A 57671-nucleotide genomic window follows, 5' to 3' on the forward strand; every position below is an offset into this window, starting at 1 on the left:
TAAGTTATTTTATAAAGAGTTCGGTATTGCACCGGACTCTTTCCTTTTAACTTAGCTTTGATTCTTTTATTGTTGTAATACTCTATATATTCTTCTAACGCGTTGCTGAATTTATCGGCTGATTCAAACTTTTCTATATAGAGCAGTTCCGATTTCATGATGCCGAAGAAATTCTCAGCCATTGCGTTGTCGAGACAGTTACCTTTACGGGACATGCTTTGTATTATGCCCTGCTCTTCAAGTCGTTTCTGGTAACTGAAGTGCTGATACTGAAATCCTTGATCGGAGTGAAGTATAAGTCCGTCAAGTTGTTCAAAACGGGCAAAGGCTTTATCAAGCATATCATATACCTGCTCCATATTGGGACTTTTAGATATATTATAAGATATGATTTCTCCATTAAACATATCAAGGATTGGAGAGAGATATAACTTCTCTGAACCAATGCTTATCTGGGTTACATCCGTTGCCCATTTACGGTTGGGAGCTATCGCCACAAAATCCCTATTGATAATATTAGGAGCAATTTTGCCCACTTCTCCTTTATAAGAACGGTAACGAACCTTTCGAATTTGACTTTTAAGTCCGAGTTTTTCCATTAGTTTTTTAACTGTCTTATGGTTGATTATATAGCTCCGATTATGCATTTCCGCTGTCACACGACGATAACCATAACGGCCTTTGTGCTCATGAAAAATCTTTTTAATTTCATCTTCTTCAGTACTATATTTATCAGTAACTTTCGTACGATTAAGATGATAGTAAAATACCGAACGAGCCATCTTTCTCAATTCAAGCAATAAATCGAGAGGATATTCCAGCCTTAGTTCGTCGATGGCTTTTGCCCATTGAGCCGTGCCCGGGCTTCTTCTTCCTCGACTAAGGCCTTCACTTTTTTTAGTAGTGCGTTCTCGGCTCGCAGGCGAAGATTCTCCACCTGTAGCTTCTCAAGTTCTGTCAATGCTGTTTTTTTCTTCGGTCTTGCCATTGAATCTTTAGTTCGTCCTCGTCCATCAGGCTCATATAAAGCACTATAACCCTGCGAACGGACTTTTTTTATCCATGACTTTAGCGTATCTACACTAATGTCATAGCTGTTGGAAATACTGGCCAAAGATAGTCCTTTTTCAAGATACTCGCGTACTGTTTGTTCCTTTTCTACTCCAGAAAGACTTGCATTTTTCTTTCTATATAAACCAGATTCTCCATATTTATCATAACGGCGAACCCACATACGGATATCCTTCGGGCATATACCAAAAGTGCGGCCAAGGAAACCTATCGGATGACCGCTCTTAACTTTGCTCACGATATTGAGCTTTTCTTCAAATGAATGTCGCATAAAAAAACTGCACTCCTAAAGTTTTGTGTCCAACTTTTGGGGTGCAGTTCATATCTGTGGCGAGGGTGTTTTTTTTTAATTTATAAGGGTTTTGACATCCTCCTCATTCTGACTATACCGTAGTATAAAAATCAGAGAATATTTTGAGCGAGACTAACAACAGAGTATTAGTATAGATTGTAGTATGAATCTACAAGTGCTCTTATTTTCTTTTCTTCTTTCTTTTGTTCACTGATTCCACAGCCTCCGTTACCACAGTTTTATCCTGGAAACGTTTCGTATAGCTGGAATAATCAGGATGAGTACGTTCGTAATCAGGATCCATAAACAACGGGCTGGAAATAATATGATCCGCCGTTGAACGGTTACAGCAGAAAACGATATTTTCGACACCTGCCAGGCGGGTTAACGCCTTCACATCCGTATCATGCGGCTGCAAAGTCATTGGGTCAGTGAAAAAGAAAAGATAATCAATCTGTCCGTCCACAATACGCGACCCCATTTGCTGGTCGCCACCCAAAGGGCCGGATTTCAAAATCGTAAAATCCCATTCCTGTTCGGGATGTTTCTCTTTCAATGCTTCCAATATCAATGTACCGGTAGTACCTGTACAGTAGAATTTATTCCCCATCAATAATTCTGAGTTCCACAGTACCCATTCGATGAGGTCTTTTTTCATTGCATCGTGCGCTACCAGCCCGATACCTCTTCTAACTTTTGATGCTTCCATCTTGTTATCCTTTTAAGTCCGACAATTGAGAGAACCGTTTGCATCCTCTCGCATAAAACTGCCACAAGATACTACTTTTTGTTCGTTCGGGAATCGGATTCAAAGTTTTTTTTCTTTGATTCTCTTCACGGGATGAAGAAAATGACGGACATATCTGCTTATACTCCTTGCGTGCACTTACCACCGCACGAGCATTATCTACATCACCTTTCAGTAGAAAAACAAGTGCCGCTACATAATCAAGACAAGCCCGGATACGCATCACTTTATTTAACTCTTCCTGTGGAAGATTCTTATAGAGCATGACAAGATTATTACGGAAATTAAGAAAAGTCTTACGGGGATTCTCTTTTTTGAGGGTAGCCCCGCCTACATGATAGACAACACTCTGAGGAATACAAACAATCTCACGTCCACGGGAACGGAGTCGCCAGCAGAGGTCAATCTCTTCCATATGTGCAAAGAAACGTCCATCCAGTCCGCCGACATTCAGATAATCGGCACGGCGGATAAACAAAGCCGCCCCTGTCGCCCAAAATACGGGAAGTATCGTATCGTACTGACCTTCGTCTTTTTCAACGACTCCCATGATGCGACCACGACAGAAAGGATAACCGTACTTATCTATAAATCCACCCGATGCTCCGGCATATTCAAAATATTCTTTTTGCCGCTGGCTCCGTATCTTCGGCTGACAAGCAGCAACTTCCGGATGAGCATCCAAATAGGCAATCATCGGTTTCAGCCAATGCTCCGTCACTTCCACATCGGAGTTCAGAAGTACCACATATTCAGCGTCTACCTGTTGCAAAGCCAAGTTGTATCCATCCGCAAAGCCATGATTCTGTTCGAGCAAGATTGTCCTGACAGAAGGAAATTCCCGATGAAGCATATTCACGGAATCATCTGTAGAACCATTGTCCGCCACACAGACCTCTACCCCCTCTCCTTCCGAATAACGAATGACAGACGGAAGGAAAGTGCGAAGCATATCGCATCCGTTCCAATTCAGAATGACAACCGATACTTTCATTTTCCTTCTTTTCTCTTGAGCTGTTCTTCCTGTTCATTCCGCACACATTCTTCCGGAGTAAATTTCCATCGTTTATGCGACCACAGCCAGTAGGCAGGTTCTCTACGAAGAGTTTGTTCCAAACGCTGCGCAAACATTTCGGTTATCTCTCCCTCGGCTGTTTCCTTGGGAGTCTCCGTCATCAATTTAAATTCGGCTTCGCAATATCCTCTGCGATTCTTCGTCAGCTCACAATAGAAAACGGGGAAGTTCATCATTTTGGCAATGCGTTCCGCACCATTCAGGAAAGCGGTTTGCTGTCCCAGGAAGGTAGTCCAATATCTATCACCGCTAGGCCACTGGTCGGTAATCAGTCCAACCACCATCTTTTTGCCTTCACGCTTCAATTTAATAATCTCGCGGGCAGTAGAATGTTTCGGTATATTGTATCCGCCAAAACGGGAACGGATACGTTTGAACAGTTCGTCCAAATATTTATCTTTCAAAGGCTTATACACCTGTACGGGGACATCTCCCGGCTTCATGATCGCCCCCATCCCTATCAGCCATTCATAATTGGCATAATGAGGAATCATCACGATAATTCCGCCATACTTTTCCGTCAGTTCCAAATACTGTTCCGTATTCTTATAAGTCATCCTTTTGCAAAGGTCTTCGGCAGACATATGCAGCAACTTCAAATCTTCCAGCATATAATCCGAAAGGTAACGATAAAATTTGCGTTCTATCTGTAATCTTTCCGCATCCGTCTTTTCCGGGAATGACCTCTTCAAGTTCCCTCGTACGACTTTCCGGCGATATTTTCCCACACGGTACATCAACAGATAATTGAAATCCGAAAGTATATACAATATTCTGAACGGAAGGGCTGAAAAGAGCCACATCCCCGTAGATACGAGCCAATAGATAAGTTTTGATTTCATACTTATATCAGAATTGTACCTTTTAAGGCTGTCTTATCTTCGTTAAATTCTCCCAAACGTACATTGACTACCTGATTGTCGAGCGAGTTGTCACTATCCACTTCCACACGGATATAGTTTTCCGTAAATCCATGCATCGGAGTGCCTGCTTTCGATTTCTCCATCAGCACCGGCATGGTTTGTCCGATATGACGGGCATAAAAAGCCTGCGTCTTTTCATCCGAAAGCGTCAACAACCGTTGGCTGCGCTGATGCTTTTCTTCAGGTGAAACGACATAGTCTATCTTAAGCGCCTGTGTTCCCGGACGTTCGGAGTAGCTGAACACATGCAGTTGTGTCACATCCAATCCGGCAATGAACTGATAGGCTTGCTCGAAATATTCCGCCGTCTCGCCACGAGTTCCCACAATCACATCCACGCCGATAAAAGCGTCCGGCATCACCTCTTTTATCTTCTTCACTTTCGAAGCAAAGAGAGCGGTATCATAGCGGCGGCGCATTAATTTCAATACTTCGTCACATCCCGATTGCAAAGGAACATGGAAATGGGGCATAAAGCGTTGGGAGTGAGATACAAATTCGATGATTTCATCCGTCAACAGGTTGGGTTCGATAGAAGATATACGGTAACGTTCGATTCCTTCCACTTCATCCAGTGCTTTCACCAGGTCAAAGAAAGTTTCTCCCGTTGTCTTGCCGAAATCTCCGATATTTACTCCGGTCAGGACGATTTCTTTTCCGCCTTCGGCAGCGGCACTCTTTGCCTGCTCCACCATAGAAGCAATGGTTCCGTTACGACTCCGCCCGCGGGCAAAAGGAATGGTGCAATAAGAACAGAAGTAATCACAGCCGTCCTGCACTTTCAGGAAAAAGCGCGTACGGTCACCCCGTGAACACGAAGGAGAAAAGGAACGAATATCTTTGGTTGCAGTAGTAACGGCTTCGCCTTTTTCATATTTTTGCAAGTCGCCCAAATATTGGAGCAACTCGCCTTTCTGTTCGGCTCCCAGTACTACGTCCACTCCGTCTATCTTTGCCACATCGCCGGGTTTCAACTGAGCATAACATCCGGTCACCACCACAAAAGCACCGGGATGCTGCTTCACCAACCGATGAATGGCCTGCCGGCATTTCTTATCCGCCATCTCAGTCACCGAGCAAGTATTCACCACACAGATATCTGCTTTCTCACCCTTACGGACAGTCCGCACACCTGCCTCACGCAGTATTTTACCAATAGTCGAAGTCTCTGAAAAATTTAATTTGCAGCCTAGTGTATAATAAACGGCTGTCTTATTTTGAAATACAGTGGTATCTATCATAAGCTGTTATAAACGCATTAACTTTGCAAAGTTACACATTATTATTAGTAAAACCCTTTTGGATACGAAAGTTTATTCCTATTTTTGCACAATTCACTAAAAAACGTGCAATGATTAAAGAGAATTTCATTAAACTATACGAAAATAGTTTTCGTGAGAATTGGGATTTACCTTGTTATACTGATTATGGAGAAAATACCCAATATACGTACGGACAGGTAGCTGAAGAAATCGCCCGTTTACACTTGTTATTCAAGCATTGTAGCCTTCGCAGAGGAGATAAGATATCAGTTATCGGCAAAAATAATGCGCATTGGTGCATCGCCTATATGGCAACTATCACATATGGCGCAATCGTTGTGCCTATCCTTCAGGACTTTACTCCCAATGATGTTCATCATATCGTCAATCATTCCGAATCTGTCTTCCTGTTCACAAGCGACAGTATTTGGGATAACTTGGAAGAAGAGAAATTGCAGGGATTAAGGGGAGTCTTCTCACTGACCGATTTCCGTTGCCTGTATCAGCGCGACGGAGAGACAATACAGAAGTTTTTGAAGAATACCGATAAGGAGATGCATTCTTGCTATCCGAAAGGATTTACCCGCGAAGATGTGCAGTACACTACCCTGTCTAACGATAAAGTAATGCTCCTGAACTATACTTCCGGTACTACCGGCTTCAGCAAGGGAGTCATGCTAACCGGTAACAGTCTTGCCGGCAACGTCACTTTCGGTATTCGCACCGAGTTGCTCAAAAAGGGAGATAAAGTACTCTCTTTCCTTCCGCTTGCCCATGCCTATGGTTGCGCATTCGACTTTCTGACAGCAACAGCCGTCGGCACGCATGTCACCCTGCTTGGAAAAACTCCTTCACCCAAAATCATTATGAAGGCTTTTGAGGAAGTGAAACCCAACCTGATTATCACCGTACCACTCGTGATCGAGAAGATATATAAGAATATCATCCAACCCCTTATTAATAAGAAAGGGATGAAATGGGCGCTTAATATCCCTTTGCTCGACACGCAGATTTATAATCAGATACGCAAACGGCTGATCGATGCACTGGGTGGTCGTTTCAAGGAGATTATCATCGGTGGTGCCGCCATGGATAAGGAAGTGGAAGAGTTTTTCTACAAAATCAAATTCCCTTTCACCATCGGTTATGGAATGACAGAATGTGGTCCGCTTATTAGCTATGCCCCGTGGAATGAATTTGTACTGGGTTCCTCGGGAAAGATACTGGATATTATGGAAGCCCGTATCTACAAGGAAAACCCGGAATCGGAAGTGGGAGAAATACAGGTACGCGGTGAGAATACAATGGTAGGCTATTACAAGAATCCGGAAGCCACACAGGAAGTATTCACCGAAGACGGCTGGCTGCGCACCGGAGACCTCGGAACAATGGATGCCAACGGCAATATTTTCATTCGCGGACGCCTCAAGACGATGATTTTGAGTTCAAGCGGACAGAATATCTTCCCGGAAGAGTTGGAAACGAAGCTCAACAACCTGCCGTTCGTTCTCGAAAGCATCGTCATCGAGCGCAACAAGAAGCTGGTAGCCCTTGTCTACGCAGATTACGAAGCACTGGATTCACTCGGACTGAACAACCCGGATAACCTGAAAACAATCATGGTCGAGAATCTTAAGAATCTGAACGCTAATGTAGCCGCTTACGAGAAAATCAGCAAGATACAACTCTACCCCACGGAATTTGAAAAAACGCCGAAAAGAAGCATCAAAAGATACCTATATAACAGTATAGCTGTCGATTAATATGTTCTAAAACATAGGGAAAGAGTAAGAAAAGGGCTAGTTACCAAAAAAACTATAAAAAAAGTTGGCTTTTCGAGAACAACATATTGAAAAAGTACATACCTTTGCATCGTTTTAATAAAGCAATTGATTGTATTACGTTTTTAAAAAGCAAAGAAAATGAAAAAATTAGTTTTGATGGCCGTAGCTATCGTAGCAGTATCATTCGCATCATGTGGTAACAAAGCAGCTGACGCAGCAAAAGCAACTGCAGATTCTATCCGTATCGCTGACTCAATCGCAGCAGTAGAAGCAGCAGCTCTTGAAGCAGAACAAGCAGCAGCAGATACTACAACAACTGATAGCGTTGCAGTAGAAGTAACTGAAACTGTAGCTGAATAATTCAGTAACAGCCTAGAGAGAATTGAAAGTCTGACATGCACAAAGCATGCACAGACTTTTTTTTATGCCTTATCTCAAGCTGTTTATACTATTTGGAATAGGAGCTTTTCACAAAAGGAGCGTCCAATAAGTAATCCAGGCTCACTTCCACACTCTCCTCTACCGGGATACTATATTTCTCGATTTCAGCAACAAGATAGTTTACACCTGCCGTCTTTGCATTATTAAAGATAGCATCGAAACCTACCATTCCGCTCTGACCGATTTCCCTGTGGTCTTTGATATGGAATATCTTGAATCTGCCCGGATATTTATTAAAATAATCTACCGGACTGTTTTGTCCGCGAACCACCCAGTAAACATCCATTTGGAAGAAAACGTATTCGGGATTCGTATGTTCCAGCATATAGTCATACATCACACTACCTTCCACTTTTTGGAATTCATGAGCATGATTATGGTAGCCAAACTGCAAGCCTTGTTGCTTACAACGTTTGCCTATTTCATTGTAATAAGCACAGTAAGTTTCCAGGTCTTTCAGTGTTTTAGGAACATCCATCCAGGGAGCTACGATATATTTCATACCTGCTGCCTTATGGTCTGCAATACACTGTTCCCACCATTCAAGTGATTTTGAATAATCACCGGAAGCCAGTTCTTCCTTCGACAATCCACGTGTGCAATGCGAGGACAAGACTTTCATTCCTGTCGATTCGACATCTTTCTTGAATTGCTGGGGAGTTCTATCGTAAAATTTTCCATTATTATAATTGGCCGCTTCAACACCGGTATAACCCATTTTTGCCAATTTCTCGAGAATAGCAGTATAAGCCGGATCACATTTACCGTCCTTATTGTCCACCTTATTCAATATATCTCTAACAGAATAGAGCTGAATAGCTACTTCTTTCTTTGCCTTTTTAGCTTTTTTCTTCGTCTGTGCGGTCATCGCAACCGGAATCATGAGAAGAACAGCCAAGGCACATAAATACATTCGGGTTCTCATATAATAGATATCAGGGATTATAAAATATACAGCTTCCACAAATAAACAAATCCTCATTTACCTGTGAAAGCTGTGGTTAGTTAGTGAAGTTAGTCTAAAATCTTCACGCGGATATTGCGGAACCAAACATCATCACCGTGATCTTGGAATCCGATAAATCCTTCGTGGTTTTCGCCACCGCAATTGTTCAGCAATTCAAATGCCAAAGGCCATTTTTCTTCGCTAAACTTGCTTGCCTGCAACATATCTGTCCACTGTTTTGTCCACAGGTGATATTCCAATACGTTTTCATCGTTTTGTCCATGAACAACCGTGCCTTTATAAACCATAACCTTTGCCTTGTTCCATTCACCGAACGGTTTAGAGTTTTGAGGAACTGCCGGAATCATGTCATACAGAGAAGCTGACTGACGATTGTTATCCTTACCCAATTTAGCATCCGGATGATTGGCATTGTCCAATATTTGATATTCGGGTGCAGAGATATAAATAGGTTCGAGCACGTCGTTACCATCTTTATCTTTAGAAGTAATTTCCTGAGCTAGATACAAGATACCTGAATTGCTGCCTTTAGCAACTTTCCATTCCAGTTCCAGTTCGAAATTTTTAAACTTGTGAGCAAAAATCAGGTCGCCACCGTCACCGTCCTGCGCTTCACCGCCACCGGTTCCGTTGAATTTGATGCAGCCATCTTCAATTGTCCACTTGGAAGGAACACGGTCCTTACCATAACCACGCCATCCGTTAAACGTTTCACCGTCAAAGATAGTGATGTAACCATCCTTATCAATAGGTAAATTCAAGCTGTCTGCTTCCACTGCTTTCAATGATTTAGAATAAGACAATGCAACCTTGTCTGATGTCTGCTCGCCTTGAGCATTTCCGGCTTTCTGACCGCCACAAGAAGTGAAAACTCCCGCAACCAGGCAACAAGCCAAAGGATAAAATACTTTTTTCATGATATTATTCTGTTATTTGATTAAGATATTCTTCTTATCTCGGCATATCAGGCAGTCTCCAGCCTTCACGATAGTTATGTTTCACCAGTTCGGCAGCGAATTGTTTCGCGTTCACCGGTTCTGTCCAAGTCTTATCAAAAGTAGGATGACCGTTATGAATCTTAAAGCCATCTTTTATACAAGTTCTGATAGTTTCGTTATCACCAATGTTGGTAAAACACATATTAGCGCCATCCCATTCCAAAGTCTTGTTCAGAGCTTGCAGGCGGATAGCCAATACTCCCATTACCACCATTTCATTCATCGGTCCTGCTTCTGAGAAATCAGATTTAGTCATGACACGATTTGACTTATCTTCTTTACAAGCGCGCACCCAGTCCATTTCATGGCCGCCATTCATAGCATTCGGCACACGACGGCAAACTTTCGGAGCATTAGGTTTACGACCGGAAAGCAGCCAAGGATTCTGTCCATAACATCCGCAAATCAAAGTATCTTTCGTTCCGTGGAAAATAGTCAAACCACCACCACTCTGCATCAATTGTTTACCTTGTGGGAATCCTTTCGGACGTTCGGGCATCATACCGCCATCATACCAATGGATTTCAACTTCCGGCAACGCCACTTTCGGCATATTATCACGGGCAGGGAAAATCATTTTCACATGCTGCGCCTGCGGAGCACAAGCACTCAGCAACAGAGTAGAAGAACCTTCCACCTTAGTAGGATAGCCCAGTTTCAAAGCTCTGAACGGTTGATGCAGGATATGACAAGCCATGTCACCCAATGCGCCTGTTCCATAATCCCACCATCCGCGCCAGTTCCAAGGATGATAAATTTCATTATACGGATTCAACTTAGCCGGGCCGGTAAACAAATCCCAATTCAATGTACTAGGGATACGGTCTGCCTTTTCAGGAGCATTCAATCCTTGCGGCCAGATAGGACGGTCGGTAGCACATTCCACCTTAGTCACTTCACCGATTTCGCCATTCCATATCCATTCGCAAACCAAATCCGTACCTTCGTCGGATGCTCCCTGATTACCCATCTGAGTAACAACACCGGTCGAAGCAGCCAGGTTAGTCAGCAAACGTGATTCATAAACCGAGTGAGTCAACGGTTTCTGACAGAATACGTGCTTGCCCATTGTCATCGCATCAGCGGTGATAATAGCATGAGTATGGTCGGCAGTAGCAATAATCACCCCGTCGATAGATTTACCCATTTCATCGTACATCTTACGATAGTCCCAATATTTCTTTGCTTTCGGGAATTCGTCAAACACACCTTTTGCATATCTCCAGTCCACATCGCAAAGAGCCACAATGTTTTCAGTGCCCTTCACTTTATTAATATTGGCATGTCCCATGCCACCAATACCCACGGCTGCAAGATTCAATTTATCACTGGGAGCCACATGACCGTGACTCATACCTAAAATAGAACTCGGAGCAATGGTAATGCCTGCCAAAGCCATAGCGCCCGTTTTGAGAAAGTCTCTCCTCGAAATGTCTGACATAATTATCTGTTTTAAGGGTTCGTTATTTGTGGAAGATTACTATGTAGCAACCCATATCCATTTTTCATATTTCTTCTTCTTTCACGAATTTGTTCCAGCGTGCGCAGATTACCGATAGCCGGCAGATCATGTGTACGTGTATCTTTCAGGAATGTCCATGCATACTCAGACGCAATGGCCGAATCACGCATTAGCGGCAGGCGGGGACTACGTTGTCCGGTCACTACCGAATCAGCAAACAAGTCACATAATACGTCGATATTCTTGCCACCGAAAGGCTGCTCCACCCGAAGTGTCTGATTCACCCCGTGCAGATCGACCACAGCGGTATTGAAGTCATGCGTCATGCGCACCACCCCTTTCGTTCCGATTATATCTACGTATGAATTATGTGTCTGATCTTTAGACAATTGTCCATAAACAAATCCTTGGGTAATATCAAAGACTACGCCATTCTGAAAAGTACCGTGGCATTGCACCCACCAGGGATCTTTATAATTCCACATATTCACTCCCTGCGCATTCCAGGTCCGGTAATCGCATCCGGCATACCAGCGGGCAATGTCTACATAGTGCATTCCACAATCATGGAAAGCAGGTCCTTCATATTCGTGACCTTCGCCCGGCGCCAGTCCGGGAGTCATATGACAGATACGGATGATGGCCAACTCCCCTATTTCTCCCTTTTGGATATATTCCTTCATCTGATTATGATACCAGGAATTTCGCAGATATAGGTTCACGGTAGAAATAAGATTTGAGTTTTCCGTCATTTCCACGACCTTCCACTCATTCTCCATCGTATCTGCAACTGGTTTTTCAGAAATGATATGTTTTCCGTAGCGAATGGCTTTTTCAATCTGTTCCATTCGTGAGTCTGCCAAAGTGAAAAGTCCGACAACTTGCACACTTTCGTCCTCAAAAATACATTGATTATTTTCTACTATAAGAGATTCCAGAGATAATTCTTTAGCTAATTGACGTGATTCCGGATCGGTATCACAAATATAAGCAATATTCCATCGCCCACTTTTCCGCATCGCTTCCCAATAGAATCTTCCCATTCTACCGAAACCGATTATACCGACCTTAACTTTTGTGTCTACTGCAGATTGCGTGTCCATAAAACATAGTGAATTTAAGTACAATAAATAGATAGGTTATCAATCACCGTCATCGGGTAGATGAATCGGAAACCGATAATGCAAAACTAGCCAAATAAACAACGTTTTATTCGGCTTACACTAATTTATGTAGATATTAAAATAAATTAAACATCTAATAATAAGATATTTAACACTTTCACAAGACCTAAAAAATGTAGATGATTTGGAATCGTTTTTTCTTTATAATGGCAACTATTTCTCTTGAGTTGAACTTATTTTCATAATTTCATTCTCAAATTCGTCTCTGTCTACTGCCGCTTTATTTCTCATTTTCGTGCGATAGTTGTACACCGTACTTGTAGAGCAACGAAGGAAATTAGCAATCTTTCCGCTGTCCGTAATCCCCAAACGCAAGAGGGCATAAATGCGAAGTTCCCGGTTCAAAAGCGCATCCGGTTTCAGGATAATCTTCTCCTCATCTTTCAGCAAAGCATTAAAATCAGAAACGAAAGTCGGATATAAACCCAGGAATACCGTATCGAAACGGGTGTATAAAGCGGTAAGTTCACTGTCGATAAGCGCAGGCGACTTCAACTTCTTAATTAATTCATCATAATATCTGTTGATAGCATACTTATACAGCACATTTTGAAATTTCTCCATTTTACTGATATAGCTAAAACAAACATCGAAAAACTCAGCGATATACTGCTCCTTTATATTATTAGTCTCAAACAGCTGGTTATTCTTATCGTTCAACTGACTATTCATATGATTCAGCTTGTCATTCAATCGCAGAAGTTTCTCATTACTTTGCACTAACGCACGCTTTATCTTTAGAATCTTCCTCATCTGAACATAAATACATACCACCAGCAAGAGTAGAAGGAAAAGAATAACACTGGTCGAGACAAGGAAAGTCACTAGATTTGATCTTGACTTGGCCTGTTCCGTCTGATAAGCGGAATTGATAATCGAATAGAACTTATAAATTTCCATGGCACGGAAATGAATACCCGAAGAAACCACGTCGTCAATAGCCGACTGCGTAAACTTAAAAGCATCCGCCAAATTCTTTTCTTCGTATTGTATCAATGCCAATGCCTGCAAAGAAGCTGTTTCACGCGTAGCATTTTGAATATCCGCAATAGCAGACAACATATAACACTTCTTCACTTCATCCGGCCGTTTCATATACCTGCACAATCCGGCACATGCATGAGTGATCATAGCATAATTAGGAGAACCCGCCTCTTCTGTTTCCAGCAGTTCCCGAAGTATCTTTTTGGCTTTAATGGAGTCCCGCCAACTGTAATAATATCCCCTGGAGAGTTTATAGTCAAAAGAATTATGATCCAGCAGAGCTAACAGTGAATCCTGATAAGCAGCCCGCTGCTTTCCATACCGATTGTTGGTAGCAGAGATAGAGTAATATTCCCAAAATCGGGAATAGGTTTCATAATAAACAGGGAGTAGTTCACGGGGAAGTTCCGTTCTTTTTATATTTTCAAGGATAAGCTCCGCATCCCTGTATCTTCCACACATCGAATAGAGAAGACTAAGTTGTAAAGACGACTCATACTTCAGATAAGCCTTATCCATCTTACGGGCAATCTCAATATTCCGGTCTACATAATGGATGGCAGAGTCTACAACAAACTTTTTATACTCATAATACAGTTGAAGGTTTATTTTGTATTCCTGCTCCGGAGTTAAGTTAGCAGCCTTCAATTTACTTTTAATCCGATTAATCCGCACCTCTTTCTTATGAATATAGACAGGTTTTTCATCTATCATCCGGCGTAAAGAATCGGTCAATAATTTCAAATCGTTGTTCGCATAAAGAGTGCCACTACCAACGCCCAAGGCAATTAGCAGCAATAGGAATCCCTTCTTTATTAAACAACGTCCGATTTTCATATTATTAGTATAGCAAGGGAAAGAAAAAAGCGATTCATTCATTAAGAACAAATCGCTTTTCATATATTGAAGTAAATTTGCTCTTATTCAGCAACTACCTCGAAAGGAATTTCTACCGAAACTTCCTTATGAAGTTTAACTATCGCCTTGTAGTTACCAACTTCTTTCACAGCGTCTTTTACAACGATGAGTTTTCTGTCGATTTCGTGCCCCAGCTTAGTCAATGCTTCAGCGATCTGAATGTTACCAACAGAACCGAAGATAGTACCAGTTGAGCTAACTTTAGTTGCAATAGTCAAAGTTACGCCTTCCAACTTAGCAGCAGCAGCTTCAGCATCTTTCTTGATTTTCTCAAGTTTGTGAGCGCGTTGTTTCAGTTCTTCAGCCAACATTTTCTTTGCAGAAGGAGAAGCAATAACAGCTTTTCCAGTCGGGATCAGATAATTACGACCGTATCCGGATTTCACGTTTACGATATCGTTCTTATATCCCAAGTTTACTACGTCTTCTTTTAAAATAATTTCCATACTTTTCCTCCTTCTTATTTCATCATGTCAGTTACATAAGGCAGTAATGCCAAGTGACGAGCTCTCTTCACAGCCTGCGCGATACGACGTTGGAACTTCAAAGAAGTACCTGTGATACGACGCGGAAGGATCTTTCCTTGTTCATTCAAGAATTTCTTCAAGAATTCAGGATCTTTGTAGTCGATGTAACGAATACCGCTCTTTTTGAAACGGCAGTATTTTTTCTTCTTAACGTCTACTGACGGCGGAGTTAAATATCTGATTTCTGATTGAGTCTGTTGTGCCATGATTTAATCCTCCTTTTTGTTTGATTTAACACTTCTTCTTTTAGCAGCATATTCTGCAGCATACTTATCCATCTTGAAAGTCAAGAAACGGATAACACGTTCGTCACGACGGAAGTTTATTTCCAGCTTGTCAATTACAGTAGGATCTGCATTGAACTCAATCAACTGATAAAAACCTGTAGACTTCTTCTGAATTGGATAAGCCAATTTCTTCAGTCCCCAGTTTTCCTCATTGATAATCTCAGCACCTTCAGCTTGAAGAATACCTTTGAATTTCTCTACCGCTTCCTTCATCTGAACATCAGATAAAACGGGAGTTAAAATGAAAACGGTTTCGTATTGATTCATACTTCGTTTAATTAAATAAATAAATCTTTGATTTTTAAATGCGGGTGCAAAGTTAGACAATTTATTTTGAACTACAAACATTTAATCTTTTTTTGTATCCGAATGTAGGAATTATCCAAGAAGTGGCTTACCTTTGCAAAGTTGTTTAAACAATAATTTCATGATAGAGCAATTCAACTTCGACATCCGGCTTATTTTTGCCATATTGAATGGTAAGGTTTCTGCGGCAATCAACCGGAAACTGTACCGCAACTTCCGTCAGAACGGTCTGGAAATCAGCCCGGAGCAGTGGACTGTACTTATTTTCCTATGGGAAAAAGACGGCGTGACGCAACAAGAGTTGTGTAATGCAACTTTTAAGGACAAGCCCAGCATGACCCGTTTGATTGACAATATGGAACGGCAGCATCTTGTCGTGCGTATCTCTGATAAAAAAGACCGCCGCACCAACCTCATCCACCTCACCAAAGACGGAAAAGAGCTGGAAGAAAAAGCACGTATCATCGCCGGACAGACTTTGAAGGAAGCGCTTCACGGTATTACGCTCGAAGAACTAAGCATCGGACAGGAAGTATTGAAAAAGGTTTTCTTCAACACGAAGGATTAAGCAGAGAAACAGCCTTTTAAATCATAAAATCCACTAAATCCTATCTTTATAATGGATTTTTTATTTAAATAATTTCGCCCGTTAAAGAATTATGCTTTAATTTGTGACTGGAATATTATAATCTATTAAAATACACACACATGAAAAGTTTATTAAAGAACTTAGGATTGATCTTAATCTTGGTCGGAGTAGTCATCCTGCTGGGTTGTTCCTTTACAGGTAATGTAAACAACAACGCCATCTTGGGTACCTCGGTAGTACTGGTAGTACTGGGACTCATTTCTTATATCATTATCAATAAGAAGATCGCTGATTAATTTCGTAGAAATCAATAAAAAATCCCGGAAACGAATGTTTCCGGGATTTTTTATTTGTAGTTATCGAATGTAATCTCATTAAGATTCAACTTCCGGCGTAATCAGCTTATAGCCTTTTCCGTGGATGTTGATAATTTCGATAGAGTCATCTTCTTTCAGGTGCTTACGCAGTTTCGTGATATACACGTCCATGCTGCGGGCATTGAAATAGTTATCGTCAATCCAAATAGTCTTCAACGCAAAGTCACGTTGCAGAATCTCGTTAGCGTGAGCGCAAAGCAATCCGAGCAATTCAGATTCTTTTGTAGTCAGCTTAGTCTGTTTGCCTTCCGAAGCCAGAATTTGTTTTTGGGTGTCGAAAGTAAACTTACCAATCTTATAGATATTACTTTCTTTGTTCTTCTTTCCGCGAACACGTCTCAGGATTGCTTCAATTCTGAATGTCAATTCTTCCATGCTGAACGGTTTGGTGATATAATCATCCGCACCAATCTTAAATCCTTCCAGGATATCTTCTTTCAGCGTCTTAGCTGTCAGGAAGATTATAGGAATTTCAGCATTTGCTGCACGGACATCCTGTGCCAGTGTGAAGCCATCTTTCTTAGGCATCATTACGTCAAATACGCACAAGTCATATTTATTCTTCAAGAAAGCCTTATAACCGGCTTCGCCATCAGGAAATAACTCAGCAGAATAACCTTTTGCCTGTAAATATTCTCTTAAAAGCATGCCAAGATTTTCGTCATCCTCGCATAATAAAATACGCAGTTTCTCGTCCATATCAATTATTTTTTAATAAAGGTAATGCAATAATAAATTTAGTTCCCACGTTCAGGTCGCTTTCTGCCCGGATGGTTCCCTTATGCTCGACGATAATCTTCTTCACATAAGCCAATCCCAGTCCAAAGCCCTTCACATCGTGCAGATTACCCGTATGCACACGATAGAACTTTTCAAATATCTTTTTCAGGTTTTCCTTCTTGATGCCGATACCGTTATCTTGTATCGAAATCATCAGTTTACCCGATTCATTCCACGTTCTCACTTTCAGTTCCAGATCCTCTTCCGGTTTCTTATATTTCACCGCGTTGTCCATCAGATTAAAGATTACATTGGTGATATGCATCTCATCTACAAATATAACAGGATCAGTAGCCTCAAGGTTCGATGTTATCTTACCATTATATCGTTCCACTTTCAGGGTAAATGTATTGATAACTCCCGTTATCATTTCATTCGCATCAATCTCCTTCATCTTCAAAGTCGACTTCTGACGGTCGAACATCGACATTTGGAGTACTTTCTCTACCTGGAAGCGCAAGCGCTTGGTTTCATCATTTATCACTCCCGATATATGCTGGAACATCTGCGGAGATTTTCCCACCGCGGGGTCTTTCAGCATCTGTGCCGCCAACGAAATGGTGGATATCGGTGTTTTAAATTCGTGTGTCATATTGTTGATGAAGTCATTCTTCATTTCTGTCAGCTTCTTCTGACGGAATACGATATAAATCGTAAAGATGAATGTCACTAACAGTACCATCGTAAATATCAACGACGGAATCATGAAGCTGATCGAATCAAAAAGATAGTCTCTTCTTCCCGGAAAATGCACTTTCAGTACACTCATCTTGGCAGGTGGATCGTTCTTGAACAATGCCTGCTGATAGAATTCATCACTCCCCTTTCCGTCATAATCCGCACAACGGTAGACTTCCCGTCCGTCCTTATCAATCACCATAAAGTGAAAAGGTAAGTCTATACCATTATTATATAGGTTCGATTTCAGATAACCGTTCAAGTCTCCAAACCTTACCCTGTCTCCAATAGACTTGTCACTTGCCCGATAAATCATCTGCCAAACCACTTCATTCAGCAATTCACGCTGATACATATATCGGTTTTTGATAGCCTCTATCAACGAACGCGAGGTTTCCGGGATCGTTTTGGTTCCCCTGTAAGGAGAAATCATCGCTTTCGGTAGTTCGGATGGTTTGGTAGTCATCACTTTCAGTTCAAAATCCGTATATACCTTTCCATCTTTAGACTTCATCGTAAACCGCTGCGTCTGCTGAACTAAATCATTCTGCTGCAATGAAGCGTTGTTTTCAATCAAAGCTTTCCGTTCAGCATCAGAAACATCTTCAATTAACCAACGTTGCGTTTCTGCATATTCTACATCCTTAGAAACTTGATCCAGGCTATTGCGTACAGCCGAATCAAACTGTTCCTTCCGGGTTTTCATCATTTCCTCTATATAACTGACCTGTAAATACAGCAAACTGAGGAAAGAAAGCCCCATTACAATACCTAATATCCAAATTGTTGACTTCTTCATAGCAACAAAATTAACACTCCCTAATTAACACTCCTAATGCATTAACTTGATTTAACCGGAACTTCCCGGAAATTAACCGAAAGGAGTTATTAAGGTCGTATTCTGATTACTACAACAATATAAACCCTCCTTTGGTTTGCAAATTTAATAAAAAATTAAATCTTTTCCTTGTGTTTTTCCATCTTTATTAATCATAGTTAAACAAAAACCGTCCTCTTTTACTTAAAAAAGAGGACGATTTTAACAGTATTAAGAGAATTACAAATTATTCTTCGGTTTGTTTAGCTTCAAAATCTTTAATTAACTTATCCTGAACATCTGCAGGAACAAGCTCATAGCTAGAGAATTTCATGATAAACGAAGCACGTCCGCCTGTGAGTGAACTAAGTGCTGTCGAGTAAGAAGACATTTCTTTCAAAGGTACTTTAGCAACCAGTTTCTCGAAACCTTTTTCGCTACTCATACCCATAATCATGGCGCGACGTCCTTGAAGGTCACCCATCACATCTCCCATTCTATCGGATGGCACAAACACTTCAACATCATAAATCGGCTCCAAAATCTTCGGGCCTGCATTCTTGAACGCTTCGCTGAAGGCATTACGTCCGGCAAGCATGAAGGAGATTTCATTAGAATCTACCGGGTGCATCTTACCATCGTAAACGATCACGCGTACATCACGGGCATACGAACCTGTCAACGGGCCTTGCTCCAAACGAGCCATGATACCTTTCATAATAGCAGGCAAGAAACGGGCGTCGATAGAGCCGCCGACGATACTGTTGATAAACACGAGTTTACCACCCCATTCCAATGGGATTTCTTCCGTACCTCTTACGGTAATCTTAAATTCCTGTCCGTTGAACTTGTAAGTATCGGGCACAGGCATACCTTCTTTATAAGGTTCAACAATCAGGTGAACTTCACCGAACTGGCCGGCACCACCGGATTGTTTCTTATGACGATAGTCTGCACGAGACGGTTTTGTGATTGTCTCACGATACGGAATCTTCGGCTCTTCGTATTTTACCTGGAGTTTTTCATTGTTTTCCAAACGCCATTTCAATGTACGGAGATGGAATTCTCCCTGTCCGTGTACCAAAGTCTGTTTCAATTCCTTTGATTGTTCGATGATCCATGTCGGGTCTTCTTCGCGCATACGGTTCAAGATGGTCATCATCTTTTCTACATCTGCTTCATTGACCGGCTTGATGGCACGCGTATATTTGGAATTCGGATATTTGATAAAGTTGAATTTATAATCGCAATCCTTGCCATTCAGCGTATTACCTGTTTTTACGTCTTTCAGTTTCACGGCAGCGCCAATATCACCGGCCCGCAATTCTTCCACTTTCACACGATTACCACCGGCTACTACATAAATCTGCGCAATACGTTCTTTCGAGCCACGGTCAGCATTCAGCAAATCGTCGCCTTCATGAACTTTACCGCTCATTACTTTGAAATAAGATACTTCACCGATATGCGGTTCCACGCTTGTCTTGAAGAAATAAAGAGATTCAGGGCCGTTCACGTCCGGCGCCACTTCCTTACCATCCGTATTCTGTACCTTCGGCATTTCTGATACAAAAGGAACAACATTCCCCAGAAATTCCATCAAGCGGCGAACCCCCATGTCCTTACCGCCACAAACACAGAATACCGGGAACATACCTCTGGCAATCAAACCTTTGCGGATACCTTCACGCATTTCGTCTTCCGAAAGGGATTCCTGTTCGAAGAATTTCTCCATCAGGCCTTCATCATTTTCGGCAGCGGCTTCTATCAAGGCTTTGTTCATTTCCATCGCCTTTTCCATTTCTTCAGCAGGAATATCCTCAATTATAGGAGCACCGCCTTCGGGTTTCCATGAATATTTCTTCATCAGTAACACGTCAATCAGAGCGTTGAAGCCCGGACCGGTACTGATAGGATATTGGATGGGAACAACTTTAGAGCCATAAGCTTCTTTTAATTGCTCAAGGATATTATCATAGTCGCATTTTTCATTATCAAGCTGGTTGACTAGAAAAATAACTGGCTTATTCAATTTTTCTGTATATCGGAAATGATTTTGTGTACCGACTTCGACGCCGTATTGGCCATTGAGAAGGATAATTGCAGTGTCGGTCACGTTTAATGCAGTTACTGTACTGCCTACGAAGTCGTCCGAACCCGGACAGTCAATGATATTAAGCTTTTTATTGTTCCATTCTACATGGAGAACGGTGGAGAAAACGGAGTAACCATACTCTTGTTCAACAGGGAAATAATCACTAACAGTGTTTTTAGCGGCAACAGAACCGCGACGTTTTATAACACCACTCTCGAAAAGCATCGCTTCCACGAGAGTGGTTTTCCCAGAGCCAGAACTTCCCAACAAGGCAATGTTCTTGATTTCATTTGTCTGATATACCTTCATAATATATAAGATTTTAGTAATTACTCAGTATGTTTCTCACATACCATTAATTTTGTGATGCGCAAATTAGGGATTAATTGGGGGAAAAGCAACACTTACGGTAGTGTTACTAAACAATGTTATGTAACACATCTTTATCGTGAACCTTTTTACTTGAGTATAAATTGAATTCTAACGCTATTCAGGTATTTTCAATGGCCGTATTCATTTCGCTACGGAAACGAATGAAGTGATATACACTCAACTAATTTTCAGGCTGCATGAACAGGTTGTCTGACACCCGGGTCTCAGTAGTACCGACACCCGGGTGTTGGTATGCCTGACACCCGGGTGTCAGGATGCTTGAGACCCGGGTGTCAGACAACTTGTTTATATAACACAAATATTTCTCGAATGCAGAGCGCTTAGTTCACAATAGTACAGAAGGAAAGTTATTTGGTAAACAGTCTTTTGATATATCAGATAATAATCTTACTTTTACAGCCACAAAATCCAAAACGGCATAGCTATGGCAGGTATTTATCTCCACATCCCTTTCTGCAAGACTCGTTGCATCTATTGCGATTTTTACTCAACTACACGCAGTGAACTGAAATCACGCTACGTACAAGCACTCTGCCGCGAGTTGGAAATACGGAAAGAATATCTGAAAGGAGAAGATATAGAAACCGTTTATTTCGGTGGCGGAACTCCGTCGCAACTGGAAAAGGAAGATTTTGAACTGATATTTGAAACCATCCGGACACATTATGGACTGAACCATTGCCAGGAAATCACTTTGGAAGCCAATCCCGACGACCTGACATCCGAATATCTGGAAATGCTTTCTTCTCTCCCGTTCAACCGTCTAAGCATGGGGATACAGACTTTCGATGACAACACGCTCAAGTTACTGAAACGCCGCCATAATGCCCGCACTGCCATTGACGCCGTCAGCAGATGCCGGCAAGCTGGGTTCCGCAATATCAGCATTGACCTTATATACGGACTGCCGGGCGAAACAAAAGAACGTTGGGAAAATGATCTCCGACAGGCTATCGCTCTGGATGTGGAACACATCTCTGCCTATCATTTGATTTACGAAGAGGATACACCTATATATAAGATGCTTAAACAACATCAGATATCCGAAGTGGATGAAGATTCAAGCCTGGAGTTCTTTACGTTACTGATAGAGCATTTGCAGAAAGCAGGGTTCGAGCATTATGAAATTTCTAATTTCTGCCGCCCCGGTAAATACTCCCGCCACAACACTTCGTATTGGCAGGGTATCTCCTACCTGGGCTGTGGTCCATCGGCACATTCTTTCGACGGAATGACACGGGAATGGAATGTTTCCTCCATCGACCTATATATAAAAGGTATAGAGGAAAACCAACGTGCTTTTGAAATCGAGCACTTGGATCAGGTTACCCGCTATAATGAATTTATCATCACTACGATACGTACCGTATGGGGCACTCCCATAGAAAAGCTGCAACAGACATTCGGCCATGAGTTATGGGAATATTGCCGGAAGATGGCTGCACCTTATCTGGAAAATGGAAAACTGGAAGTACACGATGGCGCCTTGCGTCTGACTCGTGAAGGTATTTTCATTTCCGACAGTATAATGAGTGATTTGCTTTGGGTAGATTAATAAAACAAACGGCAAGCCGATGACCGAATCAGAAGTAAGAAAGTTATTACGGCAAATGAAGGAACTGGATTCGCAAACTGCGTTCCGGAACTTTTACGACATGACATACGACCGCCTTTTCCGCATTGCTTACTACTATGCAAAGCAAGAAGAATGGTCGCAGGAAATCGTACTCGATGTGTTCCTGAAACTTTGGAAACAGCGCGTTACGCTACTCGATGTGAGAAATATTGAAGATTATTGCTTTATCCTGGTCAAAAATGCTTCACTCAATTATTTAGAGAAAGAATCCAAACATACGTTTATTCATGCCGATTCCCTTCCCGAACCGCAGGAACAAAGTTACTCTCCGGAAGAATCATTAATCAGCGAAGAACTGTTTGCCCTCTATGTGAAGGCACTTGACCGGCTTCCCGAACGTTGCAGGGAGATATTCATTCGTATCCGCGAAGATAAACAGAGTTATGCGCAGGTAGCGGAAGAATTGGGTATCAGCATAAACACAGTAGATGCCCAGCTACAAAAAGCAATAACACGCCTGAAGGAGATGATTAGCCGGGCCGAGATAGATTAACATTTATTCGCACAAAGAGCGTAGGGAGTTTCTGTCAACCTTCTGTCTTTATCAGCAAATAACCCGATTAATAACTAAAAAGACAGAAATGATGAAAAAGTTTAATGACGCAAACATTGGGGTCTTTGTTCTATTATCCATGTGCCTGAGCCTGTATTCATGCAGCAACGACAATGACAATTTCCCTAAAGACTATGTAGGGTTCGAAGAAACCGCCAAAACAGTGGAATGTGAGAGCGGTAAAGCGGAAAGCGAGTTACAGATTAAAATTATCGCAACGGACAAGTCCAAAGAAGACCGGACAGTACAACTTTCCATTCCACCTGTGCCATCGGGACAAGCAGAGGTTATGAAGCTGACAGAGAACAAAGTGACCATCAAAGCGGGAAAGAAATCAGTTACGACTACCGTAAAGATATACCCGAACCGGATGGTTCTAAAGAAACAGAATTTTATCATATCCTGTATTCCTCAATGGAAAGAAAGCGGAATCAGCAAACTGTCAATTCTGTTGAAACGGAAATAATAAATGAAGTAATACAGAAAAAGAAATGAAATACACCGATAGGGAATTAGAAGAAATACTGAACAAGCTTATTGCTTCCACGCGTTCACCACGAGGACGTTTTTCTGCAGCAGCCGGCTATCCGGAGTTAGAGAAAAGGCTGAAGTCCCATACCCGGCGGCTGACCCTGATACGTACATTCTCGGCAGCAGCGGCAGTACTTCTACTCTGCCTATCGGCATGGACAGTTTATTTATATATGCAGCCTGTCTCGATAGAGACGGTTTCAACATTGGCGGAAACACGGACAGTTCATCTCCCTGATGGTAGCACCGTCACCCTAAATCATTATTCTTCGATTTCTTATCCGGAGAAGTTCAAATCGGGCAACCGGGAAGTGGATCTGAATGGAGAAGCCTACTTTGAAGTAAGTAAGGACAAGAAGCATCCGTTTATTGTGCAGACTGAGATGATTGACGTTCAGGTATTGGGAACTCATTTCAATGTGGATGCCTATCGTGACAATCCTGATGTGAGAACAACGTTATTAACAGGTTCGGTGGCTGTCAGCAATAAAAACAACTCTGTCCGCATGGTATTAAAGCCGAATGAAATTGCTATATATAATAAGGTAGAGCAAAAGCTCACCCGCAAAGCCCTGGAAAATGCGAAAGATGAAATCTCCTGGCGGCACGGAGAGTTTATATTCGATGATTTGCCTTTGCAGGAAATTGTCCGCGAACTATCCAATTCATTCGGGGCAAGTATCCGCATATCCGACACGGCTTTGCAGGATTACCGGATTACAGCCCGATTCCGCAATGGGGAGGATTTGAAAACGATTCTGTCTGTATTACACAATGCCGGTTATTTCGACTATTCACAAAACGATAAACAGATTATTATTACTGCTAAACCAGACTTAAAATGAGAACTATTCATCAAGGACACCTGCCTGTCAGAACGATTGTTCTGATAGGTATGGTGCTCCTTATCACCACTCGGGCCTACGCACAAAATGCAAACGCCCGGCTCACACTGACACTACGAAACGCTACATTGAAAGAGTTCACCAAAATGATTGAAAACTCAACCGGTTACTCTTTCATATACAGCGAAGAAATCAGTATCAAACATAAAATCAACCTGAAAGTTAAAGAAAAGCCTCTGCACGAGATACTTGATCTTGTATTCAAGAATGAAGCGGTCAGTTACCAGTTTTCCGGTCGCTACATCCTGCTGCAAAAAAAGAAAAAGATTAAAAGCGTAAGCCGCAAGTTTACTATCAGCGGATATGTCACTGACGGAACGTCCTCCGAGACGTTGATTGGAACAAATATCTTTGAGAGTCATCAGAATCAGGGAACTACTACCAATCCTTACGGTTTTTACAGCATCACCCTGCCCGAAGGAGAAACCAGCTTGCGTTTCTCTTATTTGGGCTATGCTACGGAGACTCGTCAGTTCACACTCTCGAAGGATACATTGATGGATATCCGTATGCAAGGGAATACGCAATTGCAGGAAGTTGTTATCGTCTCGGACAGGGCGGAAGCGGGAGCTATGGCTACGCAGATGGGGTCTATCGAAATTCCGATGACACAAATTAAAAGTACTCCGAGTATATTGGGAGAAGCCGATGTGATGAAAGCCATCCAACTCATGCCCGGAGTGCAGGCAGGTGTGGATGGTTCTGCGGGATTGTATATACGCGGCGGTAGTCCCGACCAAAATCTTATCTTGCTGGACGGAGTTCCGGTATATAATGTAGATCATATGTTTGGCTTCTTCTCTGTTTTCACTCCCGAAGCAGTCAAGAAAGTAACATTATTCAAAAGTTCTTTTCCGGCACGCTTTGGCGGCCGGCTTTCTTCAGTGATTGATGTTCGTACCAATGATGGAGATATGCAGAAATATCACGGTACGCTTAGTATCGGATTATTGACCAGTAAGTTCAATTTGGAAGGCCCGATTGTGAAAGGAAAAACGTCCTTTAATATCTCTGCCCGACGCTCATATCTTGATTTGCTAGCCAAACCATTCATGCCCGATAACGAAAAATACAGTTATTATTTTTACGACATCAATGCCAAAATCAATCATAAGTTTTCCGACCGTAGCCGTTTATATCTAAGTGCTTACAATGGAAAAGATCATTTTGCGGCCAATTTTGACGGGAATACTGACCTCAAGGATGGAAGTAAAATGAACTGGGGAAATACAATCATTTCCGCCAGATGGAATTATATTTTCAACAATCGTTTGTTCAGTAATACAACGATTTCTTACAACAACTATTTGTTTGATATAAATTCTTATACCAACAACCAATATTCAACCAATAAGGGAACAACAATTACCAACCGATATTCGGCTGATTACCGTTCAGGAATTAATGACTGGAGTTATCAGATAGATTTCGATTATAATCCGACTCCTGTACATCATGTTAAATTCGGTACGGGATATATCTATCATCGTTTCCGCCCGGAAGTGATGACTTCTAAAATTTCGGATAAGACAGATAATACGGTAGACCGTGACACTACCTACAACAATATAGCCAACAGCAGGATTTACGCTCACGAAATATCGACTTATGTAGAAGATAATATAAAAGTAAACAGCCGTCTGCGTCTGAATCTTGGATTGCATTTTTCCTTGTTTCATGTACAAAAACAGAGCTACTTTTCCTTGCAACCGCGCGTTTCCGCACGTTATCAGTTGAGTAAAAGCATAGCTTTGAAAGGTTCTTATACACAAATGAGCCAATATGTACATCTATTATCATCAATGCCAATCGCCATGCCAACGGACTTATGGGTTCCCGTCACTAAAAAAATCAAACCGATGCGTTCTCACCAATATTCGTTGGGTGGATACTATACGGGAATCAAAGGTTGGGAGTTCTCGGTGGAAGGATATTATAAAGATATGCGCAATGTATTGGAGTACAAAGACGGTGTCAGCTTTTTCGGTTCTTCCTCAGGATGGGAGAATAAAGTGGAAATGGGAAAAGGGCGCTCGGCAGGTATTGAGTTTATGGCTCAAAAGACGCTTGGGAAAACAACCGGATGGCTGTCTTATACTTTATCTAAAAGCGACCGCAAGTTTGCCAAGGGCGGTATAAATAATGGTGAATGGTTTCCATACAAATATGATCGACGCCATAACATCAATCTGACGGTCAACCATAAATTCAGTGATCGCATTGATATTGGTGCTTCGTGGGTGTTTTATACAGGAGGAACCAGTACGATTCCTGAAGAAAAAACGGTTATTATTCACCCCAATGGCGGTTTGAGTGGTGACTTCGGTGGTGGATATGGAAATTATTTCTACCCAATTAAATATGATGATTCACCTGCGATCGGAGAAGCAACCTATGTGGAGCATCGTAACAACTACCGATTACCCGCCAGTCACCGTTTAAATATAGGTGTCAATTTCAATAAAAAACAAAGCATGGTATGCGTACCTGGAACATAAGCCTGTACAATGCTTATAATGCAATGAATCCGACATTCGTATATCGCAGCACCAGCAAAAAAGATTATAATAAACTTGTTATCAAGAAATATACCATACTCCCATTAATTCCGTCATTCACTTACACATATAAATTCTAAAGTAATCATGAAGAATCGTATATATTATCCATTTATTCTGTTAATCACGTTGCTGACCGCAGTATCCTGCGAAAACGAACTTCCTTTCAATATAAAGGATAATCCACCCAAGCTGGTTATGAATGCTTTGATTAATGCAGACAGTCTGACAAATGTTCTTTTCCTCAATTTTACAGGAAGAAATAATGCAACTCATGTCACAAACGCTACAGTAGAAGTACATATTAACGGAAAATTATCGGAAAGTTTGCGCCCGCTACCACCTAAACATGAGGAAGATATGCAATGCCGCTTCAATATTACCAGCAAATTTACTCCCGGAGATATTGTACGCATTGATGCCCGTACCGATGACGGACAATATCATGCGTGGGCGGAAGTCACCGTTCCACAGCGTCCTAATGAGATAGCAAACATTGATACACTCACCGTTCCGTTGAGTCAATACAATTATACGCAGAATTATCTCCAGTACAAAATCAGCATCAAAGACCGCCCCAACGAAAACAATTACTACCGTCTCATAGTCGACAAGCAAATGTTGGTAAAAAGCTATAACGAAGAAACAGGTGAGTTTGTTACTCAAATGGCACATCGCTACAATTTTATAAGTCGCGAAGATGTCGTGCTCACCGACGGGCAGCCCACAACCAGTGACGATGAAGATAACGGCATGTTCGACACTGTTAAAAATATATATGGTGTATTCGATGATACGCGATTTAAGGATACGTCCTACATTATGACTGTTTATAATCAGACAGACAGTGAAGTCTTTCCCGAATATGGCTCTAATGTAAATATAGATGTGTTTATCCGCCTGTTAAGTATCACAGAAATAGAATATTATTATCTGAAAGCGCTCAATCTTATAGATACGGATGCTTACGATGAGACCATAAATGAGCCGATAAAATTTCCCAGTAATGTACAAGGAGGGGTTGGAATTGTAGGCGTCAGTACAGAAGTGAGTAAAGTTATTCACATCAGCTCTTTCTCTGCCCAATACTAAAAGATACCGGAAAGATAGCCCTGCTCCACCAAGCCCCGCTTATCGGTAAGCTCCATCAGTGCACCGTCCCGAATCAAAGTGAGCCGGGTTACTACTTCCAGTACTTTCTCATAGTTATGGTCAGTAATAACAATCCCTTTGTCTGCGGAATGTATTTTGATTTGTTCTATCAACTTATCCGCCAAATGGAAAGAGAGGTAATCGAACGGTTCGTCCAATAGCACAAACTTTGTATTGCCAAATAGCAGCAACTTAGATTCCAAATAGCGCCGTTCTCCACCGGAGAGTTGTGATACGCGCCGTTCCATGCACGATTGTGCCACTTCATCGTCTTTGTAGAAGTCGTCTGCTTCCTTTTCGTTCAGGTAGTAGCTTACCAATTGCCTTATCTTCTGATGCCTGGGAAGATAACCGCACTGTGGCAGAAAAGCAATTACTTTGGGAGACTGATAAGGAACCGGAAGAATTTTACTTTCATCCAAGCGGATAAATTTTCGGTCGGCTCTCATTGTCCCGAAAATGATTTGCATAAGCACAGACTTTCCCGTACCATTCCTGCCGAACAGTCCAACAATGTCACCCGTATTTATCTTCAGGTAAACATCTGTCAGCAACTGCCTGGTGCCGAAGTTTTTGATAACACTATCTATCTCAAGCTGATGACGCATAATCTTATAATCCAAAGGATGAACCAATAAACAATAAATGTAAAGACTATCAAATTCCTTTTCGGAATACCGGAATTATAATAAAAATAATAAGCTTCTTTCTCCATGACTTCTTTGTAAAGCAGGCTCGTTATAATTCCTACCCCGCCCAACATATACGGAAGGGCGTCAAAATATATAGTCCAATCGCCTTTTGATATGAGCAGACAGGCCAACAAAGATAGCGGAACGTTTATTTTTAACGTACTGATAAAAAACAGATGATATAGTTTTAATCTCCGCATCAAACAAGATATTAATTGCCGCAATAAATATATTAATAAATCCGATTATTTCCAACCAAACAGTTCTTTAATACTTATTTTACTTCAAAGAAGGGCGGGAACGTACATTTTCAATTATCTTTGCAACCAAAAATACGTACGAACTATGTTTATTATCATCGGAATCATGCTGACCGGTATGCTTATTGGCTACCTTCTACGCAGCAAACGGTTGACATGGATACACAAAATCATTACTTTCCTTATATGGACACTGCTATTCCTGCTCGGAATTGATGTAGGCGGAAACGAAACCATCATCAAAGGACTGCCCACGCTCGGACTGGAAGCTGTCATCATCACTCTAGCCGCTGTCATAGGGAGTACCTTATGTGCATGGGGGCTATGGTACCTATTATATATAAGGAATAGAGGAAAGGAGACAGAAGTATGAAAGGTAGTCTGATTATTGTCTCTTTCTTCATTATCGGTACTCTCTGCGGAGTTTATCATCTCATTCCGTATGATTTCACCGATAGTAAACTCAGTTATTATGCCCTCTGCGGACTGATGTTCTGTGTAGGTATCAGTATCGGTAACGACCCGAACACGTTGAAAAGTTTCCGTTCACTAAATCCACGCCTTATGTTTCTTCCTATCATGACAATACTCGGTACATTAGCGGGATGTGCGGTAGCCGGAGTTTTTATGAGCCAGCGGGGTGCTTTGGACTGTATGGCTGTAGGAGCAGGATTCGGTTATTATTCGCTCTCCAGTATTTTTATCACTGAATACAAAGGTCCGGAATTGGGAACTATCGCATTACTTTCCAATATCATGCGTGAAATCATAGCTTTACTATGTGCCCCGCTGCTAGTGAAGTATTTCGGAAAACTTGCCCCCATCTCCGTTGGTGGAGCTACAACTATGGATACAACTCTTCCTATCATTACGCGATACTCGGGAAAGGAATTTGTAATCATTTCCATCTTTCATGGTTTTGTTGTCGATTTCAGTGTTCCTTTCCTGGTTACATTCCTTTGTTCAATATCATTTTAATAGCAACAAATCCTAAAATGCAATAAAATTCCATTTACGTTTCCGCACACGTATTACAAAAACGTTTCAGAAAAAGGTGTTTTTGTATCAAAAAGCACATCATCTCTTGATTTACATCAAGAAATCAACCCTAATAGAATCTTTTCCTTTTCTTTATTTTTGTGTTATAAAACATATTCCTATATTTGCATAGGTAAAAAGAAAAAACTAAGCGCTTAGACAGTATTTTCAATAGGTATTAGATTTGTTTTTAGGAATAGTTTTTAGGTATAACAATTAAAAAAGTAGGTATTATGAAACGTTTAGGATTAACATTAGTGGCAGCGCTCTGCCTTGCTGCTACAACATTCGCAGCTGGAAATCAGCCTACAACTGCAAAATGGGAAGGTAACATCAATGTAAGTAAACTAGGTAAGTATTTAAATCTGAACTCTGCTCAAAGCGAAGAAGTAGCAAACATTTGCGATTACTTCTCTACACAGATGTCAAAAGCCACAACAGCAAAAAAAGATAAAGAAGCAAAATTGCGCAATGCTGTTTATGGTAACTTAAAACTGATGAGACAGACACTCAGTGCTGAACAATATGCCAAGTATGCTGCTTTGATGAACATTACCTTGATGAACAAAGGTATTGAATTGAACAAGTAAAAAACGATTAATACACAAAAGTGAAAGGGTGGAAGCCGGTTATCGACTTCCACCCTTCTTTTTTTATTCGGCAAAACAGCATGTAATCAACAAGTGTTATTTTATAGTCACCATCGTAGCCCCGAATCCATATTCCTGGAAAGAAGCGTCCTGATAACGGCAATTACTGTATTTCCGTTTTAATTCATCAACTATGGCTTTCCGAAGCACTCCGTCACCCTTGCCATGAATGAATACAATCTTCTGTTCGCGTTTATTCTTATAGTTCGCCATTACTTCGCGAAACTTGTCCAATTGATAGTTTAATATTTCGGTATTGCCCATCCCTTGCGTATCATCCAATAAAGAATCAATGTGAAGGTCTATTTCAACAATTCCATTCTTTCCACCTTGCGCATGGTTAGGCTTCACAATAGGTTGTGACTTCGGTTTATCTGTCGATTTCTTCTGCAACAAAGCGACTTGAATTTCTTCTGCCGAAACATAGACTTGCTTGGCGGGCATATCATCTTTCACAATGTCATAAATCAATGCAGGTTCTTCAAAGAAATCGGAATTGCTGAATGTATGTAGTTTATAGAACTTCACTGTATCAATCCGTATCTCCACGCTGACAGCCGGTTTGAGGGCCGCAGTCTTACCATCTTTGAATGCGATTAGTTGAACGGCTACCCGCTCCATTTCATTCAATATATCCTTCGTGAATTCTTCCAACAGCAATTTTGTATTGGGTTCTACCAGACCATGCGAACGGGTCTTCCAGGCTTTTCCTTCCGCACTCAGATAAGTATAATACAAATAGTAATTACTATCATTTACCAAATAAGTCTCAAAGGGAGTGGTCATCATTGCCTTTGCATCTTCGGGTACATAGGCAAGAAACACATTCAAGGTATCTCCCCCGCGCACTTCCGGCTGACGTTGTATAACGGGCATTTCCGGTTTTGACGGTTTCACAGGTTCTTGCGGTTTCGGAGCCGATGTGCTCGACTTATGTTTTATATTATAGTCATCTGTTTCAATCACTACACACTCACGTATCGGCATAGGAATATCGAACCCATCCGCATCTTCAACCAAAACAAAATCCTTACCTTTGAATCCTGTTACAATTCCACCGCCTACCTCACTGAGGAAGCGTACTTTATCTCCTATTTTCATCGTTGTACATTCAATTAAAGTTCAAACTAAAAAAACGAGTAACAAAGATAGATATTTCTATGAAATTAAATCGGGATTCGGCGCTAAAAACAAGATTCGTATCTATATTCATCTTTTTCTTTTAACTTTGCAACATTAATAAGAAAACTATATATCGGAAAAATCACTATTAATCACACCAAGAATCAATGAAAGAACTTATTAAAGTGATAGCCTTTGATGCTGACGACACTCTGTGGAGCAATGAACCCTTTTTTCAGAAAGTAGAAAAGCAATATGTCCGCCTGTTGGAGCCTTATGGTACGCCAAAAGAAATTTCAGCCGCATTATTTCAAACGGAAATGAATAATCTGAAAATTCTCGGATATGGCGCCAAGGCTTTCACTATTTCTATGGTTGAAACAGCCTTGTATATTAGTGAACAAAAGATTTCGGCCGATACTATTCAACAAATCATTGCTTTGGGAAAGTCATTATTAGAAATGCCATTGAATTATTGCCGGGAGTAAAGGAAACTCTCAAAGCTTTAAAAGAACAAGGGAAATATAAACTGGTAGTTGCCACTAAGGGTGATTTGCTGGATCAAGAAAATAAATTGGAACGTTCCGGTTTAGCTTCTTATTTCGACCATATAGAGGTGATGTCCGATAAAACGGAGAAAGAATATCTCCGGTTATTGAATATCCTGCAAATCACTCCTTCTGAATTTGTAATGGTCGGCAATTCTTTGAAATCGGATATTCAACCCGTTTTATCCTTAGGCGGATACGGGATACATGTTCCTTTCGAAGTAATGTGGCAACATGAAGTAGTGGATACATTCACTCATGCACACCTCAAGCAAGTGAAAAGCCTGGATGAATTGCTGGCAGTATTTGAGTAGACAGATACAATTATTCTTTTTACAGCAACTTCATCAATTCAGCGGCACGGCACGCTTCAATCGAATTACCGACAGAAAGTTTTTCCAGGATATTCTGTCGGTGACGGTTGACTGTATTCACACTAATGTATAAAGTGGCAGCTATCTCTTTACTTGACAGTCCTTTGCGTATGCAACGAAGTATTTCCTTTTCACGTTCGGACAGTATATGGGTATGTTCTTCCGAGAGGAAAAGCGTTTCTACTTCTCCGTTTTCCATATGGGTAATGGTAGGATATATCCCTTTTTCCGTCCGCTGGTCTGCCGACAAGGTATAAAGACAGAATATCAGCCACACACTCCCGGAAGGAGTATTTTCCATGATTTGAACCAGATTGTCTATATACTGATATTCCCCTTTCTCATTCATCATACGCAGCCTGCACCTTCCACGATACTTCAAGCGTTCTCCGGGTGACGATGAAAAAGTTTTCTGAAAGAACTTATATTCCAACAAACGTTTCTCTACCAAATCTTCAGGATGAATACGCCGATAGATACAATCTTCATCCATCGAGTCAATGACGCTTAATGCCGCTTCTTCAGGAGTCAGCCCTAAGAAATGTGCCCACGGATGAACAGAGACATAGCTTTTCCGGTTCGAAAGATCGGAAATCACAGCACACCCGCCGTTTATTTCCGTCAATGAACGAATGAATTGCCGATGACGTTCAACGGTTTCATTATTCAGCGTTTCGTGAGCTATCGGCTGTGTAGCATAGACTTCATCAATTTCTTTTTGTAATACGTCCATCCTGTAAAATGGTTATTATTCAGTATTGTTACACAAAAAGGCGTGCACTACCTTTGTCCCACAAAGATAATCAAATAAGAAACAACCATGAAATTTTTAAAAATCAAAATCATGTCAATAGCCTTGCTGGCAATAACAACTTCGACTATGGGACAAAATCTGAATAAAATGAACTGGCTGAATGAGCCTCAGCAATGGGAAATTAAAGAAGGTAAAACACTCGTAATGGACGTACCGGCAAAAACCGACTTTTGGCGAATCTCTCATTATGGATTCACCGTAGACGACGGGCCTTTCTATTATGCCACCTACGGCGGTGAGTTTGAAGTAAAAGTAAAGATAACCGGTAATTATGTAACCACTTTCGACCAAATGGGATTAATGCTGCGCATCGACCATGAAAACTGGATAAAAACAGGAGTTGAATACGTAGACGGAAAACAGAATGTCAGTACTGTAGTCACTCACCGTACAAGCGACTGGAGCGTAGTGCAGCTACCGGATGCCCCGCGTTCTATCTGGATAAAAGCAGTCCGCCGCCTGGATGCAGTCGAAATCTTCTTTTCACGTGACGACAAAGAATATACCATGACACGCACCTGCTGGTTGCAAGACAATTGTCCTGTCATGGTCGGACTAATGGGAGCTTGCCCCGACGGTAAAGGATTTACTGCCATATTCGAAGAATTCAAGGTAACTCCGCTGCCAGATCAACGAAGACTGGAATGGGCTAAAAGGCAATTAGATAAATAAGGGTAACACAAAAAGGATTTATTATCTGTATCTTCTACTTGAAAAAGTGGAAGATGCAGATTTTTTTATTCATTCTACATCTATATGTACGTTAAACGAAACTTTATGTAACACTAGCAAACACCATGTAACGAGCATTAAACGATACGCAATGCCACTAAAAAACATTTTATTCATAATCCATTATCTTCGCAGCTATGAAAAACATCTAAAGAACTTATCAACAAAAAACAGGTAAATTCACAATAGTACCTCTATTCAAAGTTTTTTAGTAAGTTTGTAAACAGAAATAATGCGCTATGAAAACTAAATCAATATTATGTTTTTTGTGTCTGTGTATATCTATATTATGTTACGGACAAAAAGGAAAACTGTTCACCGTAGACAGAGAACTGTCTAGCAGTATGATCAACAGTATCTATCAGGATAAGGAAGGAATCATTTGGATAGCCACCGAAGATGGACTGAACCGTTATGATGGTGCAAAATTCACCGTTTATAAGAACATCCCCGGAGACGAACATTCTTTGTTGAACAATTATGTACGTATTCTTTTTGAAGACAGCAAAGGACGCTTTTTCATTGGTACACTGACCGGACTTCAAATCTATGACCGGGCAACAGACCAATTTAAAACCATTCCAAAAACATTCAATATAGCCGGAACTAACATGGGAATCAATGTTTCTTGCATCGTCGAACGCCGCAGCGGAGAAATATTAGTTGGTACATCCGGTCATAGCACATTCTCCCTGGATACCCAAGGAGACAGTATTACAGCCCGACAAATAAAACCGTTTTTCGGCTATTTCATCACTAATATATACGAAGATAAGAAAGGAAAATTATGGATTATCACCGAAGATAAGGGTATACAATGTCTGAATGACTCTGGACAATTGAAGAGTTATCCTCAAGGGACAGATTCGAATCGGTTCAGTAGTATCTGTGAAGACAGCTATCATAACATTTATGTAGGAAGCCTGACCAATGGACTTTACCAATACAATCCGAAAACGGATAAGTTTACTCTACTTCTCCACGAATCTTGTCCCGATTTGCCTGTTAAATTCCTATATCCTGCCAATCAAGAAGAAATCTACATCGGTACGGACGGAAACGGTATGAAGATCTACAATATTCGTACAAAAAAAATAGAAGGTACCAACCTTAATATCACATCATTCAACCTGGACAAGACAAAGGTACACAGTCTGCTGAAAGACAAACATAATAACATATGGTTAGGACTGTTCCAAAAAGGTGTCATGATAGTTCCTCCTGTAACCAATCACTTTAAATACTTCGGACATAAATCGACTATCCATAATACTATCGGTTCCTGTTGCATCATGTCTGTATTCAAAAGTCATGACGGAACACTTTGGGCAGGAACTGATAACGACGGCATCTATGCCATCAACCCTAATGGCAGCCAACAAGCACATTATACGCCTACAAAAACACCCTATTCTATTCCGGCTACCATTATGAGTCTTTATGAAGACTCGGAAAAGAATATATGGGCAGGTTCTTACCGCAACGGGATTGCCAAACTGAACCGACAGACAGGACGTTGTGAATATTTATCTCTAAAAAACAGCAAGGGGATTCCTGCACAAGACATCTACTGCATGGTAGAAGACAAACACAAACAACTATGGATTGGCGCCATGGGATCAGGGCTCTATAAAAATAATCTCACTACTGGTGAAATACAATCATGTCTGATGGCTGAAAGTGGCTTGGATTATAATCCACAGAAAAATGTACTACATAATGCCTGGATAAATTGCTTGCTTTATACCGACAATGAAAAACTCTATATCGGAACTTACGACGGACTGGGATGTCTGGACATACCTACCATGAACTTTGTATCTACCTTTGGCACCAACCGCTTAATTGAAGGGAAAGTCATCTACGCTCTCTACGAGGATATTCATGGGAATATTTGGATAGGTACCTCTCAAGGGTTGAAAGTATTGAATCCGCAAACTGCGGAAATACACGAATATACCATGAAAGACGGTTTGCCCAGCAATTCTATTTCCGGTATTAAAGGAGACGCAAACGGCAATCTGTGGATAAGCACTAACTTCGGAATCTCGCGCTTCAACCCAAATACACAGACTTTTGTTAATTTCTATTCCGGTGACGGGCTACAAGGAAACGAATTCAGTAAAGGGGCAGCTTTTAAGGGAACAGAAGGGGAAATCATATTTGGTGGTACTAATGGCATCACTTACTTCAATCCTCAAGAAATAACCAGTCCCAACAAGAAACCTGAGATACGTATCAGCGATTTTTATATCCATGATAGAGCCGTAAGACAAGGAATGAAATCCGGAAGCCATGATATTATAAATACTTCAATCATGGATGCCGACGAGTTTCATTTATCCTATAAAGACAATTCCTTCAGTATCGAATTCTCTGCTATGGAGTTTTATAATCCCGAGCGAATCAGCTATGCCTATTCTTTCAATAATAATACCTGGATAGATTTACAGCCGGGAATCAACCAAGTGTCTTTCAGTGATCTGACACCAGGAATATACCATTTCCAAGTGAAAGCCAGAGATTATGATTCCTATTCAGATGTGAAAAATATTTCCATCATAATATCTCCGCCCTGGTACGTATCCTGGTGGGCTAAAACATTCTATTTCCTATTTGCCATTATCCTTATAATACTTGGCATACAACAAGCACGGCAACGTTACCGTGCCCGCCAGAAAATGCTGGAACACATACATGCCGAGCAGCTAAATGAAGCCAAATTACAGTTTTTTATTAATATATCCCATGAGATACGCACCCCGATGTCACTAATCATCAGTCCATTACAAAAACTGATGGCAACGGACAATGATAAAGAACATCAACGAAGTTACAGTATGATTTATCGGAATGCGGAACGGATTCTTCAACTCGTTAACCAATTGATGGATATCCGGAAGATAGATAAGGGACAGATGCTGCTCAAATTTCAGGAGACAGATATCGTTACATTTATACAAGATTTACACCATACTTTTGAATATCAGGCAACTACTAAACACATCGAACTAACCTTTCAACCGGAAGTAAAAGAATTGAAAGCATGGATAGATCCTAAGAATTTCGATAAAATTATTCTGAACTTACTTTCCAATGCATTCAAATTTACTCCGGAAAAAGGTAGTATCCACATTTACTTGCGTATCGGAGAAGACTTAAAAGCAACACAACCTGCGTTACAACATTATTTTGAGATAATAGTAGAAGATAGCGGGATAGGAATCAATGAAGAAGAAATCGACCGGATTTTCGATCGATTCTACCAAATACGAAATAACCAAAACAACTTGAACATTGGCACTGGTATCGGCCTGCACCTGACACGTTCGTTGGTGGAACTTCACCACGGGAGCATCGAAGTCCGTAACAATGAAGAGGCTTTGGGATGTAGTTTCATTATCCGTTTACCTCTCGGCAATGAACATTTAACAGCAGAAGAAATAGAAAACGAGATATCCGAAACAGTTCCCGTGCAAGTGGATACAGTGCTTCCTGTCTCTCCTACAACCGAAGATGATTATGAAAAAATACGCGCAAAAACCAAATATCATGTACTGGTAGTAGAAGATGATGAAGAAATACGCAATTATCTCTGTCACGAACTAAGCAATGATTTCCATATGCTAAAGTGCAGCAATGGCAAGGAAGCCCTAGCTCTTATTCTAAAGAAAGCGCCAGATTTAATTATCAGTGATATCATGATGCCCGAAATGGACGGTATGACGCTTTGCCAAAAAATAAAACAAAATATAAACATTAACCATGTCCCCGTGATTCTGCTTACTGCCAGGAACCGGGAAGAAGATAATCTGGAAGGGCTCAGCATAGGAGCTGACGCATATATAATGAAACCATTCAGTATTGAAATAGTACGTAAGACTTCCATCAACCTGATTAAAAGCCGCGAATTACTAAGAAACAGTTTTAATGGTAATCAAGAGCAAGAAGAGAGGGTACAGAAATTAGAAATGCAATCACCCGATGAACGCTTACTGAACCGGGTTATGAAAGTGATAAACAATAATATTGCCAATACTGAACTAAATGTGGAAATGATAGCCGCATCTGTCGGCATCAGTCGTGTCCATCTTCACCGAAAACTGAAAGAGTTGACCAATCAATCCACCCGTGACCTGATACGTAATGTACGGTTAAAGCAAGCGGCGATGTTACTGTCTGAGAAGAAGCATAATATCAGCGAGATAGCTGCATTGACAGGTTTCACAAACGTCGCCTACTTTTCTACGGCGTTCAAGGAACTTTATGGCATGTCACCGACTACTTATATGGACCATATGTCTCTCTAAGTAGTCGGCTCCCTATGCCGGTGTTACTTATATGTACCTCAATTTCTAAATAAATTCGGGAGAAACTCTCTCAGGCAACGCCGCCATGTCAACCATTCATGGCCTGTACCTTGTGACTCATAATACACGGCATTAATCCCGATTTCATGTAGGGAGTCAACCAGTCTTTTGGTTCCGAACTGCTCTTCTGTTCCACATCCCAGAAATAGGTAATGTACTTTCTTATTAAAACTGCCGGCATCAGCAAATACACCGTTATAGCAAGTCTTAACGTCCAGCCCAAAGATAGCCCCACTAAAGCCACCTATATAAGAGAACTTATCTAAATTCGGCAGAGTAGTGGCAAATGTTTGGTGTCCGCCCCACGACAGGCCCGCCATAGCCCGATGTTCACGATCGGTATAAGTACGGAATGTATGGTCAATCATCGGAATAAGATCATCTAATATCACGCCATAAAAAGACTTACCGTACAATGCTCTTTCTTCATTCACATCCTTGCCCGGACGTGGCTGAAAAGGTGCTTCCACATCTCCACTATCCATTACAACAAGCATTGGCACACACTGTTCCGCTGCTATCAGATTATCCATAATGTGCTGCATACAACCTTGGGTAGCCCATCCTGTTTCATTTTCTCCCATTCCATGTTGTAGATAGAGCACCGGATAGCGCTTTTTCATATTCGTTTCGTATTCCGCCGGTGTATATACCATACAACGACGAAACTCCTTCTTTGTATCCGAATAATAAGTACAGGAACGCACTTGTCCATGTTTTACATCCTGTTGCGGACGGTAATAATCTCCTTCCCTGCCTTCGGGCACTTCAATCCCACTCGCCATGCGGCAACATCCGAAGAAAGTATAGCTGGACGGATCAACGACCGATACTCCGTCCACTATCAGAAAATAATAATGAAAACCCACTACTAGCGGTTCTGTTTTCACTGTCCAAAAGCCTTCAGTATCCTTCTGCATATTGTACTTTTTCCCACAACAATCTACCTGGAGCTTGCTTACCTCAGGAGCATAGAAACGAAAGTAAGCGCAACGCTCAGTGTCTAGCCGGGGATATTCATAACCAGGAATATTTGTTGACGGAAGCTCAGTCCTGCTTTTCACATCTTGTGCGGCCACACTGATTGCGGAAAGCAGCAATACTACCAATAAAAAGAGATTTTTTTTCATGTGCTATATCTTTTTATATTTTTACTGTTCTGCCTCAGCATATTCTTTAAACCAATGGTAAATAGCCCACGGACATGCTTCCGGATCATTTAAGAAAGTATAATTACCCGGTTCACCCGCTACATCTTTAAAAGCTGCCAATTCGTGCGATCTTGTAGTAAAGAACAACCAGGAAACATTCCCCGATTGATCGGCTATATACTTGAAATTAGCCCCGAAGCCATTGCCCTTCGCTACTCCTGTAATACTCTTTCCCCATGTTGCGTCATACTTTTTGGGTCCCCAATCTATCTCAGTCACCATGATAGGTGCAAAACTTGCTACCGGACCTACCTGTTTATCCCAACCACGCTGGAAAGGCTCATACCCACCACCTGTTGATGAACCGTTTCCTTCACCACTGTCCTGCTCGGCATCACTCCCATACCAGCCCGGATAGCAGTGTACGGCAAAACCAATATTCTTGCCTTCAAAACGATAGTTCTTATATCCGCTATACTGCGACTGCCAACCCAATCCCGGTATCCAAATGATGTTATCACAATCATTCCCACGTATTTGATCAACGATTGTCTGAAAGTATTTCTGCATATTGGCGAAACAAGCATCGCCGTCACCACCATATCTACCATCCGTACCTTTAATATGAACAGGTTCGTTAGCCAGTTCGAACATAATTCCCGGATTATTTTTCACAGTAGCATCTTGTGACACAATGTCCCATACCTTCAACAAAAACTCTTGATAAGTATCACCCAATTCTATTCCCTGATATCTATTGTCATCTGTATCATTAGCATGCGGACAGACTCCGGGCGGGCGCATTACTACATACATTCCTTTAGATATGAAGTATTCCGCCATTGGAACAAACAATTCTTTCAGATATTTCCGGAAGCGTGTTTCCGAAAAGCGTTCGTGTCCTTCGTAACGTACATAGGGCAATGTAACATCGTCACTCCAATAAGGATCCAGATGTAGACGTACGAAGTTAAATTTCCATCCGGCAGCTAATATTTTGTCTACCATACTTTTGTTGTAGTTAAGACAACTGCTTACATCATAATTACCCCATGCATTATTATTGAAATAAGGGCTGTAAGTTTGCGTAAATCCATGTAGATTTACGATTTTGCCCTGCTCATTTTTCAGATAACGCCCCTCTACACGTAAAGGTGCAATCTGCATCGGAATATCCGGTTCATCCTCACCCGGTTTTTCACCAGATGGTGTTTCTTCTGTTTTCTTATCGTTTGCATCTTGCTGGATTTCATCTTTGGTACAAGCTGAAAATAACAGACAAGACAAAACCAATATTTCTATTATTTTTTTCATGATAGCATCAGTATATTTGATTACGGCAATTTACAAGAATAGCGGAGCTCTATTGAGAGACTCCGCTATCCGAGTAAGCGTGCCTAACCTTATTAATTAAAAACTAAGATCCAAGTTCCATATCTATTTAGCAGTACCATTCTTCAAACCTTCCAGGAAGCCTACATAAACAGGTTTACGGTTATAATTCAAATCCCAAAGCCCAATAGGCTGACCTTTTCTCCAGAAAGAGTTTTCAGACGGGCTGTCTGTCGGACTCCAATGAGTGATACCATATTGCTGTGCAACCGGAATAATTTCAAAGAACTTCTCAATAATAAATTGATAGAAGTCTGACATATTCTGTTGCATCTCATCAGTCAGGTTTTCTGTCAGTATGGTTTCACCGGCTGCATCTATAATCCCCATATCCAGTTCCGTGATTTTTATGAGTTTACCGGTAGAAGCCAATAATGTGAACATATTCACAATAGCTCTCTCCTTACTAGCCTGTGTAGCCGGATTCATAAAATAGGATACATGCATCTGTGTTCCGATGCCATCTACTTTCGTTTCGCCATCTGACTCCCAACGCTCAATCCAATGTATCAAGCTCTTCAGTTTCTTATTATCATCCCAATCGGATTCCAAATTATAGTCATTGATGAAAAGTTTCAGTTCGTCAGGATTACCACCGGACTCCTCGAAATACTTGCGGGCAAACTTAATAGGAATACGAACATAATCATCACCCAAATAATCCTGCCAATAGAAGTTTTCACCGGAGACACCGTTATCATCCGTTTGTGAAGCCGATTGAAGATTGTAATAGCCATCTCCATCCGTATCCCTTCCTGAAATAGGTTCGTTTACCACATCCCATGCTTTAACATAACCGTCACAAGCTCCCAGCATACCTTTAGTCCAGCGTTCCATTTCATTGGTAAGGATTTCTTTTTTCTCTTCAGGAGTAAGCGGAATCGTATTACCTGACTTCTGCCAATATATAGACAAGTCATCAATATAAATAGTACCTACATATTTGCCATAATTCAGAAGAAAGCGGTCTGTTCCATCTCCTGTACAGTTGGTAAATACAGTAACCTCTTCCCAATCTGTTGTAATTGATATGGAAGGGAAATCTCCCCGTCCAGCATACCCGTCTGTTTTTTGAAAAGCTGCTCCAATGCTACCTGGTACAGTACCTTTAATTTTCATTGTCAGAAAGTAAGTAGTCCCTTCCGTCAATGGAGTCGTAAAGTCATACCCCGCCTGTGCACTCCACGGATTCGTTTCTGATGGATTTGTCATTTCATGTACTCCATCCACCACTTCGCGGGTTGAATTATTTCCCCAGCCTATCATTGCCGTCCCACTCGAAAAGTCATCCTCAATAACAGGCATCTTAATAATCACACCACCGGTTGATTCTGTATGTGACACTTTCAGCCATTTCATTTGAATAGTACCTACAAAAGCTCCTGACTGGAAAACCACAAAGCTATTGGTTGCAGGCACTGCATTCAAATTAACAGTCACTTCTTTCCATTCGGTAGAAAACTCTAACGAAGCTGATGCCGAAGCCCCCCAATCACCCATATTAACGCCTAACGAACCTTTGGAACTTCCCTTAATGAGAGCTGTAATCTTGTAATTCCCACCTTTTGTCGTAGACACTCCATCAGCACAAAAATACTGAACTTGCCAGTTTTCCAAGGCTTCATTATTAGTTATTTCCAACTCACCGTTACCATTGATAATGGTCAATTCCGTCATTTTATAAAACGGATATTCATCGTACTGTGAATAGTCCACAAAAGCATCTTGTATGTCCTCTGTTGCCCCCGGGTCAATTTCAATCTCTTTATCGGCAATCAGCCCGTTCAGATAAGTATTCTGCTGTTGTGAATGCCAACAAATGGTATGCCCGTAAATACTAATACCTGCTGCTTTAGCCGTTTTCACAAACTTCTTCACTGTTCCAAAATCCATATTACCTTTGGCATCCACGCAGGAGCTATACTTCATAGCATTGCCGGCTGTCACGTCGTCATAGTTGCTGACTGCCAAACTATAGACCAAGTCTTGCTTCAAGAAATCACTAACCGTGATCCCCGTTCCCAACTTAAAGTTGGGATGGGTAGTACGGTCAATATAACTTTTCAAATCACCATATTCGTTCAAGTACTCATACTTTGTCAAGCTTTCCGGTTTCTCCGTCTTGAAGTCTGCAAAAGGTGCATCCGCACAAGATACAGTCACTCCGGCAACCATAACAAGCAGTAAAATTCGATTGTAGTATTTCATATTCTTTAAGATTTAGTGATTAATTCTTCACGTAAACAGGTGCAAAATCTTCTCTTGCTACACCACGACTATGTGCAACCAATGTATCTTCTGTCTCAAACTTCAATCCATTGCCGAAATCGACAGTATACTTCAAGTAAATAGCATCGCGGTCTTTATTTCCCCAGCTATTCTTCTCACCATCTTGCACAAACTTACCTGTACCTGTAGCCGTAACGCCACCCAATCCCGATACTACACATTCGTCACCATTGAAAGTCATCAGTAACTGATAGTTGATATTACGAGGATTATCAGTCGTACCCAGATTGGTGGTAACAGTAAGAATCGTTTCAGTCAAAGATTTTGTTGTAGTCTGACAAATTTCATCATTTTCCACATATTCATTCCGACGGCTATTCTCAGTAACCACTCCGTTTTCAGTCACTTTGTCTATACCGTGACGCAAATACTTACCAGTCCATTTATTGATATACCTCACACAATAAAGCACATAATCATGTGGTTGTTCCAACCACATTGCCGAATTGCACCTAATAGCTTCCGCACCTTCGGACAAAGTTCCACTCAAGATACGGTCGGCATTGGTCACCCCTGTCATCACCAAAGGAATAACATAGGTTGTAGTCAAAGCCTCGGGATCGGCAAAAAAAGCATCAGTAAACGATACTTCCACACCATTCATCAGTACCTTATTCAGAGATATCTTATCACCGGATAAAGTATAGTAGTTGGAAGGCATGGCTTTCACCGGAACATTATCCGATGCAGAAGTGTATGAATAATAAAGATTATCACATAAAGTCTTGTCTACTGCAATATCTATTGTGATATTTTTCTTATTAGCAAAAACACCGCCCATGGTGGCATTTATTTTACACTTATGAGCATTGTCAAGTGTCGTATCATACTCATCTTCCCCCATAACCAGCGTTCTCACCGGATACTGGGTTGCAAAGTAGACAGAAGTACCGCCCTCATAATCGGGAAATTCATTATCTTGATTTTCACAGGATGTCATCGTCCATGAAGCAAAGACTCCAACTGATATGGCAGATATTAATTTAAATAATTTCATATTCTTCGTTATTTAGCATTTTACAATTAAGATTACTTCCATCCGGCATTTTGCTCCAAATTGCTCCATTTCATTACTTCGCCAAAAGGTAACGGGCCGTATATCATATAACTTTCATACTTTCTTTTTTCCACCGTCAGCGGAGTATAGTTCATCGTAGAGCCACTCTTGCTAATTTCCACACCAAGAGCCGTTTCGTTCAGTTCTGTCAAACCAACATTCCAGCGGCGTAAATCCCAGAAGCGGAAGTTTTCGAAGCAAAGCTCAAGGCGACGCTCATTACGGATTAATTTACGCATTTCGTCCTTATCGTTCTTTATGCTCTCCAAATAAGCATCTCCATTATCCGCACCTACACCAGCACGTGTACGAATGGCTTTAATTACATCATAAGCACTAAAAAGATGTCCGTTCCTGCCTTGTGGTCCCCAAGCTTCATTAGCTGCTTCCGCATAAATCAGGAACATCTCTGTGTAGCGGATACGTGCCGTATAATGCTTCTTCTTTGTGTTATACTGCGAATTTGGGTTACATTCTTTACGTAACAGTTTACGTAAATAATAACCTGTACGAGTCGATTTCCCACTTTCCTTATTCACAACGTCCGTATTGGTTCCGTAAGCTCCCGTAATAATTTCCGTATCACTGGGGCCTTGCTTACCGCCATTATACACAATATATTTTTCCAAACGCGGATCACGATTGTCATACGGTTTATCAGCTTCGTAATCGCCTTGTGTCTTCGATATAGGATAGCCATTCTTCATCGGGAAGGCATCTACCAGATTCTGTGTAGGATTAACACGGCCATTTCCGTAAAGCGACGGCGGAAAATTAGCCGCTTCCAACGTATTATTTTCATCCGTACTACCGCGCCAAATAACCTCTGCCGGACTACCACCCGTTCCATAATCTTTGTCTGCAAGTGTATACCACTCTAATCCTTCGGCATCCAGTCCACAACCACCGCCACCGTTAGCTTTTTCTACAATTTCGGCTGCATAATCGGCAGCTTGTCCCCAAGTCATCCCCGACTCGCCTTGAAATGCCGGACTTGCAGCCAACAAAGCCGCCTGTGCACGAACAGCCATAGCAATACGTCCGGTCATCAAACCTCTAAATTCTTCACCACAAACACGACGATAATCACTGGCATTTGTCACGCCGATGTTTTTATATTTTGCCGGAATCTCACTATCGACAAATTTCTTATAATCAAGCGGCAACAACTCGATAGCCTTATTGGCATCTTCCAGAATCTGGTTAACACAGTCGGAATAAGTAGCACGCGCATGATTAAAATCAGCATCCGGCCCTTCCGATTTTAATAAAATAGGTACGCCCATCAATGTACCGTCTACAGTCTTGCCACCATGTGCACGCAGCAGATAATACATATGAAGTGCACGCAACCCGTAAGCCTCGCCTTTCAAGCGGTCAAGAAACATAGTAGCGATGCGTTCGTCTTTCGCCCACTCTACCTTATCCACATTTTCCAAAAAAAGATTGGTGTATTGGATAGCATTGAAGCGATTCTGCCATTGAGATACCGGATTGTTATTGGCAGTCCAGGAACCTGTAGCCATACGCAGATAGTTACTGGAAATCTCATTAGTCACGGCATCATCCGTAGCCAAGTCACTTGTGGGCGATGTCTCGTAAGGAAGTATAATATAAGCGTTCGCAAGGATACCTTGTGCATAGCCCGGTTCTTTGTACATGGCTTCAAGGTTTCTGTTATTTTCCAGTGCCGGCTCAAACAAGTCATCACAGGCTGTCAGCAGAGGTAATAAAACCAATAATTTGAATATATTTTTCATAATTTCGTTCTTTAATTATTGAAATCGTAATAACATTAGAAAGTAGCAGTCACACCCAAATTATAGAATCGGCATTGCGGACTGGAACCAACGTTCAATTCCAACGTCTTGCGCTCTTTAGAAATAGTGAGTAAATCGGAACCACTGATGTAAGCGGATACTCCATGAACAAAACTATTCTTAAACCACTTTGAAGGAAGGTCATACGTCACCTGCACTTTAGCTAAACGGAAAGCATCTGTCTTATACATCCAAAAGTCAGAAGAATAAAAGTTATTCGTTCCACTTTCCGTAGTCAGGCGCGGATAAGTAGCTGTTGCTGCTGTCTCGGGTGTCCAGCGATTACGAACTACTGCCGAATACTTATCTTCACCGGATATCCAGTAATAAGATTCATTGTTTTTCATGCCATGACCGCCAAACTCTCCTATACCCAATACAAAGAAAGTCAATCCTTTCCATTTGGCAGTCAGGTTTACGCCCAACGTTAGAGGAGCTCCATACCAGCCACCACGAGCCAGATAAACTTGGTCTTTATCATCAATTACGCCATCATTATTTTGGTCTACATATTTCAAGTCACCCGGTTTTATCGTACCGCCAAGACGTTGTTCCGGAGAATCGATTATATCCTGTTCATCCTTGAAGAAACCAACACATTGCAATCCCCAAATACCATCAATTGAGTATCCTTCACGATATTGATATTTATCCTGATACAACTCATCCCGTTTGGTAGCCTTAGTAGCGTAATAAGTAGCGGCAACACCTGCTGTAAAATCTACTTTTCCAAAACGCTTGTTGTAATTCACATTCAGGTCAAATCCCATACGACGGTCATTGTCATAGTTGATATACGGGCGGAACGAAGACGTAGGATAATAAGTAAAGAAGTACTCCGGATATTGCGTAGTAGAAGTTACGAGTTTACCTTCAATTGAGTTGACAAAGAATGAAGCGTCTGCCGTAATCATGCGATTCCACAAAGATGTTTTCAGATTTACGGAGAACTCTTTACGCTTGATAAAACTCAAGTCCTCATTCGCACCTTGCTTGGAATTAGTAGAGTGCATCGATACACTTTCGCGCCATCCCCACCATGCGCCATCCGACTGATTGTAATAGCCGTCATACATATAATAGTCATTAATTCCCAAATCCGTATTCAAGATACTGCCGGATACACTCAACATCAAGTCGTCCACTACCGGAGAATCTTTGAGGAAGTTCTCATTAGACAATCTCCATCCTACTGTCAAAGAGGGTGAGAAAGCTTTACGATGTCCCGGAGCCAACTTCGCAGAATGTATAATTGCTCCACCAAAATCTGCATAGTATTTATTACGGAAATTATAATCCAACTGCATACCTAAATTCACATTGCTTGTCTTATGATATTGTCCTGAATAGCTCTGCTGATAACCGGAAGCAATCAACATGGCAGACAAGTGGTGATCATCATTAAACGTATTCTGGTAGTTGAACTGACCGGAGAATAAGACTGTTTGATTATCCGTGCTTCCGCTTATATTCTGTACACCGGATTTCTTGTCTTCATTGTATTTTTTCAAACCTACAATAATATCTTTTCCGCCATTATTAGACCAAGTAGGAGCATATGTGGCGTAACTGTTATTGTAAGAAGTATTGTAAGCAGTAGAGTAATCTACAGAAAACTGTGTCTGAAAAGAGAGGCCTTTCAATACCTTGTCCAAACCAATGTTTACTCCGGCATCAAATTGAAACAGACGTTTGGTTGACTTGCTATACCCCGAAGCATAAAAGTCTCCAAAGACATTCGTCATATCCGACTGTGTACCTGCCAGGAAGTATTTTCCATCAACTATATTATTACTGTTTGTCACCAAATCCCATGCGCTGACTGCATTGGCATCAATATAACTTAGCGGAATCAACGGAGAAATACGATTGGGACGCAATGTAGAAGCAGCACTCCAGTAATAAGCACCATTGGCACTACGTGAATTGGAGAAAGAAACATTGGCATTCACATAAGCCGTGATAAAGTCGTTCAATGTCAAATCTACATTACCACGGATATTCAAACGGTCGGCTCCATTATGCTTCGCCTCACCAAACTTAAACATATCATTGGAACGGAGATAGCTAATATTGGTATAAAAGCGCGCACGATGATTACCACCGGAAATCTCGGCTGTAACATCCGAACGATTATATGCTTTTTTTATGTAATCCGACGAGAACATATTCACATTAGCGTAACGGTAGGGATTCTCACCGGAACCATAATGATAAATGTCTTCCGCACTATAGAGCGCACCAAGCCCATCATTCGCACGTGCTTCATTATAAAGAGTCATGTATTCGGCGGAACCTAAATATTCAGGATAACTTTTCGCCACATAAAATCCTGTATTGGCACGCACGTCCACCTGAAGGTCTGTATTCTTACCTCTCTTTGTTGTAATCATGATTACTCCTTTAGCTGCACGGCTACCATAAAGCACCACTGCCTGTGCACCTTTCAAGAAAGTAATCTGGCTGATTTCCGTAGGAGAAATATAATCAATCTCACGGGGAACGCCATCCACCAATATCAACTTTTCATCCATACCCCACAATGAGTTCCCATTGTAACCACCGACATATCCCTGCATATTGGTCAAGCTCCACGTATTGTAGTTCTTCTTCGTCAATTCCTCAATGTTCACCACTGAGGCACCACCTAATAAATCATTCTGAGAAACCTTTCGGAAAGCCACCTGCACCAACGAATCGTTTTGCAGCAAACCTGTATTATTTCCCGTCAACTCTTGTGCGCCGGCAGAAATTACAACCGGAAAAACAAGCATCGTACAAAGAATGAATCTCTTATATATATGTTTCATTGTTTATTCATTTATAATTATACATTCAGTAATCTTCAGGAATTACCATCCCGGATTCTGCGGGAATTCAGCATACAGATATACATCACCATCCAGTAAGGGGAACCAATAATGTTTCGTTCCGAATACTCGTTTCAAGATTGTAACCTCACGGAAGTTCTTCACTTCAGCTTCTGCCGGATCGTTATTCTTATAAAAATCTTCATTTTCAACACGCTCAAACTCCTGTGAGGTCTTGACCGTATAAGGCTCTTCAGTCAACAGCAGCCAACGCTGCAAATCATTGAAGCGGAAACCTTCGAAAGACAACTCGACAGCACGTTCACGACGGACTTCGTCCATAAATTTCTGACTGTTGGAAACATACTCCGGACAAAGAGTACCGTTTTCATCATCAGGGGAGCCACCACCCACAGGGCCTACTCCTGCACGTTTACGCAATGTATTGATAGCAGCTACCGCAGTCTTACTGAAGTTGGTAGACTTACCGGCCGCGCCATTTACCGCTGCACAAGCCTCGGCATACATCAGATAAATATCAGCCAGGCGCATATAAGGTAAATAAGTATGGAGGTTACCCGACCAGTTGTAAAGTCCATCATATTTATTGGCCTGATGTGGCACTAACTTCTGAATGAAGTAACCGGTACGGCTGGCATTAGCCACAGCTCTCATTGCTCCACCTGTATACAAGGTACAATAACGCAGAAATTCCTTGTCAGCTTCGGGAATAGCAGCATTGACATAATGAAATCCATCGAACACAATGTCATGGTAAAAACGGGCATCACGATTCCTGAATGGAAATTTCTCACTGAAACCGGATTTAGACTTATCCTCACTCAAAGGCAATCCATTCCCCATACCATACAGATTCACATAGTTGGCAGTAGGCTGATGAATGATATTATCATGTTCAATCAAACCATAAATCTTGGGTCCCCACAATTTGGTCATATTCCAGTTACTGCCATTGAAGTCTTCAGACGGACCACGGAAAATAGCTTCCGTAGTACCCGGCATCTTCCAGTTCTGACCGGTGGTATAGAATATTTCCGAATAACTATTGGAAGCAGATGCCGACTTGGTATGATTATAAATATCACTATAATCGAACTCCGCTAACGCATATTGTGTCTGCCCGCTTTCTACAAGTGTGAGTAATTCCCCGAATGCTTCGGCAGCTTTCTTTGCATATTCCGTATTGTAACTGTAAGTATGGGTACCACCTAAGCGTGCGCCATGCTCCATCAAAGGACTGGCAGCCCAAAGGTAATTTTTACCCAAATAGCCTAATGCCATTATTTTGTTAATACGCAAATCATTCTTGCCCGCAGTCTGTTTACCGACAGTTGTGTTATCCCAATTAATCGGAAGCAAGTCCGCTGCCTGGCGAAAATCGGACGCTGCTTTGTCCGCGCATTCTTGATAGCTCAAACGTGGCAAAGACATTTTATCTGTAGCCGATAAAACTGTATCGATATAGGGCAAGCCACCAAAATATTGCATCATTTCCAAATGCCACCACGCACGGAAAAAGTAGAGTTGACCTGCAATCAGACTTTTTTCTTCATCTGTAGCTTCCGTCAATCTATCCAAGTTGTCGATACCTATGTTAGTTTTACGGATGCAATACCAGGCATGCGGCCACAATGAATGTTTAAACTTGGCAGTACCGTCACTATTCGGATGATAAGTAGCTTTAGGATCACTGCCCGTACGATAGAGCCAGCATTGATTATTGGTAGACCATGCACGGAAGTTACCCAAATCAACTTGATGTGTCATGTGACTATCACCTTCCGGGTTGAATATTTCATCATCTCCCCAATTCCAGGAAGTAGTATAATTGTTCTTCTCCTTATCAGGGATACAGTTGTAAATCTCCTCGATAAAGCCTTGAAAGTTCCTGAAGTTCTTAAAAGCTTCTTCTTCTGAAACGGTAGAGTCAGCTTCCTTGTCCAGATAGTCTTCGCAAGATGAAAATCCCAACGAGAGGAGTAATAAGCCGCCGCATAAAAGAGTTCTGTATATTTTTCTCATGGTATTTTGATTATAATGTAAATTTAACACCCAAGTTGAAACGTTTCACTGTAGGATAAGCACCCTGATTACCGGAACCGGCAAAATTCGATTCACGGTCATCCGGCATCTTAGACCATACCCATAAGTTATTTCCATTCAAATAAACCTTCAGGTTCTTCACACCCAGTTTCCGTACCCAGCCATCTGTAAAGGTGTAAGCTATCTCGGCATTTTTCAGACGAATGTAGGAACCGTCATAATAGTATTGTGTACCATTGCTGTAACCACTCACTTTTGACAACCAGCGGGGAGTTACTACATCAGCCGCATCCCCTGCATCAGACCACCAGGTACCTTGGTCATACACCGTATTCATCTGGCTACCGAAACTGGTCAACTGAACGACACGGGTCACATTGTTCACACCATAAAACTGCACAAACGCACTGAATCCCTTCCATTCAAAACCAAGAGTGGCATTATACGTGTTTTGTGGAGTATCAGAGTAACCATAAGGAGCCTGGTCTTTACTGTCAACCACACCGTCTCCATTGAAATCGACAATATAATAGTCGCCGGGAAGACGTTGTGAATTGTTTGTATCATGCTGCGGGCTACCAATCACATCATCATAGGAATTCAAATATCCATTATCAATATATGCCTTATTCTGGCCAATGGCATAACCTGCCACCTTTTGATAACCTGCCAACAATGGGGCATCATCTTTCTCGAGTATTTTATTCTCTGCATGGGTCATACTCATATTAGCCCAAACACGCATTTTGTTGGCAAACGTCTTGTTAATACGAAGTTCCAGTTCATATCCCTTGGTCTTAACCTTACCCAGGTTGGCGGTAACTGCCGTAGCACCGAAATAAGAAGGAATGGCACGATTACTGCCACCAACCAGAATATCGGTACGTCTGTCATTGAAGATTTCCACGCTACCGGCAATCAAGCCATCCAGGAATGAGTAATCAATACCAAAATTCAATTTCTTTACTTTTTCCCAGTGCACATCAGAATTGCCTACTGCCGATTCACGATACCAGGTATAAGGGCTTTCACCACGATCTACATCCAAAGACGAAGTTCCACCATAAGCCCATTGGTTCATATACAACCAGCGTGTGCTTACATTATCATCACCGATTTCACCATAAGAAGCGCGAAGTTTCAACATATCCAGAATCCTGCGTTCTTTCAGAAACTTCATAAACGGCTCTTCACTGACCATCCATCCGATAGCGCCGGAATTAAAGAAAGCGAAACGGTTCTCCTTGCTGAACTTCTCAGAACCGTTATAGGCACCATTATATTCGATAAAATACCGATCAGCCCAGTTGTAAGTAGTACGGAATGCCCAGTCTTCACGATAGTGGGGAATCTCGCTACCCGTGGCCGTTTCCTGACGGCTGAACAGCCCCATAAGAGTAACATCATGCTTTCCAAAACTACGTGCCCAGTTCACTTGTGCCTGATAGTTAAGATTACGCTGCGTTGCCCAATTCTTGACTTCACCACCTTCTGTATTCCACATTACTCCCTGCATAAAATCAAAACCGGTATTGTTATCATACGATTTTTTATAACTGACTTCACCCGTATCCGGGTCAATCCATTTATGTTGAGCATCGTTAAACAAGTCATTAATACCACGCTTCCATTCCACAAACGTATTATCCCAAGAAACCGCAGCTCTCGCTGTCAAACCTTTTGTGATAAATTTCAAATCCTGCTCCAGCGCAAAGTCAGTCGTAATCTGCGTAGTAGTAGTGGTCATCGTACCACCCAACGAAACATTTTCCGCAGAATTGGTTACATTCGAGATATTCGGATAATATCCCCATGAACCATCCGAGTATTTGGGAAGGAACACATCCGGAGCAATATTATATGCTCCCGCCCATTGTTGGGCAATCGACCAGTCGGCCGAACTATCATAATTGGAATTATTATAAGGAGTTTTCTTATATCCATTGGAGCCTGCCACGTTTACCTTGAAAACAGTACTCTTGGTTACCTGAAAGTCCAGATTACTACGTACATTAATGCGGTCATATCCATAGCCGGAGTTATAATCACGTCCATTATCAAAAACGTCAAACAAGTCACCTTCATGTACATAGTCAACCGAAGCGAAATATTTCACAAAGCGTGTACCACCACTGACGTTCACATTCGCATTGTAGGACATTGCATAATCTTTGAACAATACATCCTGCCAATCCACATTCGGATAGCGTTCTGCTTCTTCAAGGTTAGCCGGATTGCGGTACTTATTAATAATTGCCTGCGGCTTTATGTACGACCATGAGTCAGGATATAAGCTCAACTCATGCTCAATGGCTACGTTACGTGCCATTAACGCAGCATAAGAATCCAACTTGTTAGGAAGTCTGGAAGGCACCTTCATTGTGGCATTAGCAGCTACATTTATTTGAGCAGCTCCCTCAGTTCCACGTTTGGTAGTAACCAGAATAACGCCATTTGCACCCTTCACACCATAAACTGCAGTGGCAGAAGCATCTTTCAATACGGAAATGGATTGTACAGAGGCAATGTCCACACTACTCATCGGACGTTCTATACCATCCACCAGTACCAGCGGATCACTATTGTTCCAGGAACTAGCTCCACGAATCGTTATTTTCGGTTCTTCTTCGCCCGGCATACCGGAACTCTGAGTCGTTATAACACCCGGCAAGTTACCGGTCAACGCCGCACCGATATCGGATATACCAGCCGCCCGTTCCAAAACCTTGCCCGTAGTCTGCGTGATAGCACCTACCACACTGGCCTTTTTCTGCTGACCATAACCTACGACTACAACTTCATCCAGTTGTTGTGAATCATCTTCCAGGATTACTTTTATCAATCTTCCGGAAATTTTCACCTCTTGTGCTTTCATGCCAACAAATGAAACGACAAGGATAGACTTCTCATTGGGCACGGTCAATACAAAATTTCCATCTATATCTGATACCGTACCTATTGAACTATTTCCTTTTAAAACCACCGAGGCACCAATAATAGTTTCCCCATTGCCGTCCACGACCATTCCCTTCACCGTTATCCCCTTCTGTGCCGACACCGTCAGACAACTGAGCAGCATAAACAGAAACAGGTAAAGAATCTTTTGATTTTTTTCTGTTACATTTTTCATTACCATTAGTTTAAGATGTTAATTAACTACTTCGTTTTCTCATCATCAATCATTATCGGATAGCTTCAGCTATCGTCATACATACAATCTATTTCCATTCATTTATAATATTAAGAAATAAGGGGGTATCGCATTTACTTACGTGTGGCATACAAGCCAATCGTGCTGCCAGTGAAACCGCCGGCAGTAGCCGTAGACAAGAAACCGGCATCTATATTCTTACACAGCAATGTCCATTCTTTCTGTTTGCCCTGCATATAATAAAAATCATAATAGATGCCCTTTGATACAATTTTCAAACGAAAGTCTTTGGCATCATCCGCAAGCTTACAGTCCGCCAAAACCAACTCTGACGTCTCACCCGATTTCTTCACCCGGATGTATTTGCCTTCTTCCGACTTATCGACACAGAAGAAATAATAGTGTGCTTCATCCTTGAACAACAGCATACCAGCGGCCTCCTTGTCATCGGAAGGATTGAAGAGCATACGGGTAGTACATTCAAAATTATGATGTTGCATACGGCGACAGACAAACGCAGGAGTATCTTTTTCCGATATGCCGACAGTTCCACATTTCAGAGTCATATAACCAGGTGTCTCGGATAACGAGTATAAATCCGTGGCGGGAGCACGCAATGTCATCCACTGCATTCCTAGAGATGGTTGTTCAAATTCCTCTACCTCTTCAAAGTTACCAAATGTAGTCTGCCCGTTACGCTTCACTCCCGGGCGCTTCAAAATCATAGGAACAACGTCGTCCCCCTGCGTCATATAAGGAAAACCATCCTCACTCCACTTCACCGGCATCAGAAAAGTTTCACGTCCCAGATTTTCAAACCGATTGTTAATAGGACGGCACGCCAGAAAGACAGCCCACCAGTCACCTTCTTTGGTCTGCACCAAATCGGCATGTCCGGCACAAGTAATAGGATTGGGACGTTCAGCATCCAAATGACGCTGTGTCAGGATAGGGTTCTTTTTCCACGGAGTAAATATACCCATCGGAGAATCTCCGCGGAAAATCACTTCCGAATGCCAATTACTTGTACCGCCCTCAGCATTCATCAAGAAATATTTGCCATTTATCTTATACATATGCGGACCTTCAATCCAAATAGGCTTCTCTTCGGGATGTACCCCCTTGTTCACCAATATCTTGCGCGGTCCTATTGTTTTATCAGACTTCACGTCAAACTCCTGCACACGTATCGTACGGTGTCCGCTGTATTCCGGTTTATTGTCGGGTGCGTCGTCATTGTTTACAATATATGCTTTACCGTCTTCATCGAAAAAGAAAGAAGGGTCTATTCCCCCAACTTCGGGCAGCATAATTGGTTCAGACCATTCACCAAACGGATTCTGTGTCTTCACAAAAAAATTGCCTGCACCGACATTGGTCGTTATCATATAATAGGTTTCATTATTGGGATTATAAGAAATGGCAGGAGCGAAAATACCACCGCTCACATGCTGTCCTTTCATATTGACAAGTTGAGAAGGACGGCTGAGTACATGCCCAATCTGTTTCCAGTTCACAAGGTCATTACTATGAAAAATGGGTACACCGGGAAAATAAGTAAAGGTAGAAGTAACAAGAAAATAATCTCCCTTTCCGTTAGTACATATACCGGGATCAGAATACCATCCCGGTAAAATGGGATTATAAAATGATTCCTCATCAGGCAATTGATTTTCTTTATAAAAGTCGTCATTTCCCCGATAAGTGAAATTATCGAACAAAGCTACCGATTTGCCAATTACCGGCAGTTTACTTTCACCCTTGACAGAATTACAAGCACCAAGGAATCCGAATGTTGTAGCAAAAAGCAATAATATCGGAAGGCTCTTAAAAGATTGTTTCATACTCATCAACTCGATTTTTATAATTATTTCTATATATATTCCGGAGCTTCAGAAAGGAAAGTGTTTTTCATATCGTGTCTTTCCTATTATCAGCGTTGACCCATCGGCAGCAAATGTATGAAAGGCTTCCGACATTGTTTATATAATCATGCTACACGTTTTTTCGATGGTATAACATCTTTCTTTTTCCCGTTACATTTCTTTTCCTCGCCGTAACAACAAAGCCAATACATTGCTATGTATCAGCTATTTGTATAAAATCACTGTATTTACGGTTGTATCTGTCGAAAATAAAAGAAGGTATATCTTCTACCCCGAAAAAGGAGAAGATATACCTTCTTTTATTAGTTCTCACTAGTCAAATAGAATGGTTCTATAGACCGAGGAATTTCACATATTTCTGTTTCGCCTCGTTCAACATTTCCTCATCCATAGAGACATCCGGTATAAACCATGAATGTGGCAGTTCAATTCCTTTCTTCCTGGCAGACCTGTCCCAATTTCCTATCACCTGACCATTATGGAGGATAATCGGGAAAAACAACCCATTATTAGTAAATGCTTTGGGATAATGCTCTTTGGGAAGGACATCCGTCCGGTCTTTATATCCCAGCAAATACTCATCATAAGAAGGAAGAAGATGCAGACAGTTGGAAACCCTGCCACGGGTACGGCTATCCGCATGGATATACCACGTCTCTCCCTGCCACTGTTCTTCCGTCAATTCCGATGCTATTAAATAGATAGCCTGTTTAGCATCTGATATTGGCAGTCCTGACCACCAAATAAAATCCTGCAACACAGCCGGAGCATGGCTGCGAAAATAGCTTCTCGCCAAACGTGCCAGCGCTTCATCCTTCGTTATCTCCGGCATTGGCGGCACCCGTTCTTCCAAAAGAGCATATGTACATTTTCCACCCTTATCTTCCCCGCTGCAAATAATGCCTTCCTGCTCGGCACGTGCCATAAACCGGGTCATGCGATTGTTGTCGGGCTCTGCCAAAATCCCCGAACGACAAAAGTGCTCGGTAATCTCCTGCTTGGTCAGGCTTTTATTTCCGCCGAGAATCTGCTCCAACAGATTGTAACTCTTCATATAAAGTTCATCGGTTATTTCCAAATCCCATCCTTTGGCAAAAGAGTCATTGGCCGACTTGATGCGTTGGGCGGAAAGTTTCAACATCCAGCGAATATCCTCGG

Annotated in this window: 41 protein-coding genes and 5 pseudogenes (1 of these 46 running past the window's edge); 16 read left to right on the top strand and 30 right to left on the bottom strand. The window is 41.6% G+C overall.

Translation table 11 applies throughout. The features are described 5' to 3' along the window. The 6 genes and pseudogenes from HC965_RS22635 to mtaB all read right to left on the bottom strand — a co-directional run. Positions 1 to 842 (bottom strand): annotated as a pseudogene (locus HC965_RS22635) (IS3 family transposase); the annotation flags it as partial. Then, positions 824 to 1342 (bottom strand): helix-turn-helix domain-containing protein, encoded by a 519-nt coding sequence (locus HC965_RS22640; RefSeq protein WP_191033607.1) that lies wholly within the window; start codon positions 1340 to 1342, stop codon positions 824 to 826. The pseudogene HC965_RS22635 and the gene HC965_RS22640, both read right to left, overlap by 19 nt. 202 nt (positions 1343 to 1544) lie before the next feature. Beyond that, positions 1545 to 2072, bottom strand: a complete 528-nt coding sequence (locus HC965_RS22645; protein WP_191033608.1) for a methylglyoxal synthase — start codon at positions 2070 to 2072, stop codon at positions 1545 to 1547. Positions 2073 to 2076: 4 nt separating this feature from the next. Further along, positions 2077 to 3105, bottom strand: coding sequence for a glycosyltransferase family 2 protein (locus HC965_RS22650; protein ID WP_191033609.1), 1029 nt, complete (start codon positions 3103 to 3105; stop codon positions 2077 to 2079). Then, positions 3102 to 4028: a lysophospholipid acyltransferase family protein gene (locus HC965_RS22655; protein ID WP_191033610.1), complete on the bottom strand. Its 927-nt coding sequence runs from the start codon at positions 4026 to 4028 to the stop codon at positions 3102 to 3104. The genes HC965_RS22650 and HC965_RS22655 overlap by 4 nt, the downstream gene beginning before the upstream one ends. A gap of 2 nt (positions 4029 to 4030) precedes the next feature. Further along, positions 4031 to 5350 (bottom strand): tRNA (N(6)-L-threonylcarbamoyladenosine(37)-C(2))-methylthiotransferase MtaB, encoded by a 1320-nt coding sequence (mtaB, locus tag HC965_RS22660; RefSeq protein WP_191033611.1) that lies wholly within the window; start codon positions 5348 to 5350, stop codon positions 4031 to 4033. Between the two features lie 110 nt (positions 5351 to 5460). Between mtaB and HC965_RS22665 the strand changes: the two genes are divergently transcribed. Continuing rightward, positions 5461 to 7134, top strand: a complete 1674-nt coding sequence (locus tag HC965_RS22665; protein ID WP_191033612.1) for a long-chain fatty acid--CoA ligase — start codon at positions 5461 to 5463, stop codon at positions 7132 to 7134. Between the two features lie 159 nt (positions 7135 to 7293). Then, positions 7294 to 7515, top strand: coding sequence for a hypothetical protein (locus HC965_RS22670; RefSeq protein WP_022136938.1), 222 nt, complete (start codon positions 7294 to 7296; stop codon positions 7513 to 7515). Positions 7516 to 7603: 88 nt separating this feature from the next. Here the strand turns inward: HC965_RS22670 and HC965_RS22675 are convergent, their stop codons facing one another. From HC965_RS22675 to rpsF, 8 genes are all read right to left on the bottom strand, one after another. Then, positions 7604 to 8521, bottom strand: coding sequence for a sugar phosphate isomerase/epimerase (locus HC965_RS22675; RefSeq protein WP_191033613.1), 918 nt, complete (start codon positions 8519 to 8521; stop codon positions 7604 to 7606). A gap of 89 nt (positions 8522 to 8610) precedes the next feature. Then, the gene (locus tag HC965_RS22680; RefSeq protein ID WP_191033614.1) at positions 8611 to 9480 is read right to left on the bottom strand and encodes a DUF1080 domain-containing protein; all 870 of its coding nucleotides are present in this window, start codon (positions 9478 to 9480) and stop codon (positions 8611 to 8613) included. A 34-nt stretch (positions 9481 to 9514) separates the two neighbouring features. Then, positions 9515 to 11002 carry a Gfo/Idh/MocA family oxidoreductase gene (locus HC965_RS22685; protein WP_191033615.1) on the bottom strand — a complete coding sequence of 496 codons (1488 nt, stop codon included), beginning with the start codon at positions 11000 to 11002 and terminating at the stop codon, positions 9515 to 9517. A gap of 11 nt (positions 11003 to 11013) precedes the next feature. Continuing rightward, positions 11014 to 12126: a Gfo/Idh/MocA family protein gene (locus tag HC965_RS22690; RefSeq protein WP_191033616.1), complete on the bottom strand. Its 1113-nt coding sequence runs from the start codon at positions 12124 to 12126 to the stop codon at positions 11014 to 11016. A 234-nt stretch (positions 12127 to 12360) separates the two neighbouring features. Further along, the gene (locus HC965_RS22695; protein ID WP_191033617.1) at positions 12361 to 14028 is read right to left on the bottom strand and encodes a DUF6377 domain-containing protein; all 1668 of its coding nucleotides are present in this window, start codon (positions 14026 to 14028) and stop codon (positions 12361 to 12363) included. An 83-nt stretch (positions 14029 to 14111) separates the two neighbouring features. Continuing rightward, entirely contained in the window at positions 14112 to 14555 is a 444-nt protein-coding gene (gene rplI, locus HC965_RS22700) for a 50S ribosomal protein L9 (protein ID WP_191033618.1), read from the bottom strand. Between the two features lie 14 nt (positions 14556 to 14569). Beyond that, positions 14570 to 14842: a 30S ribosomal protein S18 gene (gene rpsR / locus HC965_RS22705; protein ID WP_008759740.1), complete on the bottom strand. Its 273-nt coding sequence runs from the start codon at positions 14840 to 14842 to the stop codon at positions 14570 to 14572. A 3-nt stretch (positions 14843 to 14845) separates the two neighbouring features. After that, on the bottom strand, positions 14846 to 15190 hold the full coding sequence (rpsF, locus tag HC965_RS22710) for a 30S ribosomal protein S6 (RefSeq protein WP_044656008.1): 345 nt from the start codon (positions 15188 to 15190) through the stop codon (positions 14846 to 14848). Positions 15191 to 15350: 160 nt separating this feature from the next. Here rpsF and HC965_RS22715 point away from each other — a divergent pair, with 160 nt between their 5' ends. Next, positions 15351 to 15797, top strand: a complete 447-nt coding sequence (locus HC965_RS22715) for a MarR family winged helix-turn-helix transcriptional regulator (protein ID WP_005678715.1) — start codon at positions 15351 to 15353, stop codon at positions 15795 to 15797. A 140-nt stretch (positions 15798 to 15937) separates the two neighbouring features. Then, a complete protein-coding gene (locus tag HC965_RS22720) occupies positions 15938 to 16114 on the top strand; it encodes a hypothetical protein (RefSeq protein ID WP_022140303.1) in 177 nt (58 codons plus the stop codon). Positions 16115 to 16192: 78 nt separating this feature from the next. Here the strand turns inward: HC965_RS22720 and HC965_RS22725 are convergent, their stop codons facing one another. From HC965_RS22725 to HC965_RS22735, 3 genes are all read right to left on the bottom strand, one after another. Continuing rightward, positions 16193 to 16894 carry a response regulator transcription factor gene (locus HC965_RS22725; RefSeq protein WP_024987200.1) on the bottom strand — a complete coding sequence of 234 codons (702 nt, stop codon included), beginning with the start codon at positions 16892 to 16894 and terminating at the stop codon, positions 16193 to 16195. 1 nt (position 16895) lies between these two features. Then, a complete protein-coding gene (locus HC965_RS22730) occupies positions 16896 to 18452 on the bottom strand; it encodes a sensor histidine kinase KdpD (RefSeq protein ID WP_191033619.1) in 1557 nt (518 codons plus the stop codon). Between the two features lie 265 nt (positions 18453 to 18717). Then, positions 18718 to 20874, bottom strand: a complete 2157-nt coding sequence (locus HC965_RS22735) for a translation factor GTPase family protein (protein WP_191033620.1) — start codon at positions 20872 to 20874, stop codon at positions 18718 to 18720. 508 nt (positions 20875 to 21382) lie between these two features. Between HC965_RS22735 and hemW the strand changes: the two genes are divergently transcribed. The 6 genes and pseudogenes from hemW (at position 21383) to HC965_RS22765 (ending at position 28233) form a co-directional block, all read left to right on the top strand. Beyond that, positions 21383 to 22513 (top strand): radical SAM family heme chaperone HemW, encoded by a 1131-nt coding sequence (gene hemW / locus HC965_RS22740; protein ID WP_191033621.1) that lies wholly within the window; start codon positions 21383 to 21385, stop codon positions 22511 to 22513. 19 nt (positions 22514 to 22532) lie between these two features. Then, the gene (locus HC965_RS22745) at positions 22533 to 23087 is read left to right on the top strand and encodes an RNA polymerase sigma-70 factor (RefSeq protein ID WP_191033622.1); all 555 of its coding nucleotides are present in this window, start codon (positions 22533 to 22535) and stop codon (positions 23085 to 23087) included. Positions 23088 to 23178: 91 nt separating this feature from the next. Beyond that, positions 23179 to 23613: a hypothetical protein gene (locus HC965_RS22750; protein WP_191033623.1), complete on the top strand. Its 435-nt coding sequence runs from the start codon at positions 23179 to 23181 to the stop codon at positions 23611 to 23613. 25 nt (positions 23614 to 23638) lie between these two features. Further along, positions 23639 to 24523, top strand: a complete 885-nt coding sequence (locus tag HC965_RS22755; RefSeq protein ID WP_191033624.1) for a FecR family protein — start codon at positions 23639 to 23641, stop codon at positions 24521 to 24523. Further along, positions 24520 to 27221 (top strand): annotated as a pseudogene (locus tag HC965_RS22760) (TonB-dependent receptor domain-containing protein). The gene HC965_RS22755 and the pseudogene HC965_RS22760 overlap by 4 nt, the downstream one beginning before the upstream one ends. A 7-nt stretch (positions 27222 to 27228) precedes the next feature. Beyond that, positions 27229 to 28233: a DUF4249 domain-containing protein gene (locus tag HC965_RS22765; protein WP_191033625.1), complete on the top strand. Its 1005-nt coding sequence runs from the start codon at positions 27229 to 27231 to the stop codon at positions 28231 to 28233. On the opposite strand, the gene HC965_RS22770 is transcribed toward HC965_RS22765, so the two are convergent. After that, positions 28230 to 28901 (bottom strand): ATP-binding cassette domain-containing protein, encoded by a 672-nt coding sequence (locus HC965_RS22770; RefSeq protein ID WP_191033626.1) that lies wholly within the window; start codon positions 28899 to 28901, stop codon positions 28230 to 28232. The genes HC965_RS22765 and HC965_RS22770 overlap by 4 nt on opposite strands. Before the next feature lie 429 nt (positions 28902 to 29330). Between HC965_RS22770 and HC965_RS22775 the strand changes: the two genes are divergently transcribed. The 3 genes from HC965_RS22775 (at position 29331) to HC965_RS22785 (ending at position 30873) form a co-directional block, all read left to right on the top strand. Continuing rightward, positions 29331 to 29618, top strand: a complete 288-nt coding sequence (locus HC965_RS22775) for a LysO family transporter (RefSeq protein WP_191033627.1) — start codon at positions 29331 to 29333, stop codon at positions 29616 to 29618. Further along, positions 29615 to 30223 carry a lysine exporter LysO family protein gene (locus tag HC965_RS22780; RefSeq protein ID WP_191033628.1) on the top strand — a complete coding sequence of 203 codons (609 nt, stop codon included), beginning with the start codon at positions 29615 to 29617 and terminating at the stop codon, positions 30221 to 30223. The genes HC965_RS22775 and HC965_RS22780 overlap by 4 nt, the downstream gene beginning before the upstream one ends. Before the next feature lie 293 nt (positions 30224 to 30516). Beyond that, positions 30517 to 30873 (top strand): hypothetical protein, encoded by a 357-nt coding sequence (locus tag HC965_RS22785; protein ID WP_044656705.1) that lies wholly within the window; start codon positions 30517 to 30519, stop codon positions 30871 to 30873. A 96-nt stretch (positions 30874 to 30969) separates the two neighbouring features. Here the strand turns inward: HC965_RS22785 and HC965_RS22790 are convergent, their stop codons facing one another. Next, positions 30970 to 32034 (bottom strand): DUF2027 domain-containing protein, encoded by a 1065-nt coding sequence (locus HC965_RS22790; protein WP_191033629.1) that lies wholly within the window; start codon positions 32032 to 32034, stop codon positions 30970 to 30972. 188 nt (positions 32035 to 32222) lie between these two features. On the opposite strand from HC965_RS22790, the pseudogene HC965_RS22795 reads away from it, so the two are divergent. Beyond that, positions 32223 to 32917: pseudogene (locus HC965_RS22795) on the top strand (HAD family hydrolase). 19 nt (positions 32918 to 32936) lie between these two features. Here the strand turns inward: HC965_RS22795 and HC965_RS22800 are convergent. Beyond that, entirely contained in the window at positions 32937 to 33710 is a 774-nt protein-coding gene (locus HC965_RS22800) for a response regulator transcription factor (RefSeq protein ID WP_191033630.1), read from the bottom strand. An 87-nt stretch (positions 33711 to 33797) separates the two neighbouring features. On the opposite strand from HC965_RS22800, the gene HC965_RS22805 reads away from it, so the two are divergent. Together HC965_RS22805 and HC965_RS22810 are read left to right on the top strand one after the other, a co-directional pair. Beyond that, on the top strand, positions 33798 to 34463 hold the full coding sequence (locus HC965_RS22805) for a DUF1349 domain-containing protein (protein ID WP_191033631.1): 666 nt from the start codon (positions 33798 to 33800) through the stop codon (positions 34461 to 34463). 299 nt (positions 34464 to 34762) lie between these two features. Next, positions 34763 to 38833: a hybrid sensor histidine kinase/response regulator transcription factor gene (locus HC965_RS22810; RefSeq protein WP_191033632.1), complete on the top strand. Its 4071-nt coding sequence runs from the start codon at positions 34763 to 34765 to the stop codon at positions 38831 to 38833. A gap of 38 nt (positions 38834 to 38871) precedes the next feature. Here HC965_RS22810 and HC965_RS22815 read toward each other — a convergent pair. From HC965_RS22815 to HC965_RS22860, 10 genes and pseudogenes are all read right to left on the bottom strand, one after another. Next, positions 38872 to 39945: pseudogene (locus HC965_RS22815) on the bottom strand (alpha/beta hydrolase); the annotation flags it as partial. A gap of 111 nt (positions 39946 to 40056) precedes the next feature. Next, positions 40057 to 41199: pseudogene (locus tag HC965_RS22820) on the bottom strand (glycoside hydrolase family 5 protein); the annotation flags it as partial. Positions 41200 to 41481: 282 nt separating this feature from the next. Continuing rightward, positions 41482 to 43644 (bottom strand): endo-1,4-beta-xylanase, encoded by a 2163-nt coding sequence (locus HC965_RS22825; protein WP_191033635.1) that lies wholly within the window; start codon positions 43642 to 43644, stop codon positions 41482 to 41484. Positions 43645 to 43663: 19 nt separating this feature from the next. Next, complete coding sequence (locus HC965_RS22830) at positions 43664 to 44722, bottom strand: DUF5627 domain-containing protein (RefSeq protein WP_191033636.1); 1059 nt, start codon at positions 44720 to 44722, stop codon at positions 43664 to 43666. Positions 44723 to 44754: 32 nt separating this feature from the next. Further along, entirely contained in the window at positions 44755 to 46542 is a 1788-nt protein-coding gene (locus HC965_RS22835; protein WP_191033637.1) for a RagB/SusD family nutrient uptake outer membrane protein, read from the bottom strand. 35 nt (positions 46543 to 46577) lie between these two features. Beyond that, complete coding sequence (locus tag HC965_RS22840) at positions 46578 to 49412, bottom strand: SusC/RagA family TonB-linked outer membrane protein (protein ID WP_191033638.1); 2835 nt, start codon at positions 49410 to 49412, stop codon at positions 46578 to 46580. 42 nt (positions 49413 to 49454) lie between these two features. Beyond that, positions 49455 to 51455, bottom strand: a complete 2001-nt coding sequence (locus tag HC965_RS22845) for a RagB/SusD family nutrient uptake outer membrane protein (RefSeq protein ID WP_191033639.1) — start codon at positions 51453 to 51455, stop codon at positions 49455 to 49457. A 10-nt stretch (positions 51456 to 51465) separates the two neighbouring features. After that, entirely contained in the window at positions 51466 to 54612 is a 3147-nt protein-coding gene (locus tag HC965_RS22850; protein ID WP_191033640.1) for a TonB-dependent receptor, read from the bottom strand. A gap of 128 nt (positions 54613 to 54740) precedes the next feature. After that, positions 54741 to 56477 carry a glycoside hydrolase family 43 protein gene (locus tag HC965_RS22855; RefSeq protein WP_191033641.1) on the bottom strand — a complete coding sequence of 579 codons (1737 nt, stop codon included), beginning with the start codon at positions 56475 to 56477 and terminating at the stop codon, positions 54741 to 54743. Between the two features lie 367 nt (positions 56478 to 56844). Continuing rightward, positions 56845 to 57671: the 3' portion of a winged helix DNA-binding domain-containing protein gene (locus HC965_RS22860; RefSeq protein WP_191033642.1), read on the bottom strand. 235 nt of this gene lie beyond the right edge of the window; the window shows 827 of its 1062 coding nt (coding positions 236–1062); the start codon falls outside the window, past its right edge — the gene reads right to left on this strand; it ends in the stop codon at positions 56845 to 56847.

The organism is Bacteroides sp. GM023 (genome assembly GCF_014750685.1).
Taxonomy (GTDB): Bacteria; Bacteroidota; Bacteroidia; order Bacteroidales; family Bacteroidaceae; genus Bacteroides.

Coding starts and splice junctions, on each gene's coding strand:
- HC965_RS22640 (WP_191033607.1), bottom strand. CDS start 1,342: ATGCGACATTCATTTGAAGAAAAGCTCAATATCGTGAGCAAAGTTAAG.
- HC965_RS22645 (WP_191033608.1), bottom strand. CDS start 2,072: ATGGAAGCATCAAAAGTTAGAAGAGGTATCGGGCTGGTAGCGCACGAT.
- HC965_RS22650 (WP_191033609.1), bottom strand. CDS start 3,105: ATGAAAGTATCGGTTGTCATTCTGAATTGGAACGGATGCGATATGCTT.
- HC965_RS22655 (WP_191033610.1), bottom strand. CDS start 4,028: ATGAAATCAAAACTTATCTATTGGCTCGTATCTACGGGGATGTGGCTC.
- mtaB (WP_191033611.1), bottom strand. CDS start 5,350: ATGATAGATACCACTGTATTTCAAAATAAGACAGCCGTTTATTATACA.
- HC965_RS22665 (WP_191033612.1), top strand. CDS start 5,461: ATGATTAAAGAGAATTTCATTAAACTATACGAAAATAGTTTTCGTGAG.
- HC965_RS22670 (WP_022136938.1), top strand. CDS start 7,294: ATGAAAAAATTAGTTTTGATGGCCGTAGCTATCGTAGCAGTATCATTC.
- HC965_RS22675 (WP_191033613.1), bottom strand. CDS start 8,521: ATGAGAACCCGAATGTATTTATGTGCCTTGGCTGTTCTTCTCATGATT.
- HC965_RS22680 (WP_191033614.1), bottom strand. CDS start 9,480: ATGAAAAAAGTATTTTATCCTTTGGCTTGTTGCCTGGTTGCGGGAGTT.
- HC965_RS22685 (WP_191033615.1), bottom strand. CDS start 11,002: ATGTCAGACATTTCGAGGAGAGACTTTCTCAAAACGGGCGCTATGGCT.
- HC965_RS22690 (WP_191033616.1), bottom strand. CDS start 12,126: ATGGACACGCAATCTGCAGTAGACACAAAAGTTAAGGTCGGTATAATC.
- HC965_RS22695 (WP_191033617.1), bottom strand. CDS start 14,028: ATGAAAATCGGACGTTGTTTAATAAAGAAGGGATTCCTATTGCTGCTA.
- rplI (WP_191033618.1), bottom strand. CDS start 14,555: ATGGAAATTATTTTAAAAGAAGACGTAGTAAACTTGGGATATAAGAAC.
- rpsR (WP_008759740.1), bottom strand. CDS start 14,842: ATGGCACAACAGACTCAATCAGAAATCAGATATTTAACTCCGCCGTCA.
- rpsF (WP_044656008.1), bottom strand. CDS start 15,190: ATGAATCAATACGAAACCGTTTTCATTTTAACTCCCGTTTTATCTGAT.
- HC965_RS22715 (WP_005678715.1), top strand. CDS start 15,351: ATGATAGAGCAATTCAACTTCGACATCCGGCTTATTTTTGCCATATTG.
- HC965_RS22720 (WP_022140303.1), top strand. CDS start 15,938: ATGAAAAGTTTATTAAAGAACTTAGGATTGATCTTAATCTTGGTCGGA.
- HC965_RS22725 (WP_024987200.1), bottom strand. CDS start 16,894: ATGGACGAGAAACTGCGTATTTTATTATGCGAGGATGACGAAAATCTT.
- HC965_RS22730 (WP_191033619.1), bottom strand. CDS start 18,452: ATGAAGAAGTCAACAATTTGGATATTAGGTATTGTAATGGGGCTTTCT.
- HC965_RS22735 (WP_191033620.1), bottom strand. CDS start 20,874: ATGAAGGTATATCAGACAAATGAAATCAAGAACATTGCCTTGTTGGGA.
- hemW (WP_191033621.1), top strand. CDS start 21,383: ATGGCAGGTATTTATCTCCACATCCCTTTCTGCAAGACTCGTTGCATC.
- HC965_RS22745 (WP_191033622.1), top strand. CDS start 22,533: ATGACCGAATCAGAAGTAAGAAAGTTATTACGGCAAATGAAGGAACTG.
- HC965_RS22750 (WP_191033623.1), top strand. CDS start 23,179: ATGAAAAAGTTTAATGACGCAAACATTGGGGTCTTTGTTCTATTATCC.
- HC965_RS22755 (WP_191033624.1), top strand. CDS start 23,639: ATGAAATACACCGATAGGGAATTAGAAGAAATACTGAACAAGCTTATT.
- HC965_RS22765 (WP_191033625.1), top strand. CDS start 27,229: ATGAAGAATCGTATATATTATCCATTTATTCTGTTAATCACGTTGCTG.
- HC965_RS22770 (WP_191033626.1), bottom strand. CDS start 28,901: ATGCGTCATCAGCTTGAGATAGATAGTGTTATCAAAAACTTCGGCACC.
- HC965_RS22775 (WP_191033627.1), top strand. CDS start 29,331: ATGTTTATTATCATCGGAATCATGCTGACCGGTATGCTTATTGGCTAC.
- HC965_RS22780 (WP_191033628.1), top strand. CDS start 29,615: ATGAAAGGTAGTCTGATTATTGTCTCTTTCTTCATTATCGGTACTCTC.
- HC965_RS22785 (WP_044656705.1), top strand. CDS start 30,517: ATGAAACGTTTAGGATTAACATTAGTGGCAGCGCTCTGCCTTGCTGCT.
- HC965_RS22790 (WP_191033629.1), bottom strand. CDS start 32,034: ATGAAAATAGGAGATAAAGTACGCTTCCTCAGTGAGGTAGGCGGTGGA.
- HC965_RS22800 (WP_191033630.1), bottom strand. CDS start 33,710: ATGGACGTATTACAAAAAGAAATTGATGAAGTCTATGCTACACAGCCG.
- HC965_RS22805 (WP_191033631.1), top strand. CDS start 33,798: ATGAAATTTTTAAAAATCAAAATCATGTCAATAGCCTTGCTGGCAATA.
- HC965_RS22810 (WP_191033632.1), top strand. CDS start 34,763: ATGAAAACTAAATCAATATTATGTTTTTTGTGTCTGTGTATATCTATA.
- HC965_RS22825 (WP_191033635.1), bottom strand. CDS start 43,644: ATGAAATACTACAATCGAATTTTACTGCTTGTTATGGTTGCCGGAGTG.
- HC965_RS22830 (WP_191033636.1), bottom strand. CDS start 44,722: ATGAAATTATTTAAATTAATATCTGCCATATCAGTTGGAGTCTTTGCT.
- HC965_RS22835 (WP_191033637.1), bottom strand. CDS start 46,542: ATGAAAAATATATTCAAATTATTGGTTTTATTACCTCTGCTGACAGCC.
- HC965_RS22840 (WP_191033638.1), bottom strand. CDS start 49,412: ATGAAACATATATATAAGAGATTCATTCTTTGTACGATGCTTGTTTTT.
- HC965_RS22845 (WP_191033639.1), bottom strand. CDS start 51,455: ATGAGAAAAATATACAGAACTCTTTTATGCGGCGGCTTATTACTCCTC.
- HC965_RS22850 (WP_191033640.1), bottom strand. CDS start 54,612: ATGGTAATGAAAAATGTAACAGAAAAAAATCAAAAGATTCTTTACCTG.
- HC965_RS22855 (WP_191033641.1), bottom strand. CDS start 56,477: ATGAGTATGAAACAATCTTTTAAGAGCCTTCCGATATTATTGCTTTTT.